The sequence below is a fragment of the Flavobacterium sp. PL11 genome (genome assembly GCF_035985025.1).
Lineage (GTDB): Bacteria > Bacteroidota > Bacteroidia > Flavobacteriales > Flavobacteriaceae > Flavobacterium.
The window spans coordinates 1-57671 of the sequence record NZ_JAXCIA010000010.1; the positions used below are offsets into that span (position 1 = coordinate 1).

Annotated in this window: 43 protein-coding genes, 1 tRNA gene and 1 pseudogene; 18 read left to right on the plus strand and 27 right to left on the minus strand. The window is 32.9% G+C overall.

The features are described 5' to 3' along the window. On the plus strand, window positions 1-120 hold a 120-nt coding region (locus RCH18_RS06950), incomplete at its 5' end, for a transposase (protein WP_326936123.1). 625 nt (window positions 121-745) lie between these two features. Continuing rightward, window positions 746-1063 (plus strand): M28 family metallopeptidase, encoded by a 318-nt coding sequence (locus RCH18_RS06955; protein ID WP_326936031.1) that lies wholly within the window; start codon window positions 746-748, stop codon window positions 1061-1063. A gap of 388 nt (window positions 1064-1451) precedes the next feature. Here RCH18_RS06955 and RCH18_RS06960 read toward each other — a convergent pair whose 3' ends face one another. Continuing rightward, window positions 1452-2033 carry a tRNA-(ms[2]io[6]A)-hydroxylase gene (locus RCH18_RS06960; protein ID WP_326936032.1) on the minus strand — a complete coding sequence of 194 codons (582 nt, stop codon included), beginning with the start codon at window positions 2031-2033 and terminating at the stop codon, window positions 1452-1454. A 329-nt stretch (window positions 2034-2362) separates the two neighbouring features. On the opposite strand from RCH18_RS06960, the gene RCH18_RS06965 reads away from it, so the two are divergent. Next, entirely contained in the window at window positions 2363-3595 is a 1233-nt protein-coding gene (locus RCH18_RS06965) for a glycosyltransferase (RefSeq protein WP_326936033.1), read from the plus strand. Between the two features lie 193 nt (window positions 3596-3788). On the opposite strand, the gene RCH18_RS06970 is transcribed toward RCH18_RS06965, so the two are convergent. The 5 genes from RCH18_RS06970 to porU form a co-directional block, all read right to left on the minus strand. Next, window positions 3789-5513 carry a pyruvate dehydrogenase complex dihydrolipoamide acetyltransferase gene (locus tag RCH18_RS06970; RefSeq protein WP_326936034.1) on the minus strand — a complete coding sequence of 575 codons (1725 nt, stop codon included), beginning with the start codon at window positions 5511-5513 and terminating at the stop codon, window positions 3789-3791. Between the two features lie 7 nt (window positions 5514-5520). Continuing rightward, window positions 5521-6519, minus strand: coding sequence for a pyruvate dehydrogenase (acetyl-transferring) E1 component subunit alpha (gene pdhA / locus RCH18_RS06975; RefSeq protein WP_326936035.1), 999 nt, complete (start codon window positions 6517-6519; stop codon window positions 5521-5523). Between the two features lie 137 nt (window positions 6520-6656). Beyond that, window positions 6657-7139, minus strand: coding sequence for a cytidine deaminase (locus RCH18_RS06980; RefSeq protein ID WP_326936036.1), 483 nt, complete (start codon window positions 7137-7139; stop codon window positions 6657-6659). A gap of 71 nt (window positions 7140-7210) precedes the next feature. Next, window positions 7211-8407: a type IX secretion system outer membrane channel protein PorV gene (porV, locus tag RCH18_RS06985; RefSeq protein WP_326936037.1), complete on the minus strand. Its 1197-nt coding sequence runs from the start codon at window positions 8405-8407 to the stop codon at window positions 7211-7213. A 34-nt stretch (window positions 8408-8441) separates the two neighbouring features. Next, window positions 8442-12287, minus strand: a complete 3846-nt coding sequence (gene porU, locus RCH18_RS06990) for a type IX secretion system sortase PorU (protein WP_326936038.1) — start codon at window positions 12285-12287, stop codon at window positions 8442-8444. A 187-nt stretch (window positions 12288-12474) separates the two neighbouring features. On the opposite strand from porU, the gene gldJ reads away from it, so the two are divergent. After that, the gene (gldJ, locus tag RCH18_RS06995; protein ID WP_326936039.1) at window positions 12475-14160 is read left to right on the plus strand and encodes a gliding motility lipoprotein GldJ; all 1686 of its coding nucleotides are present in this window, start codon (window positions 12475-12477) and stop codon (window positions 14158-14160) included. A 65-nt stretch (window positions 14161-14225) separates the two neighbouring features. Beyond that, the gene (locus RCH18_RS07000) at window positions 14226-15509 is read left to right on the plus strand and encodes a UDP-N-acetylmuramoyl-tripeptide--D-alanyl-D-alanine ligase (protein ID WP_326936040.1); all 1284 of its coding nucleotides are present in this window, start codon (window positions 14226-14228) and stop codon (window positions 15507-15509) included. Between the two features lie 456 nt (window positions 15510-15965). Here RCH18_RS07000 and RCH18_RS07005 read toward each other — a convergent pair. The 6 genes from RCH18_RS07005 to RCH18_RS07030 form a co-directional block, all read right to left on the minus strand. Next, window positions 15966-16040, minus strand: a tRNA-Val gene (locus tag RCH18_RS07005). A gap of 81 nt (window positions 16041-16121) precedes the next feature. Then, a complete protein-coding gene (locus RCH18_RS07010) occupies window positions 16122-17342 on the minus strand; it encodes a bifunctional folylpolyglutamate synthase/dihydrofolate synthase (protein WP_326936041.1) in 1221 nt (406 codons plus the stop codon). A 59-nt stretch (window positions 17343-17401) separates the two neighbouring features. Beyond that, window positions 17402-18199 carry an energy transducer TonB gene (locus tag RCH18_RS07015; protein ID WP_326936042.1) on the minus strand — a complete coding sequence of 266 codons (798 nt, stop codon included), beginning with the start codon at window positions 18197-18199 and terminating at the stop codon, window positions 17402-17404. A 30-nt stretch (window positions 18200-18229) separates the two neighbouring features. Then, the gene (locus RCH18_RS07020; protein WP_326936043.1) at window positions 18230-18622 is read right to left on the minus strand and encodes an ExbD/TolR family protein; all 393 of its coding nucleotides are present in this window, start codon (window positions 18620-18622) and stop codon (window positions 18230-18232) included. 2 nt (window positions 18623-18624) lie between these two features. Then, window positions 18625-19329 carry a MotA/TolQ/ExbB proton channel family protein gene (locus RCH18_RS07025; RefSeq protein ID WP_326936044.1) on the minus strand — a complete coding sequence of 235 codons (705 nt, stop codon included), beginning with the start codon at window positions 19327-19329 and terminating at the stop codon, window positions 18625-18627. A 196-nt stretch (window positions 19330-19525) separates the two neighbouring features. Further along, window positions 19526-20752: a Glu/Leu/Phe/Val dehydrogenase dimerization domain-containing protein gene (locus RCH18_RS07030; protein ID WP_326936045.1), complete on the minus strand. Its 1227-nt coding sequence runs from the start codon at window positions 20750-20752 to the stop codon at window positions 19526-19528. Between the two features lie 279 nt (window positions 20753-21031). Between RCH18_RS07030 and RCH18_RS07035 the strand changes: the two genes are divergently transcribed. The 5 genes from RCH18_RS07035 to RCH18_RS07055 all read left to right on the plus strand — a co-directional run bounded on the left by RCH18_RS07035 (window position 21032) and on the right by RCH18_RS07055 (window position 25432). Further along, window positions 21032-22171 carry an acyl-CoA dehydrogenase family protein gene (locus RCH18_RS07035; protein WP_326936046.1) on the plus strand — a complete coding sequence of 380 codons (1140 nt, stop codon included), beginning with the start codon at window positions 21032-21034 and terminating at the stop codon, window positions 22169-22171. 375 nt (window positions 22172-22546) lie between these two features. Next, on the plus strand, window positions 22547-23035 hold the full coding sequence (locus RCH18_RS07040) for a DinB family protein (RefSeq protein WP_326936047.1): 489 nt from the start codon (window positions 22547-22549) through the stop codon (window positions 23033-23035). Beyond that, window positions 23023-23733 (plus strand): NRDE family protein, encoded by a 711-nt coding sequence (locus RCH18_RS07045; protein ID WP_326936048.1) that lies wholly within the window; start codon window positions 23023-23025, stop codon window positions 23731-23733. Before RCH18_RS07040 ends, RCH18_RS07045 begins: the two co-directional genes overlap by 13 nt. 10 nt (window positions 23734-23743) lie before the next feature. After that, window positions 23744-24778 (plus strand): D-alanine--D-alanine ligase, encoded by a 1035-nt coding sequence (locus RCH18_RS07050; protein ID WP_326936049.1) that lies wholly within the window; start codon window positions 23744-23746, stop codon window positions 24776-24778. 3 nt (window positions 24779-24781) lie between these two features. Further along, window positions 24782-25432, plus strand: a complete 651-nt coding sequence (locus RCH18_RS07055) for a hypothetical protein (protein ID WP_326936050.1) — start codon at window positions 24782-24784, stop codon at window positions 25430-25432. Between the two features lie 106 nt (window positions 25433-25538). On the opposite strand, the gene RCH18_RS07060 is transcribed toward RCH18_RS07055, so the two are convergent. Next, a complete protein-coding gene (locus tag RCH18_RS07060; protein ID WP_326936051.1) occupies window positions 25539-26111 on the minus strand; it encodes a GNAT family acetyltransferase in 573 nt (190 codons plus the stop codon). A gap of 136 nt (window positions 26112-26247) precedes the next feature. Here RCH18_RS07060 and RCH18_RS07065 point away from each other — a divergent pair, with 136 nt between their 5' ends. From RCH18_RS07065 to RCH18_RS07075, 3 genes are all read left to right on the plus strand, one after another. Continuing rightward, a complete protein-coding gene (locus RCH18_RS07065) occupies window positions 26248-26925 on the plus strand; it encodes an SDR family NAD(P)-dependent oxidoreductase (protein ID WP_326936052.1) in 678 nt (225 codons plus the stop codon). 12 nt (window positions 26926-26937) lie between these two features. Continuing rightward, entirely contained in the window at window positions 26938-27534 is a 597-nt protein-coding gene (locus tag RCH18_RS07070; RefSeq protein ID WP_326936054.1) for a SprT-like domain-containing protein, read from the plus strand. A 1090-nt stretch (window positions 27535-28624) separates the two neighbouring features. Next, window positions 28625-29971, plus strand: a complete 1347-nt coding sequence (locus RCH18_RS07075) for an SLC13 family permease (RefSeq protein WP_326936055.1) — start codon at window positions 28625-28627, stop codon at window positions 29969-29971. Window positions 29972-30835: 864 nt separating this feature from the next. On the opposite strand, the gene RCH18_RS07080 is transcribed toward RCH18_RS07075, so the two are convergent. From RCH18_RS07080 to RCH18_RS07090, 3 genes are read right to left on the minus strand one after another with little or no spacing between them, the layout of a single operon-like run. Further along, window positions 30836-31750 (minus strand): hypothetical protein, encoded by a 915-nt coding sequence (locus RCH18_RS07080; protein ID WP_326936056.1) that lies wholly within the window; start codon window positions 31748-31750, stop codon window positions 30836-30838. Window positions 31751-31806: 56 nt separating this feature from the next. Then, the gene (locus RCH18_RS07085) at window positions 31807-40434 is read right to left on the minus strand and encodes a LamG domain-containing protein (protein ID WP_326936057.1); all 8628 of its coding nucleotides are present in this window, start codon (window positions 40432-40434) and stop codon (window positions 31807-31809) included. A 48-nt stretch (window positions 40435-40482) separates the two neighbouring features. Then, window positions 40483-41379 (minus strand): tail fiber protein, encoded by an 897-nt coding sequence (locus RCH18_RS07090; protein WP_326936058.1) that lies wholly within the window; start codon window positions 41377-41379, stop codon window positions 40483-40485. Window positions 41380-41980: 601 nt separating this feature from the next. Between RCH18_RS07090 and RCH18_RS07095 the strand changes: the two genes are divergently transcribed. Continuing rightward, on the plus strand, window positions 41981-42610 hold the full coding sequence (locus RCH18_RS07095; protein ID WP_326936059.1) for a helix-turn-helix domain-containing protein: 630 nt from the start codon (window positions 41981-41983) through the stop codon (window positions 42608-42610). Window positions 42611-42863: 253 nt separating this feature from the next. On the opposite strand, the gene rpe is transcribed toward RCH18_RS07095, so the two are convergent. The 4 genes from rpe to RCH18_RS07115 all read right to left on the minus strand — a co-directional run bounded on the left by rpe (window position 42864) and on the right by RCH18_RS07115 (window position 49398). Further along, window positions 42864-43526: a ribulose-phosphate 3-epimerase gene (gene rpe, locus RCH18_RS07100; protein WP_326936060.1), complete on the minus strand. Its 663-nt coding sequence runs from the start codon at window positions 43524-43526 to the stop codon at window positions 42864-42866. A gap of 390 nt (window positions 43527-43916) precedes the next feature. Beyond that, on the minus strand, window positions 43917-44780 hold the full coding sequence (locus tag RCH18_RS07105; protein WP_007137700.1) for a sigma-70 family RNA polymerase sigma factor: 864 nt from the start codon (window positions 44778-44780) through the stop codon (window positions 43917-43919). Between the two features lie 428 nt (window positions 44781-45208). After that, window positions 45209-47842, minus strand: a complete 2634-nt coding sequence (locus tag RCH18_RS07110; protein ID WP_326936061.1) for a DEAD/DEAH box helicase — start codon at window positions 47840-47842, stop codon at window positions 45209-45211. A gap of 2 nt (window positions 47843-47844) precedes the next feature. Beyond that, window positions 47845-49398, minus strand: coding sequence for a site-specific DNA-methyltransferase (locus tag RCH18_RS07115; protein ID WP_326936062.1), 1554 nt, complete (start codon window positions 49396-49398; stop codon window positions 47845-47847). Window positions 49399-49498: 100 nt separating this feature from the next. On the opposite strand from RCH18_RS07115, the gene RCH18_RS07120 reads away from it, so the two are divergent. Next, window positions 49499-49762 carry a helix-turn-helix domain-containing protein gene (locus tag RCH18_RS07120; RefSeq protein ID WP_326936063.1) on the plus strand — a complete coding sequence of 88 codons (264 nt, stop codon included), beginning with the start codon at window positions 49499-49501 and terminating at the stop codon, window positions 49760-49762. A gap of 146 nt (window positions 49763-49908) precedes the next feature. Beyond that, window positions 49909-50193 (plus strand): DUF2442 domain-containing protein, encoded by a 285-nt coding sequence (locus RCH18_RS07125; RefSeq protein ID WP_326936064.1) that lies wholly within the window; start codon window positions 49909-49911, stop codon window positions 50191-50193. A gap of 253 nt (window positions 50194-50446) precedes the next feature. Here RCH18_RS07125 and RCH18_RS07130 read toward each other — a convergent pair whose 3' ends face one another. The 7 genes and pseudogenes from RCH18_RS07130 to RCH18_RS07160 all read right to left on the minus strand — a co-directional run bounded on the left by RCH18_RS07130 (window position 50447) and on the right by RCH18_RS07160 (window position 56531). Continuing rightward, complete coding sequence (locus RCH18_RS07130) at window positions 50447-51073, minus strand: hypothetical protein (protein ID WP_326936065.1); 627 nt, start codon at window positions 51071-51073, stop codon at window positions 50447-50449. Window positions 51074-51246: 173 nt separating this feature from the next. Continuing rightward, on the minus strand, window positions 51247-53388 hold the full coding sequence (locus RCH18_RS07135; protein WP_326936066.1) for a polyribonucleotide nucleotidyltransferase: 2142 nt from the start codon (window positions 53386-53388) through the stop codon (window positions 51247-51249). A 238-nt stretch (window positions 53389-53626) separates the two neighbouring features. After that, a complete protein-coding gene (gene rpsO / locus RCH18_RS07140; RefSeq protein WP_188048754.1) occupies window positions 53627-53893 on the minus strand; it encodes a 30S ribosomal protein S15 in 267 nt (88 codons plus the stop codon). A 95-nt stretch (window positions 53894-53988) separates the two neighbouring features. Beyond that, window positions 53989-54936 (minus strand): energy transducer TonB, encoded by a 948-nt coding sequence (locus RCH18_RS07145; RefSeq protein WP_326936067.1) that lies wholly within the window; start codon window positions 54934-54936, stop codon window positions 53989-53991. Between the two features lie 31 nt (window positions 54937-54967). After that, a pseudogene (locus RCH18_RS07150) lies at window positions 54968-55072 on the minus strand (GAF domain-containing protein); the annotation flags it as partial. A gap of 12 nt (window positions 55073-55084) precedes the next feature. Then, a complete protein-coding gene (locus RCH18_RS07155) occupies window positions 55085-56044 on the minus strand; it encodes an energy transducer TonB (protein WP_326936068.1) in 960 nt (319 codons plus the stop codon). A gap of 31 nt (window positions 56045-56075) precedes the next feature. Beyond that, a complete protein-coding gene (locus tag RCH18_RS07160) occupies window positions 56076-56531 on the minus strand; it encodes a GAF domain-containing protein (RefSeq protein ID WP_326936069.1) in 456 nt (151 codons plus the stop codon). A 74-nt stretch (window positions 56532-56605) separates the two neighbouring features. On the opposite strand from RCH18_RS07160, the gene xrtF reads away from it, so the two are divergent. Then, window positions 56606-57154, plus strand: coding sequence for an exosortase family protein XrtF (xrtF, locus tag RCH18_RS07165; protein WP_326936070.1), 549 nt, complete (start codon window positions 56606-56608; stop codon window positions 57152-57154). Continuing rightward, complete coding sequence (locus RCH18_RS07170; protein WP_326936071.1) at window positions 57132-57572, plus strand: exosortase F system-associated membrane protein; 441 nt, start codon at window positions 57132-57134, stop codon at window positions 57570-57572. Before xrtF ends, RCH18_RS07170 begins: the two co-directional genes overlap by 23 nt. The last annotated feature ends 99 nt before the right edge of the window (window positions 57573-57671 follow it).

The following is a 57671-nucleotide window of genomic DNA, read 5'->3' on the forward strand; positions in this document are numbered from 1 at the left end:
ATAACAAATGCTGTTTCAGAAGGATTAAATAGCGTAATGCAGTTAGCAAGATCTAGAGCAAGAGGTTATAGAAATTCGCAGAATTTCATAAAGATAATGTATTATTTAGGAAATGCCTAAAATATATAATTCCACTAATTTAGGCGAAGAGCTATCTTTTTTCACCTGGAAAATAAATTTTCTTTTATTTAAGGTTTGGAAAATATTTATTATTGAAATTTTCAACAGTAAATGAATGTTCATAATGCAAGTTCATTTTTCAAATTCTTATTTTGCGATCAGCTATGTTTATAAATTAATATGAAGAAGTTTTGATATTAAAATTGTGAACATCTTGAATATATATTATTGTATTTTAAAGAACCTTTTAAACAATCTTTGTATGTTATTATTTAAAAATTTACATCTTATTTATACGATTCTGATTGTACTGTTAATTACTAATGGTATAAAAGCACAGAACGGAATCAATGCAACTACTTTATATAAGTAAGATAAATATCTTTCATCAGACAAGATCGAAGGCAGATTGGCTGGAACAAAACAGAATAATAAAGCTACTAAGTACATTAAAAAGTATTTCAAGAAATATGGCTTAAAAACTTTCAATGATAGCAACAATCAGTCATTTAAACTATTTTAAAAGCCGGATATAAACAAGATGAAATCTGACACAGTCTCTACTTAAAATGTTGTTGGTTATCTTGAATGTTCAGGCAGTGAGTTAAAGTTTGAATTTATTGTTATGGGAGCGCACTATGACCATTGGGGTTGGGGAGGAAAAGGATCAGGCAGCAAAAAAAAGGATACGTTAGCTTCTCATATCGGTGCCGATGATAATGCATCAGGGGCTGCTGATTTACTATCTATTCTTAAGGAAATCTTTAATTCAGTAATAAAACCTAAACGAAGTATCATTTTCATCGCATTTAGCTGGGAAGAGCAGAGGCTGTTAGGATCTAAATACTTTGTAAATCATTTGCCTGTCGCTAAAGATGGTATTAAACTAATGCTCAATATGGACATGATTGGTAGAGTAATTCAGAGAAACACCTCTATATAGGTGGTGCTGGAACATTCCCTGATGGAGTCGAATTGATAAATAAACTGGGAAAAAATAGCCAACTAAATCTTATTGTTCATGCTGGCGAAGTTGAAGGCTCTGATCATGTTTGCTTTTACAAAGAAAATATTTCATAAATTGGCTTCCACACTGGTGGTTATACGCAATATCACACACCTAAAGACGACATCGAATTAATCAATAATGAAGGATGCGAATTAGCTTCTAAATATATCTATAATGCTTTAATTGAAATTACAAATTACAAACAACCACTGTATTTTATCAATCAAGATTAGAAGAACTAGACTATTTAATTAAAACATATATGCATTCATTTTAAAATTTTTAATATGCTAATTCTAAAATGAATATATTTTATTATAAATCAACCGTGTACCGTTTCGTTTTTTCCATACTTAGAAATAATTGAGGTCTCAAATTCAATCCATTCCTTCCATCTTTTATCCACATCTACGTTATCGGCATATTTGCGAGCAAAACCTATAAAAGTGGTGTAATGGCCTGCTTCACTGATCATCAAGTCGCGATAGAATTTAGCTAATTCTAAATCTTTTATATTTTCAGAAAGTACTTTAAAGCGCTCACAACTTCTGGCTTCAATCATAGCCGAAAAAAGTAGACGGTCACATAAAGCATCTTTTCGACTACCGTCTTTTTTCATAAATTTAAATAGCTCATTTACGTAATGATCTTTTCGTTCTCTCCCTAAAGTAAGTCCTTTGCTTTTTATCAGTTCGTGTACTAACTGCAAGTGATCCATTTCTTCTTTGGCAATTATCAACATTTCCGTTACTAATTCTTCTAATTCAGAATTGTATGTAATAATACTTATTGCATTCGAAGCTGCTTTTTGCTCACACCATGCATGGTCAGTCAATACTTCTTCAATATTCGATTCAACTATATTCACCCATCGTGGGTCTGTCGCTAATTTTAATCCTAACATAATACTGCGTTTTATTAATGAGCAAAATTAGTCTTTTATTGCCGATTTATTTAATTAAAGACCTAGTATCATTCCTATTTGTTTATGCGTGCCAGCAATAAAAAATGGCAAAAGCACAAAACCACGTAGCCATTTTTTATTGCTGTCGGGCTATTCGCCGCTAGTCCTCATCCCTTTAGCGCTGTGCTGCATCGGGATTCCGGGCTTTCCACTGCTATCCCTCACGCAAATCTAGATAAAATAATATTTCAGATTTCTAAATACAAACTATTTTCTGGAATACCGCTAAAATACATTATTTTGCAACAACTTTCCAAAACAAGAATCTAATGCAAACGCTTTTAATACTAGGATTTGTTTGGCCAGAGCCTAACTCTTCAGCAGCAGGCGGACGAATGATGCAAATAATTTCTCTTTTTCAAGAACAAGGCTTTACAATAGTATTTGCTAGTCCAGCGCAAGACAGTGACTTTATGATTGATTTGGCTCAGTATAATGTCGTAAAAGAATCAATTACTTTAAATTGTTCTAGTTTTGATACTTTCGTAAAGGAGCTTAATCCAACTATAGTTCTGTTTGATCGATATATGATGGAAGAGCAATTTGGTTGGCGCGTTGCTGAGAATTGTACAGCTGCATTACGGATTTTAGATACTGAAGATTTGCATTGTTTGCGACTGGCAAGGCAAAAAGCATTCAAAGAAAAGCGGGAATTTCAGAAATCAGATTTGGTAGTGCAAGAAGTCGCAAAAAGAGAGATCGCCAGTATTTTACGTTGTGATTTATCTTTAATGATTTCTGAATTTGAAATGGAGTTGTTACATACAACCTTTAAACTTGATAGTAGTTTGTTGTTTTATTTACCGTTTTTATTAATAAAAAATGAAATACCTAATCTAGAAAAACTATCGTCCTTTGAAGATCGAAAGAATTTTGTTTTCATTGGTAATTTTCTTCATGAGCCTAATTGGAATGCTGTTCAATATTTGAAAGAAACCATTTGGCCATTAATTAAAAAACAATTCCCTGAAGGTATTTTAAATATTTATGGTGCTTATCCTTCTCAAAAAGTTTTTCAATTAAATAATATAAAGGAGGGTTTTTTGATAAAAGGACGTGCAGATGATGCGAACGAAGTGGTGAGAAATGCCAGAGTTGTTCTTGCGCCTTTACGTTTTGGAGCTGGAATAAAGGGGAAATTATTAGAAGCCATGCAATGTGGAACGCCTAGTGTAACCACTTCCATTGGAGCCGAATCGATGCATGACGAATTATCATGGAATGGTTTTATTGAGGATAATCCAGCAGTCTTTGCTGAAAAAGCGATAATGCTTTATCAAGATAAAAAACTGTGGCTTCAAGCTCAGAAAAATGGAATTAAAATTATGGAGTATCGCTATCTAAAGCCATTATTTGAAGAGGATTTTAAAGATATAATTAGCGAATTACTTCTTAATCTGGAACAACATCGTCTAAACAATTTCATGGGCGAATTATTACAACATCATACGCTGAGAAGTACTAAATATATGTCAAAGTGGATTGAGGAGAAAAACAAATAATCTTAAATTGAAACGTTCTTCTTTTATTGCATGAGGGATGGAAGCGGCATCCTTTTATGAAATGCAATGCAATAAAAGATATAGCGTACAGCCCGACCGAGCTGTAACGATAGTGAAAGCGAGGGCATGCCCAAACAAAAAACCCGTCAATTTTTAAAAATGACGGGTTTTTAGCTATTATATAATTCAGTAATTATGCAAGCATCGTAACTGGATTTTCAATGTATTGTTTTAATGTTTGTAAGAACTGTGCTCCAGTTGCGCCATCTATAGTACGGTGGTCGCAAGCAAGTGATAACATCATCGTGTTTCCTACCACTATTTGTCCATTTTTAACAACTGGTTTTTCTACGATTGCTCCTACTGAAAGAATAGCCGAGTTGGGTTGATTAATAATAGAATTAAATTCAGTAATTCCAAACATTCCAAGGTTAGAGACGGTAAACGTACTTCCTTCCATTTCAGTTGGCAATAATTTTTTGTTTTTAGCTCTTCCAGCAAGTTCTCTTACGCTTCCACCAATTTGAGATAAACTCATAGCATCTGTAAATTTCAGTACAGGAACCACTAATCCATCTTCAACAGCTACAGCAACGCCAATATTCACATGATGATTAATTGTAATTGCGTCCTCTTTCCATTGAGAATTAATTTTAGGATGCTTTTTCAACGCCATTGCACATGCTTTGATAATCATATCATTAAAAGATACTTTGGTATCAGGAACGCTATTAATGATTGCTCTTGATTTCATTGCTTCATCCATAGTCACTTCAATAACTAAATTGTAGTGCGGTGCAGTAAATAAAGATTCTGCTAAGCGCTTGGCAATGATTTTGCGTATTTGCGAATTTTTAATTTCCTCCGTTACCACTTCTCCCGCAGGGACAAATACTTTTGCAGCTGGCGCAGCAATAGTTTCGGTTTTGGCTGGTGCAACAGCAGCTGCTTGTGGCGCGACTGCAGCTGGAGTAAAGTTTTCGATATCACTTTTTACAATACGTCCATTTTCGCCAGAACCTTTTACTTGATTCAATTGTATTCCTTTGTCACTAGCTATTTTCTTTGCTAATGGCGAAGCTAAAATTCTTTGTCCATCAGTTGATGCTTCTTGAGTTACAGGCTCTGCTGTTTTCTCAGTAGGAGCATCCTCTATTTCTTTTTCTTTTTCTTTTTCTTCTTGTTTTTCTTCTTGTTTTTCTTCTTGTTTTTCTTCGTGCTTCTCTTCACTCGTAGCTGCAGAATTTTCTGTAAACCCGCCTTTTCCATGATTAGCTGCAATTGCACTTACATCTGTTCCAGCTGGTCCTATGATTGCTAAAAGACTATCAACAAGAGCTGTATTTCCTTCTTCAATTCCTACATATAATAAAGTTCCTTCGTTGAAAGATTCAAATTCCATTGTAGCTTTATCTGTTTCAATTTCGGCAAGAATATCTCCTTCAGAGACTTTGTCACCTACTTTTTTCAACCAAGTAGCTACCGTTCCTTCTGTCATTGTATCGCTAAGGCGAGGCATAGTCACTACTACCACTCCTTTTGGTAGAGATTCTTTAGTTGATTCAGTAGTTTTGGGAACTTCTGTATTAGCTTTAATTTCACTATCACTTTTTGAAGCTTCTTCTCTATCAGTCTCTTCTGGAGCTTTTTTTCCTGAAAGCAGTTCAGAAATATCTTCTCCTTCTTTGCCAATAATTGCTAATAAAGAATCGACAGGTGCCGTTTCTCCTTCTGGAATACCTATATGCAATAAAGTTCCTTCATTGAACGATTCGAATTCCATTGTCGCCTTATCAGTTTCAATTTCAGCAAGAATATCTCCTTCGCTTACTTTATCACCTACTTTTTTAAGCCAAGTCGCTACAGTTCCTTCCGTCATAGTATCGCTCAAACGAGGCATTGTAATTATTGTTGCCATAATTGATTTATAATTTATGAGGAATAAATGGATAATTTTCTTGTTCGTATACTACGTCGTAAAGTTGCTGTATTGGTGGATAATCAGATTCTTCGGCAAACGTTACACATTCTTCAACTAAATCTTTTACCCTTCTATCAATAACCTCGATTTCCTCTTTAGTAGCATAATTTTGATCCTTAATTATATCTAATACTTGTGTAATGGGATCAATTTTTTTATATTCTTCAACCTCTTCTTTCGAACGGTATAATTGCGCATCTGACATAGAGTGACCTCTATAACGGTATGTTTTCATTTCTAAAAATGTAGGTCCGTCTCCACGACGTGCTCTATCAATTGCCTCAGTCATGGCTTCCGCTACCTTTACAGGATTCATTCCGTCAACTGGTCCGCAAGGCATTTCATATCCTAGACCTAGCTTCCAAATATCGGTATGATTGGCTGTTCTTTCTACAGAAGTTCCCATTGCATAACCATTGTTCTCTACTATAAATACCACTGGAAGTTTCCATAACATCGCCATATTAAATGCTTCATGTAACGATCCTTGACGTGCCGCACCATCACCAAAATAAGTCAGAGTAACACCCCCCGTTTCAAAATACTTGTCAGCAAAAGCTAAACCTGCTCCAACTGGAATTTGTCCACCTACAATTCCGTGTCCACCATAAAAGCGGTGTTCTTTCGAAAAAATATGCATCGATCCACCCATACCTTTAGAGGTACCCGTAACTTTTCCTAATAGTTCAGCCATAACACGTCTAGGATCTACACCCATACCTATAGGTTGAACGTGATTTCTATAAGCGGTAATCATTTTATCTTTTGTCAAATCCATTGCATGCAACGCACCCGCTAATACAGCCTCTTGACCATTGTATAAATGTAAAAATCCTCTAACTTTTTGCTGAATGTATAATGCTGCAAGTTTGTCTTCAAACTTTCTCCAAAATAGCATGTCTTCATACCACTTTAAATATACTTCTTGTGTAACTTCTTTCATCTGATTTTTTCTTTTGCTAAAGTGTTATCGATTTGTATCAAAATAGTGCAAAATAGCTTTCTGGCACAAATTTACGAAATGCAAAATTAGTACATTCCAACTAAGAACTAAAATTTAATAGGTGATTTTTAAAATTTTTACAAGTATTTTTTATCAAACATAAACGGCAATAAGTTTTTTACTGAATCCGACTTGTAAATGCATCCTATTTCTCCCATAAAGTATATTTCGATAGGCGTTTCTTGACGAATTTCATATTCGGCGATAGATTGTCTGCAAGATCCACAGGGAGGAATAGGAGCCGTAGTTTGATTTGTATCAGAAGCTGCTGTGATGGCCATTTTTAAAATTTTAGCAGCTGGATAAACTGCGCCTGCATAAAAAACAGCCACTCGCTCTGCACAAAGTCCGGAGGGATATGCCGCATTTTCTTGGTTAGAGCCCAATACAACTTTTCCATTATCTAAAGCTATGGCGACACCCACTCTAAATTTAGAATAAGGCGCATACGCATTTTTTCGTACTTCAACTGCTTGGTCCATTAAACTTTGAACGTCATTTGGTAAATCAGTAATTAAATCAAATAATTTAAATTGTGTAGTTATAGATATCTCTTTCATACTTTATAAGGAAAAAAAATCCAAATTTCAAGATTTTGAAATTTGGATTGTTAATTTAAATTTATTACAAGTTAATATTCGTCGTATTTATCTCCAAAATTGAAAGTAAGAGAAAAACGCAATGTGTTTTCTAAAGGATTTTTTATTTTAGAAGCTGCAAATAGATATGAAACATCCACTTTCACAACGTTGTACTTAAAACCTGCGCCAAGGGAAAAAAATTGTCGTGCTCCTTTCAACGGACTTTCATGAAAATAGCCCATTCGCATTGCAAATGAATCTTGATACAAATATTCTGCACCTAACGAATAAGTAAATTCTTTTATTTCTTCTTTAAAACCATCTGGTGCATCGCCAAAAGATTTGAAAACACCTGATGTCCAACTTGTTTTGTTATACTCATTATTAGCTAAGGTGAAATCATCAATATTTATGACTCCGTCTCCATTCATATCATTTCCAGTGAAAGTTTTACCATTATAACCTACTTTAGGAGTTGGAACTAGTAGTTTATTAAACTCAGCATTTACCGTTACTTTATTATAATCATCTAAAATAAAATCAAATCCAGTACCTATTTTTAAATTTGCTGGCAAGAAATTATCATTAATTTTATCTTTGTCATAACTTATCTTGGGGCCTAAATTTTGAATATTAAATCCTGCTCTCCATCGTCCATAGAATTCATTAAAAGCAAGTTCTTCTGATTGAAAAAAACCAGCGACATCAACCGCAAATGAACTTGCTGATGTAGCGTCATTATTTTCAGATGCAAATTTTAAATTGGAATTAATAAACCGACCAGCAATAGCCATCGAGAATTTTTCACTCAGTTTAAGTGAGTAAGAGCCATCAATAGCAAATTCGTTTGGTGATACAGTAAGGAAAGGATCATTCGGATCAGCGGTTTGGCGTAATTCAATATCGCCTAAACCAAAATATCTTAAACTTGCAGCAAATGCGCTTCTTTCATTCAGCTTATTATAATAGGTCAGTTGCGCTAATGATATGTCATTTACTAAATCTGTTAGATATGGAGTATAGCTAACTGAAAGTCCCTGTGTATCTGTTGAGAAGGCATATTTTGCTGGATTCCATTGTTGAGAAAACACATCTGCTGATGTTGCAACTCCCATATCGCCCATACCAGCAGCTCTTGCATCAGCTGCTACCAATAAAAATGTGACCCCTGGAGAAATACTTCGATCTTGCGCCTTAACAGCCGAAAAAACAAACAAATAAATAAAAAGAAATAATGTTTTTTTCATTTTAAAAAAATATATTAGTGGAGCAAATATAATACTAAAGTATTACAAGTTTTTCATATTTTTCACTTTTACTATTAGTTATTGTCGATTTTACAGTGAGTTTGTAAATATAAACTCCTTTACCGATTTTGTCGCCAAAGTCATCCTTACCATCCCAAAGTATTTCTTTTGATAAAAAACCTTGTGTATTGATCACTTGATTTTTTGTCCAAACAATTTTACCAGTTATAGTCATTACTTGAATTTGCGCTTCTAGTGGCTCAAAAGGTTTATTATGTGTAAACCAAAATTCAGTATAGTTTACAAATGGGTTAGGATAATTTAATACATTTGATAATTTTATGTCATCGTCCCCAGCAACAACAAATTGTATTTCAGCAGATACAGGATTATTATAAACATCCCATGCTTTAAAAGTAATTGTATGTAATCCTGCGGACAAGTTACGTAGTGGAAAACGAATTGTTCCACTTGTAAAATCATCTAATTTTGTTTGATAATAATCATTCAATATAAATGGGTTTTTATTATCTCCATCTAAAATAGCTACAATATCGTGTCCTATACCACTAGCTGTATTTATTCCACTTTCATCTTCAAGAATGGCAAATAGAAAAGGAGATTCATTTGTTATGCCGCCTGAAACAAAATTTTCATCGTTCATGTATAACTTTACTTGCGGGCTATTATTGTCTGCGATAGCATTTTCATTTATTCCTCCTATTTTTATATCAGAATTATAACCTGTTTGATTTTCTAAAGAATTACTTTTTTTAGTATAAAAACTTATTCTTCCATTGGCTACAGGAACTCTTATATCTCTTGGAACAACAAAACTAAATTCAAATTTTCCATTTACAACTGATGCATTTCCTCTAAATATGGTTTCTCCTAATATATTAAAAGTAATCGCTGGGCTAAAACCATCATTATTATAAGTTTTTTTAGATAGGTTCTTGTCAAATATGGTAGTAAAAACTTCGCCATTATAGTTAGTTAATATATTATCAAATTCATCTGTTATTTCACCTGTTAACTTCATTTTTGAGAGTGATTTAAAGTTATCAATGTCTTGTGACATTGGCAAATCATTTACTTTGGTCAGCTTAACTTTAGGTTTAGGTATGGCTAACATTAACGCGGGATCACCGATATAAAATACAACATTAGTGGATGAATTAGGATTGTTATTCTTAGATAGTCGCAATGTTTCTGCAATTGAAATATTTTGCTTAGCAGCATCAGATACTAAATTTTTAGTAAAACTATCATTGAAATTTTCAGCACTAGATTGTCCAATAGATCGTACGGTTGTTATCATAGCGATCGCTCCTCCTTTAGGATTCCAGTAGGTATATTCTCCAGCGGTAGGTCTAAACGGATTATCAAAGCGAGAAAACTCGCAAGTAATTGTAATAAAGAGCGGGTATCTATATTGATTATTTAAATTTTGTCCGTCTGATTTTTCCCAAATACGTTCAGATGATAAGCCATCTTCACCACCATGACCTAAATAGTTAAATACTAATGCTCCTTTTTCAAAAGCGTTAAAAAAATCAGTACGTGCTTTTGGATATCTATTTCCTCCAGCCGATGCTTCTTGAGCGTAAGAGTCTAAAAATATTTTATTTATATTCAAAAAGGGTTTTTCAGTGTAAATGATAGTGGAAAGATTGTTTTGTCGACTTTGTAAACTTGCATCAAAGGCAATATCAGAGTCATCAGCAATCAGAACAAAGTTGTTTCTCCAGCTGCCGGATGATTTAATATCATGATATTCTATAATTTTAGTAACCATTTCCTCAGCTTGTTTAGTATTATTCACAAGCATTCTACCTACAGCAATATCAATTCCTCCAAAATAGGAAACAATATTACCTTCTGAGCCATCCATTAATCCAAAAAAATCATCCGATGTAAAAGAGGATTCGCCAGATGAAGTACTATTCAAAGCATGATAAATAGGAACAACGTTTGTGTTATTCACTATTCTATTTTTATAATCAAAAGAAGCATCGCCAAAAAGATTTACGTATTTTAGTCTTGTTTCATTCGAGGATGCATTTTCATAAACATACTTTATACAATTACGTATGGCTGCAATATCCTGTTTACCAGAAGAAAATTCATGATATATTTGTTCTAATACTATCACTTTTACATTTAAATTAGAATGATTGCGATGAAAATTAGCCAATCTTTCTGCTTGCATCACTAAAAAAGCTGGAGAAATAATGACGTAATCAATATCCTGAAATTGTCCATTATTATTTTTAAATAATGTACCTTTTAAGTTTTGGTTGGTAATTTTCGATTTTTTCTCCGATAAAGGAGTAAAATAATCACTTGGATCTAATGCAACATATTTTTTAAAATTTTCTAAATTGGCTCTAAAACTGATTTGCTCTTTACCTACATTCTCTATTTTGGTTACATTATAAAGATCAGTAATATCCCAAATTTGATTAATGGCAGTGGCATTTGAAATTTTATAATTGACTATACTAGGAGTTAATATAGGTTCATCTTGCTGAAATTGAAATTGTTTGCCGTAGCCCTGAAGTTTTCTTTTAGCTATAAGTCTAATATAATCTAAATACCCTTTTGAACCTGGAACAGCATTATTGTTATAGTTTAATGCAATTTTTATATTTTCTTCTGCAGTGACAGTCGTATTATCTGGTAGTGTATTTGTAAAAAATTGAGTTGCACTAACACTACTCAAAATAGGAAATGACATGTTGCCAATTGATTTTCCATTTGCTTGCACGCTAAATGAAGTTGGAGTAAAAGCAGCTGAAGCGGTTGTTAACATGATTCTCACAGGAACTGAGGTGTCAATATTAGGAAAATTAAAACTAAATTCCTGTTCATTTTTTATTTCAAATGATTCTCCAAACCATTGACGACCCAAGCGAGCGATATTTACAAGATCTACTTCATGAAATTGATAGTCATCGAAATTAGTTATATCAACTGTACTGTCTCCTACTGGCTCTAATAAAGATGTCATTCTTTTCCCATTATTGGAGTCAACAGTGATGTAATAAAAAGCTTTTTTATCATATAGATTTAAGTTTGTTTTACTTTCTTGATTCCAAGTATCTGTACCTTCTGCATAGAAAAGGATATAATCATCATTATCAAATTTACCATCATTTTCGCCAATAACCTGAATTGCATTTTCGGTTAAATCATTTGGATAATCGATTTTGTTTAATAAAGGTAGCATTCGACCACCATTTCCAAAAATTTTTAGTTTTCTTGGATCAACGGAATCCACTTTCAGTCCCAATTGCTCGAGAAATCTCTTTGAAATTTTATAAACGCCTGATTTCTCCACATAGAATTGGAACCAAGAACCATTTGATAAAACGGAATTATAAATGGAAGTTACACTATTTTTATTAGAGGATCTGAAAATTGCTTTTGAAATTAATTTACTATTGCTTATTGAATAGGTAAAAGATAATATCCGTTTAAAACCAAATTCGTCTTTTATAATTGGAGATAAATTGATAAAAGCCTCTTTTAGATTTCTGGAATTATTTATAACAATTTTTGCACTAGCTTTATTTGGAATATTTTCAATTGATAAATCTCCAAGCTGACTTACGAGAATTGATTCATAAGAGATATTAGAGATTTGAATATCAGCAGAGTCAAATGAAATTACATCATCTATTTTAGAGGTAAATAATAAAGTTTTATTATACTCATCATAATGAAAATTACTTGTTGAAAAATGTGGGATATTCACTTTAAAATTGCCATAAGACATCTCTCTTTTTTCTAGCCAATTAATTGTAAGATCTCCTTTAATTTGAGCCAAAGAAATTACAGGACACAATGCAATTAAAGCTAGAAATAGTTTTCTCATTGGTTTTTTAACGTTGTTATTAGCGTTATATTATCAGTGAGTAAAATTATATCATTTAGTGTAATTGTAATAATAAAAAGTATAATTTTGCGTTAGCTTAACTATTAGTTTAATTATTAATAAAAGGTTATTGTGTTTAAGCGTTAATTATTATATTGTGCCAATAAAAATCCACCTACTAAAAAGTATGAAATCAAATAGAATTACAAGTATACAGCTAATACTATCACTCTTATTTATTATTGGTTTGAGCAGTTGCAGTAAAAATTCTGGTTCAAAGAACACATCTCGAGCTACTGGATGGAACATGGATAGTAAGAAAGGATCTGGAAATAAAAAACAGCAAGCGGGTCCAGGCCTAGTATTTGTAGAGGGAGGAACCTTTACAATGGGTAAAGTTCAGGATGATGTTATGCATGACTGGAATAACACTCCAACACAGCAGCATGTACAATCTTTTTACATGGATGAGACAGAGGTGACTAATTCTATGTATTTAGATTATTTAGATTGGTTAAAAAATGTATATCCTCCAACAGAAGAAAGCTATAAAAATATTTATGAAGGAGCTTCTCCTGATACGCTAGTATGGAGAAATAGGCTAGGATATAACGAGACTATGACCAACAATTATTTGAGACATCCCTCTTATGCTGACTATCCTGTTGTGGGCGTAAATTGGATTCAAGCAGTTGAATTTAGTGAGTGGCGAACCGATCGTGTTAATGAACTTCAGTTAGAGAAAAGCGGATATCTTAAAAAGAATGCTAAAACAAATGATGTTTCGGCTCAAAGCAATTTTAATACTGAGACTTATCTAAATTCTCCTACCTCTGTTTACGGTGGTGATGAAAGCATTGTATTAAAGAAAGGTAAAGGAACTAGAAAGGCATCGAGAGCATCACAAAGCACTACAGGTAATGAGCCTAAAAAAGTTTATGCGCAACGTTCTTCAGGAATATTATTGCCAGAGTATAGATTGCCTACAGAGGCCGAATGGGAATACGCAGCTGCGGCAGATGCAGGACAGCGTGAGTATAATATTTATAAGGGGCAGAAAAAATATCCTTGGTCAGGTGGTTATACCCGTTCCGGAAAAAGACAAACTCAAGGAGATCAACTAGCTAACTTTAAGCAAGGTAATGGAGATTACGGTGGTATTGCAGGATGGTCAGATGATGGAGCTGATATTACTAATGAAGTAAAAAAATATCCTGCAAATGATTTTGGTTTATATGATATGGCGGGTAATGTTGCCGAATGGGTACAAGATGTTTATAGACCAATAATTGATAATGAGGCAAATGATTTCAACTATTTTAGAGGAAATAAATACACTAAAAATAAAATTGGCCCTGATGGAAAGATTGAAATTGTAACTAAAGATAACATTCAATATAAAACTTTAAGTAATGGTAAAAAGGTAGCTACTAGTTATCCAGGACAAATTGCTCAAGTTCCAATTGATGAAAGTGAAACGTACCTAAGAACTAATTTTGATAAAAGCGATAATATAAATTATAGAGATGGTGATAAGCAATCTACTAGATATTATATGCTTGCTGAAGCTGAATCATCAAACGGTAGTAAAAACACTAATGATTTAATGTATAATTCTCCAAAACACAATGTTAGCACTGATAGTTTAGGTAGAATGGTAAGAAAATATGATGAATCCAGTAAAAGAACTACACTGATTGACAATGAATCCCGAGTTTACAAGGGAGGATCTTGGAGAGATAGAGCTTACTGGTTAGATCCAGCACAAAGACGATATTTTCCTCAAGATATGTCTACTGATTATATAGGTTTTAGATGTGCTATGTCAAGAGTAGGTCCAAAAGCAGATAAAAAAAGATCAGCAAGAAATTAATTTCAATCATAAAATAAAAATAAAAGCCCTTTGATTAGGGCTTTCATTTTTTTAAATCATTTCAAATGGATATTAAATACATTCATAATTTATTTTTAAAATGCAGTTCTGTTTCAATTGATACACGTAAAATAGAAAAAGATGCTTTATTTATTGCTATTAAAGGCGAACGTTTTGATGCAAATACATTTTCACAAGCAGCGTTGGAAAAAGGAGCCTCTTTTGTTTTAATTGATAATAATGACTTTTATGTAGATAAAAGAACCATTTTAGTAGAAAATAGTTTAGTAGCTCTACAAGAACTGGCCAAGTTTCATCGTAAATATTTAGCCATACCAATAATTGCGCTCACGGGTAGTAACGGTAAAACGACAACTAAAGAACTTATTAATGTTGTACTGTCTAAGAAGTTTAAAACAAAAGCGACTGTAGGTAATTTTAATAATCATATTGGCGTGCCATTAACCATCTTATCGTTTACTAAAGAAACGCAAATAGGAATAGTAGAAATGGGTGCTAATCACAAAAAAGAAATAGAATTTCTATGTGAAATCGCTTCACCAGATTATGGGTATATTACTAATTTTGGAAAAGCACATTTAGAAGGATTTGGAGGAATAAAGGGGGTCATTCAAGGTAAAAGTGAAATGTATCATTATCTTTTAGAAAATGGTAAAATAGTTTTTATCAATATGGATGACCCATTACAGAAGAGCAAATCAAAAGTTTTAAAAACATATTCTTTTGGACTAAATAAAGAAAGTGTTGACTTCAATATAAGTAAAGTAACAGCAAATCCATTTGTTGAAATTAGCTATAACAGTATTACTATAAAATCCCATTTAATAGGATTATACAATGCCACTAATATTAATGCAGCATTAGCAATAGGAAAATATTTTAAAATTAGTGATGATAAAATAAAGGAGGCAATAGAAAAATATATTCCTGAAAATAATAGATCGCAATTAGTTAAAAAGGGAGGGAACGAAATTATCCTTGATGCCTATAATGCAAATCCAAGCAGCATGGCTGTTGCAATTGAGAATTTTTTACAGTTAAACAAGTCCACTAAGATAGTGATTCTTGGCGATATGTTTGAATTAGGTAAAGAGAGTCACCAAGAGCATCTTGATATTGTCAAAATGTTAGAAGATCAAGAATGTGTATCTTGCTTTTTTATAGGATCAGATTTTAATAAAAATAAAATGGATAAAAAAAACTTTTATTTTTACGAGACATTTGACGACTTTTCAAAAAATATATTGCCAAATCAATTCATGGAAAGTTCAATTTTGATAAAAGGTTCAAGAGGAATGGCACTGGAAAGAACTTTAGATTTTATTTAAGTAATGTTGATATTATCAAACACAAATTTTATGTTTTTAACATTAAATTTTTTGATTTTTAAATTTCCTTTATTAAGGTGCAATGTTTTCTAAACCCGTTTATCAACCAGGTTTTAATCAAAATTGTTTCTAAAGTGTTTAGAATAAATAGCTCTATAACATTAAAATTTTAGTTAGCAAACTGCTTTTCCTGCAGATAAATAAGACAAATAGTTTTGAAGAAAGAGAACTATTTTTATAGATAATAAATATTAGCCTAAATTTTACTACTGATTAATTCAATTTTAAATTCGCTGCATCTACTAATTACTATTATTAAAGATCTTAAATAAAAACTCCAACATTTCTGTTGAAGTTTCTGTGGGCGATGAGTCCCGATAGTTATCGGGAGAACCGCCGACTATATTTTTTATTTTTTGAACAAAAAAAACTCCAACATTTCTGTTGAAGTTTCTGTGGGCGATGAGGGGTTCGAACCCCCGACCCCCTCGGTGTAAACGAGGTGCTCTGAACCAGCTGAGCTAATCGCCCTTTCGGGTTACAATTTCTTGCGTCATTGCGTGTGCAAATATACATCACTTTTCTAAATTAACAAGAAAAAAAACAAAAAAATTATAAAATTTCTCCCACCACAAATGTACTTCCGCCAATGTAGATGAAATCAGATTTTGATGCTTTAGTAACAGCTATTTTATAAGCATCTGATACAGAATTATATACTTTGCCTTCCAGATTGTAAATTGCGGCTTTGTCTTTTAAAATAGAAGCATCTAATCCACGAGAAATATTTGGTTTACAGAAATAATATAGGGCGTTTTTAGGAAATAAAGGTAGGATTTCATTTAAATCCTTATCATTTACAACTCCTAAAATGATATGTAACCTATCAAAATTTTCGTTTTGAATTTGTTTTAATACTATTTCTAACCCATTTTTGTTATGTGCTGTGTCGCAAATTATTTTAGGAAATGTGCCTAATTGTTGCCACCTGCCTTCAAGACCCGTATTTTTAAAAACATTAAGTAATCCTAACTGGATATTTTTATCGCTGATTTTAAATTTAGTTTGATGGCATAAAACCGTGATAGTCTGTAATACTGTTTTTTTATTGCTTTGTTGGTAATTGCCTATTAAATCAGAGGGATAATCTTTAGATATTAAATCTGATGCAAAATAAATTTCTGAATTACTTTGTTTGGCTTTAGCTAAGAATACCTCTTTTGTCTCAGCAGTATATTCTCCAATTACAACCGCAATATTAGGCTTTATTATTCCTGCTTTTTCAAAAGCTATTAGTTCAAGTGTATTCCCAAGGAATTGAACGTGATCTAATCCTATATTTGTAATCACGGAAACTAGTGGAGTAATAATATTTGTAGCGTCTAATCGTCCGCCTAAACCAACTTCAATTATGGCGATGTCTACTTTTTCATTGGCGAAATAATCGAAAGCTAATCCAACTGACATTTCGAAGAAACTCATTGATTGTTTTTCTAAATACGATTTATGCTTTTTGATAAACTTACAAACATAATCCTCTGAAATTTCGATTCCATTTATTTTTATCCGTTCTCTAAAGTCTTTTAAATGTGGAGAGGTATATAGACCTACTTTATATCCTGCTTCTTGTAAAATAGAGGATAACATGTGCGATGTAGAACCTTTTCCATTAGTTCCTGCTACATGAATACAAAGCAATGTATTCTCAGGATTTTTTAAGTGCTTTGATAACGATAGTATATTAGTTAGATCTTCCTTGTAAGCTGATGCACCATGAGTTTGATACATGGGTAACTGGCTAAACATCCAATTTGTAGTTTCTTGATAATTCATGAGGTCTAAAAATAATAAAAACTCAAAGATACTTGAGTTTTTATTATTTTTAGTTATGATTATTCTCCTATTTTAAAATTGACCGTTATAAAGCCAATTTGTGTTTCGGGTGCATTGGAGTCGGGCTGCCATTTGTATTTTCTGGCTGTAGCCAAAGCAGGTTCTATCAAGCAAGGATTCGTATTTGTTGTTCCTTTAGTATATTTAGCAGCCACAACATTGCCATTTCTATTTACCGTAATTTGTACTACAACAGTTCCAAATTCATTGCATTTTTGAACTTCTTTTCCTCTTGAGCTAATGTTTCTTCCATTTAATCCCCAACCGCTTCCTGAGCCACTTCCCGTTCCAGAACCGTAATAACTATTTGCATAAGCGCTTCCATTAGGATTTCCTTTATCACCAGGCAAATTGTCATTTCCTTCTCCACCTTGAGCCTTTCCATCAGATTTAGGACCGTTTAACAAACTCGATAATGCATCTGAAGTACTCTTTGAAGGTCTTGGAACTTCTTTTGGTTTTGGCTTAACCTCTTCTTTTGCCGTCTCTTTAGTAGGTTGAATTTTTTTAGCTTCTTTTATAACAACAGCTTCTTCGATGTCTTGAGATAATACATCATCGTTACTAGCAGTGGCCTCTTTTGCTGCTTCCGCCTTTGGAGCTGCTTGTATCGCTTCAGTGGGCTGAATTTTTCCTGATCCAAATTCAGTTGTTCCAAAATTGATGGCGATTCCGTTCTCTGGAGGCGGATCTAATGAGGTTAATCCTAAATAAAAGAACAAAACAAATAGAATCACAAAAATAATTGATGTAATTGTAAACGATTTTTTTTCTTCGTCTGTTTTTAAATATTTCATGTACAATACCTCTTTTTAAAACAACAAAATTTATTTAGGCCTTACAGCCAAAACAACTTTGATTTGATTTCTATTTGCAATGTCTAAAACGTTAACTGCTTTTTCAATAGGTACTCCTTCTTCGGCTCTTAAAATAATGGCTTTGTCTTTATCGGCGTTAAATAGGGAAAGTAATTTAGATTCCAGTTCAGATTCGTTTACCGGATCTTTATCAATAAAAAATTGTAATTCTTTATTAATGCTCACCGCAATATTTTTATTACTATCTGTTTTTCCTTTTGCTTTAGGTAACACTAAATCTAATGCGTTAGTTGTTACCATTGTCGAGGTAAGCATAAAAAATATCAATAATAAAAAGACAATATCTGTCATAGATGACATATTGAATTCTGCGCTTACTTTATTTCTTCCTCTTAAGTTCATAATTATGCAGGATCATTTAATAAATCTAAAAAATCTACAGCATTAGCTTCCATTTGATGTACAATCTTATTTGTTTTTACAACTAAATGATTGTAACCTACATAAGCAATAATTCCTACTACCAATCCTACAACTGTTGTAGTCATTGCTGTATATATCCCTTCTGAGAGCGCACCAACTTCTATTTGACCTCCTGAACTTGCCATTTTATGAAATGCTTGAATCATACCAACAACGGTTCCTAAGAAACCAGTCATAGGGCCAGCCCCCGAAATAGTCGCTAACATACTTACGTTTTTTTCTAATTTATATATTTCTAGTTTTCCAGCGTTTTCAATAGCTGTATTGATATCATCAAGGGGTTTTCCAATGCGTGAAATACCTTTTTCGATTAATCGTGCAACTGGAGATTTATAATGTGCGCAAGCTATTTTAGCATTGTCAATTCTGCCATTTTTAATGTTATCTTTAATTTGCGCCATAAAATTCACATCAATTTTAGAAGCTGCATTAATAGCCATTAACCTTTCAAAGTACAGATATAAAGCCACAAAGAACATCAGAAATAAAGCAGTCATAATAATTTGACCTGCTAATCCGCCGCTAGTTAATAACTCAATAATAGATAATGTTTTTTCAACCGGTACTGGATCAACCAGACTTTCTTGCGCAACAGATAAGCTGTCTGCTTGTAACAATAGACTCATATAAATTTATTTATTATGAAAACGCTAATGTATTATAAAAATTGCTATTTCCGAAGATAAAAAATGGTTCAAATAGCAATAAATAGTCATATAAGGATGACACAAAAAAATCAGTTTACATATAGACAAATAGTAAAATAGGTAAACTGACTTTAATTTAAATGAATAACTTGAAATATATTATTTGGAAAAGTACTTATATCAACTGCTTTAGAGCAATCTCAAAGGCTGTGGCACTGATGTTTGTTTTAGCACTATTTACACTATGTGCTTGTTCAATGGCTCTTTTTATTGTAAATGCTGTGTCCTGAAAAATAGCTTCATCAGTCATTTGGACTTTCTTTTCCATAAAATAAGCAAATACTCGCGCCATACCACAATTAGAAATAAAGTCAGGAATCAAACTCACTTTTTGATCTACATTTTCCATTATTGGACCAAAGAAAATTGCTGTATCAGCAAATGGGACATTGGCACCACATGAAATAACTTCAAGTCCATTGCTGATTAAACTATCAATTTGAGATTGAGTAACTAATCGAGAAGCGGCACATGGGGTGAATATTTCAGCACCAATAGACCAGATCTTTTTGTTGATTTCTTCAAAAGAAATCATATTTTTCGCAACTAATTTATTTCCATCCTTAGCAAGAAATAATTCTCTTATTTCTTCAAATGTGAATCCTTCTTCCTTAATAACACCACCATCCCGATCAATGATACCAATTATTTTAGCGCCCATTTCAGCTAAATAGAAAGCTGCAGCTGAACCTACATTTCCAAAACCTTGCACGATTGCTTTCTTACCTTTTACATCACCACCATAAATAGTATAATAATTTCGAACGGCTTCTGCAACACCAAAACCCGTGATCATATCAGCGACAGTATATTTTTTTTGTATATCTGGAGAATATCTTGGATTCTCAATCACTTTAACCACACCTTGACGTAATTGTCCAATTCGATTAATTTTATCAGCTTCTGTAGGTTTGAAATGGCCATTAAAAACACCTTCTTGCGGATGCCAAACTCCACATTCCTCAGTAATAGGAATAACTTCATGAATTTCGTCTATATTCAAGTCACCGCCAGTTCCATAATAACTTTTTAACAAAGGTGAAACTGCTTTAAACCATCGTTGTAGAACATCTCTTTTTCTAGGATCATTAGGATCAAAATTAATTCCAGATTTAGCGCCTCCTATTGCAGGACCAGAAACTGAAAATTTAACTTCCATGGTTTTTGCTAGTGATAGCACCTCATTCATATCCAGACCTTTTCTCATTCGAGTTCCGCCACCTGCTGCACCGCCACGTAAAGAATTTATGACTGTCCAGCCTTCTGCTTCAGTTTCAGCATCTTTCCAGTGAAAAACTATTTCCGGTTCTTTGTTTTCGAATTTATTTAATAAATCTTTCATTTTTTTGCGATATGTTTAATTTTTGTAAATATAATTAATAGAGTAATGTGAATTATGTATTTTATAATTTATTTAAAGTGGTTGAAACTAGTTGCTCAATTCATAAAAAAAATAATTTACTTAGAATATTGCCATCATCTTTTTATTCTTTGCTACGAATTCACTAAGAATTATGTTTTTCCTTAAACATTGGCTAAAATTACGAAAACGTTTGAAATTTAAATTTTTAATAATTACTTTTGGTCGACAAAATTAAGAAATAGTAATTAATATAAATATATGGATTTTAATCTAACTGAAGAGCATTTAATGATTCAACAAGCCGCTCGTGATTTTGCAAATGCCGAATTATTACCTGGAGTAATTGAGCGAGATGAACTTTCAAAGTTTCCAACCGAGCAAGTGAAAATGATGGGCGATTTAGGCTTTATGGGAATGATGGTAGATCCTAAATATGGCGGTTCAGGATTAGATAGTATTTCTTATGTATTAGCGATAACTGAAATTTCGAAAATTGATGCCTCTGCTGCTGTTATTATGTCAGTTAATAATTCATTAGTATGCGCAGGTATTGAAAAATATTGCAATGAAGAACAAAAGATGAAATATTTAGTTCCTCTTGCTAAAGGAGAGGTTATAGGTGCATTTTGTCTTTCAGAGCCAGAGGCTGGTTCAGATGCTACTTCTCAAAAAACAACGGCAATAGATAAAGGCGATTATTATTTATTAAATGGGACTAAAAACTGGATCACTAATGGTTCTTCGGCTTCTACTTATATTGTAATGGCACATACTGATATTGATAAAGGACATAAAGGCATCAATGCTTTTATAGTTGAAAAAGGTTGGGCAGGATTTGATATTGGACTTAAAGAAAAGAAAATGGGTATACGTGGATCTGATACGCATTCCTTAATGTTTACTGATGTGAAAGTTCCAAAGGAAAACAGAATAGGCGAAGATGGATTTGGATTCAATTTTGCAATGACTGTTTTAAATGGTGGAAGAATTGGTATTGCTTCGCAAGCATTAGGAATTGCCACAGGTGCTTATGAACTTGCTTTGAAATATTCTCAAGAGCGTAAAGCTTTTGGGAAAGAAATATTTAAACATCAGGCAATAGCCTTTAAGTTGGCTGATATGGCCACTCAAATTATGGCAGCAAAAATGTTAGTATTAAAAGCAGCTTTTGAAAGAGATGAAGGAAAAGATATTTCTCAGTCAGGTGCAATGGCTAAACTATTTGCTTCACAAACAGCAATGGACACTACAATTGAGGCGGTTCAAATACATGGTGGAAATGGATATGTAGCCGAATATCACGTAGAACGTATGATGCGAGATGCTAAAATCACCCAAATTTATGAAGGAACTTCTGAAATACAAAGAATTGTAATTTCAAGATCATTAGTTTCTTAGTTCAATAATAAGATTGTAAAGCCCTTTCTAATTTCGGTTGGAAAGGGCTTTTTCTATATTATTACATTACAATTTTTTAAAAAAAATGATAGCGAAAATAGTAAAAAATTTTAAAGCTTTTCTGTCGAAATAGATTCGGTTTTATTACAAAGTAATCCGCTCAAATTAAATATGTTGAATTTCGTTTTTTTTTCATATTTAATTTTAAATAAAGTTTGAATGACAATGCATCTCTGTTGACATTTAATAATTTTCATTACCACATAAAAATCAGAAGTTTATACTTTGTTTTCATACTAATTTCTTTTCTTTGTTTAAATATTTACGACTAAGGCAAATAATTAGGTTCACTTTTCAGAATTACAATCCATATATATGCTAATACCTTCGATTAATAAAAGTTTAAACGAACTTATTGATTTATTAAATCAGTTATCTCAAAAAGAATATTCTCGAGCTTGCGAGGCATTAAGTAATGCAACTATCGGTGAACATACAAGACACATTATTGAGATGTTTCAATGCTTAGAAAATCAGCTTGGATCAGGGATTGTAAATTACGATAGTAGGGAACGCAATATTCGCGTTCAGACCGATACCTTATTTGCGATTGAAAAAATTATTGCTATTAAGCAAACTTTAGATAAACAAAATGTAAAGCTAGAATTATTGCAATTTATAGATGGTGCTGAAATTCGAATCGAAAGTAATTATTTCAGAGAGTTACTTTACAATTTAGAACATTGTATCCATCATCAAGCACTCATAAAAGTGGCTATTTTGCAATGTGAAACCATAAAAATAGATCCGAATTTTGGTGTTGCGCGCTCAACAATAGAATATAGAAACCAATGTGCACAGTAAGTTTTGTAGCTACAAATGATAAAATTATCATTACCTCAAATCGAGATGAACAATTAGCAAGACCAAGCGCTATTCCGCCACAATTTTATGAAATTAATCATCGTAAACTTGTTTTCCCAAAGGATCCTAAAGCAGGTGGGACTTGGTTCGTTGTAAATGAAAGCGGAACAATTTTAGTTCTTTTAAATGGCGCTCACAAAAAACATCAAGTACAATCGTCCTATAGAAAAAGTCGAGGTTTGATTGTTTTAGATATCATAAGTAGCTTATCTCCAAAAGATTTCTGGAATGAAATTGATTTGGAAAATATTGAGCCATTTACCTTAGTTTTGTTTCAAAATATTTTTCTTTTTCAAATGCGTTGGAACGGAACTCACAAAGAAATGACTCCATTAGACATAAAGCAAAATCATATTTGGTCTTCTTCAACTTTATATTCTTCCTCTATTCAGGAAAATCGTTTAAATTGGTTTCACAATTTTTTAAAACAAAATAGCGAAGTTTCTGAAGCCAAAATGTATAATTTTCATAGAAATACCAAAGTAGAAAATAATGAAAATGGATTAGTGATCAATAGAGATGGTGCTTTAAAAACATTGAGTATTACACAGGCAGTTTTAGAAAAAAATGCTGCGACAATTCTACATTATGATTTAGTTTCAAATCAAGATTTCTCGACTTCGTTTTCTACCATTTAAATTATTTATTTTGAAGCTATTTTTTCATAAAGTTACACATTGGGAATATTGGCCTTTCCAAATTGTTTATATTCCTATTTATTTTCTTTGGTCTTATTACGCAATCAGGGCAAAATCAATATTTTTCTTTAATGCTTGTAATCCTACGATAAAAAATGGCGGTTTTATGATGGAATCTAAGAAAGAAATTTACGACTTGATTCCGCAAAAGTATTATCCAAAAACAGAATTAATAAAAGAAGGTGCAACCTTAGCAGAAGTTCTAGAAACCATCAGCGAAGCAAATATTAAATATCCCTTAATTGCAAAGCCTGATATAGGACTGAGAGGGTCAGGTGTTAAAAAAATAAATTCAGCAGTTGATTTAAAACAATATGCTGAAAAAGCAAATTTTGACTATGTTGTACAAGATTTAATTCCTTACGAGAATGAAGTTGGGATTTTTTATGTCCGTTATCCTAATGAAAAGCAAGGCAAAATTACAGGAATAGTTTCTAAAGAATTTTTGATTATCACAGGAAATGGATTCTCAACTGTAGAGGAACTGATCAAAGAAAATCCACGATATGAACTGCAACTAAAAGCATTAAAAAAAGAATATGGAAAAAAAATATTAGATATTCTGCCAAAAGATGAAAAGTTAAACTTAGTTCCTTACGGAAATCACGCTCGTGGCGCCAAGTTTATAGATGGCAGCCAATGGATTACTCCACAGTTATCTAAAACTATAAACGAAATGTGTTTACAAATCCCAGGCTTCTATTTTGGTCGATTAGATGTCATGTACAACACAATTGAGGAATTAGAGATTGGAAGCAACTATTCAATAGTAGAGCTTAATGGCGCTGGAAGCGAACCTACGCATATCTATGATCCACGACATTCGCTATTTTTTGCTTGGAAGGAACTCGCAAAACACATTACTTATATGTATGAAATCAGTGTAGCGAATCATAAAAATGGATTTCCTTATTTAAATTATAAAGAGGGAATGAAAGAATATAAAATGCATATAAAGCAAAGTGAAAAAATTTGTAATTTCTAAAGTATGACTGCGCTAAAAAATATTCTTGTTGGTTTTATAGTCAGTTTTATTGGCTCTATTCCGCTAGGATATTTGAATGTTATTGGTTTTGAAATTTTTTTAAAACTAGGATTCAAAAGCTTATTGTACTTTCTATTGGGAATAATTATTGTCGAAATGTTTGTTGTTTATTTTACATTATTGTTTGCTAAACAATTAGTAGACAACAAAAAATTAATGAAAGCAATTGATTTTTTTGCAATCATCTTTTTGTTAATTATTGCTTATACATTTTATGCGAGTGGTAATGTAGAAGTAGATCAGCAAGGCGTTTTAGAAAAATACATTAACTATCCCACCATTTTAATAGGTATTTTTTTGAGTGGTATAAACTTTCTTCAAATACCGTTTTGGACAGGTTGGAATCTCTATTTGATCAATGGGAACTATATTTCTATAGATAATAAACGTAAATTCTTTTATGTTGCAGGAACGGTAATTGGGACGTTTGGAGGAATGCTTAGTTTGGTTTTAATTTTGAATACTCTGGCTGAAAACACAGGCAGTTTTTCAAAATATGTCATTCCTATAATCATTCCACTGTTATTCTTAGTTTTAGCGATTGTTCAAATCGTTAAAGTTTTTAGAAAATATTATTTGAATAAAGATAAATAATAGCTCTGTTAATGCACCCGTATTATTCAACAAAAAATCAAATATAAATCATTCTAATAATTACTGCTAACTGCAGGAATATCATGGTAAAACGGAGTTATTTATTTCAGGTTAAAAGGGGTTGCTTCATATCATAAGCCAGTATTAAATAGTCATTAGAATTAAATTTAAAATCGCTTATTATAGTCCATTGTAATTTTATAGTGTGCGCTTTAGTTGATGGAATGTTATTTTTATTAATAAAAGTGAGACTTAAAGGATATTTAGATTCCATGTGGCTTCTCATAAATTCAAAAAAGGGTTTTATCACACCTTGACTTCTATAGCTTTTATCAATACAGATGGGTCCATATTGAAAACTATTGATTGTTGTGAATTTGAAATCTAAAAAATGAAGTTCGGGCAATAGCGAAATCATGTGAGTAAAAATAGGCCATTGACTAAAGAAATCCCAACTACCCGTAAAAATATAACCTATAATCTTAGTGTGATCAATTGCTATGAATAAATTTTGGCTTTCAATAACGGCTGTTAATTGAGCAATTGTAAATGGTGTTGTAACAAAGCCTGCTTTTTTCTCCTCATCAGATAAATTAGAAACTAAGTATAAATCTTGTAACGCTAATACGCCATCAATATCGTTGAGAGATGCTATTTTAAAATTAATATTTTCCATCATTGAATTTGAATTTGCATTTTATAGTAATGTATTTTATCAAAATTAAGTAAAATTCGAATACTGTTTGTTTTTAAATTTAAAAACAATCCTTTAATTATAACTATGCTAATTTGTGGTTTTTGTTTATTTTTGCTCCATGAAAAATATTATTATTACAGGAACAAGTAGGGGAATAGGGCATGAATTGGCTTTGAAATTCGCAAATTCTGGACATCAAGTTTTAGCTATATCAAGAAAAATTCCTCAAACTTTATTAGGCAATGAGAATATTACTTGTCTTTCGGTTGATTTGTCAAATGAATTGGAGTTGAGTAAAGTAACTGATTTTGTTTCACAATCTTGGAAACAAATAGACGGCATCGTTCATAATGCAGGAGCTTTGATATTAAAACCATTTATAGATACTACCCAGGATGATTTTGAAAATATCTACAAAGTGAACGTTTTTGGAGTTGCTAACTTAACCCGAATTGCTTTGCCTTATTTAAAAAAAGGCAGTCATGTGGTTGCCATTAGTTCTATGGGAGGTATCCAAGGAAGTTTAAAGTTTGCTGGACTCGCCGCTTATAGTTCAAGTAAAGGAGCAGTTATTACACTTATGGAATTATTAGCAGAGGAGTATAAGGAAAAAGGAATATCTTTTAATGTATTGGCACTAGGTTCCGTTCAAACAGAAATGTTAGAAGAAGCTTTTCCAGGATATCAGGCGCCCATTTCAGCGAATGAAATGGCCGATTATATTTTTAATTTTACCTTGACTGGGAATAAATATTTTAATGGAAAGGTGCTGCAGGTTTCTTCAACAAATCCGTAATCAATAATTATTTTGATTGAAACCTTAGCCATATATATTCCTGAACATGCGGTAAAACCCGTTTTTGATCTTATCGTTAGCAATCAAGTACATCTTAAAATTGTGAATGAGAGGCGAACCCGTCATGGCGATTATCGCAAGGGCTTAAGTGGCAAACATGAAATCACGGTAAACGCTAGTCTAAATAAATACAAGTTTTTGATAACACTCATTCATGAAATTTCTCATTTAGTGGCTTTTGAAAAATTTGGACGCAATATAAAACCGCATGGAAACGAGTGGAAATATTCTTTTCAACGCCTAATGATTCCTTACATTCGACCAGAAATTTTCCCTAGGCAATTGTTACCACTGTTAGCTAGACATTTTAAAAATCCATCTGCTAGTAGTGATACTGACGCAACATTATCATTAGCCTTAAAACAATTTGACCAGCAAAATGATAAAAACTACGTGTTCGAAATTCCTTATGGTAGTGTTTTTAGAATTTCAAACGGAAAGATTTTCAAAAAAATAGCCGTTCGCACCAAGCGTTTTGAATGTCTAGAAATCAGTTCAGGAAAAATGTACTTATTCAATCCTAACGCTGAGGTGGAGTTGCTGTCTTAAAGTGTTCTTTTTTATTTTTTAGAGCCTATTCCTGCCATTCACTTTAGCCCTCTCTCCAAAAGCTTTTTTTGCTAGTTCGTAGCAAGAGCTTCCGCTGGTCGCTTTGCCACTCCAGCAAAAAATAGCTTTTTTCAGTCGGGGCTGCCGTTACTATCAGGGGCAAACATGTCGTGTGCTAAATGACTTTTGATTGCCACTGCAGTTTTATCTTAGTATTTTAAGACTATTACATTTATAACAATCCAAGTACTCGTTGCGACACTGCTCGTTATTTATTAGTTACATTAAATGAATTTAAGTGATAATACGATCTATAGTATAATTTATAATTCTATTTAAAACTGTAGTTATTCAATCCTATTGCTGAGGTAGAACAATTTTCTTAACGATTTATTTTTTTTAGGGCCTATTCCTGCCATTCACTTTAGCCCTCTCTCCAAAAGCTTTTTTTGCTAGTTCGTAGCAAGAGCTTCCACTGGTCGCTTTGCCACTCCAGCAAAAAATAGCTTTTCTTCAGTCGGGGCTGCCGTTACTGTCAGGGGCAGAATAAGGATTTTTATTTTAAACACTGATCCAAAAAACGATTCATTGCTGTAAAACATTAAAAAATGACCTTGAAATCTTTTTAAATTAAATTTCGATTGAAATAAAACTACAAAATACTTTATTTACGGCTTTAATTTTCTTTAAATAAATTAGACAACACACAATTTAAACTAAGGTTTTTTTACCGGTTTTAAATAAAACAATTTTTAAACAAGACAATTTCTTCAAAATATAAATCGTTTGTAAAAGGATTTAGTAAAAAATAAAAATTCCTTCTGCGAGAATATAAAAATATGCACCAAACAAATGGTTTTTACATTTAATCAGTCTTAGCAACTATTATTAGTCATTAGAGTATATTTTTATCATATTTGAATGAATTAAACTTGTAGACATCACTCTTGGATAAATTTATTTCTAAATCAAATACAAATGCGACTTTTAAATTAGCGTATCGCTTCTCGAGAGTTTGAGATAGGATTTATAGATTAGTCACAATTTTTACTTTCGAAATTGATAAATTACCGCTTTTGAAAAATTAATTATGAAAGAGACAATACACTGGAAGGGATTAATCGTTTCTGCATTTTTGCTCATTGGTGTTTTGTGCTTTCCGGTATTTAATGACGCTGCAGTTAACAGTGCATTAGCTATTTTGCTTTTTGCAGCTAGCTTGTGGATTTCAGAAGCCATTCCGTTATCGATGACTGCTTTATTGATTCCTGTACTGGCAATTGTATTGCATATTGCATCTCCTCAAGTAGCCTTTAGCGAGTTCTCTAATCCTGTTCTTTATCTGTTTATGGGAGGATTTGTATTGGCTGGAGCTTTATCTGCTCATTCTTTAGATCAGTTGCTTGCTCATAAACTAATGGTTCTAGCTAAAGGAAATTTCTATCGTTCGGCAATCCTCTTGATGCTGGCCACTGGATTAATTGCATGTTGGGTGAGCAATACTTCAACTGCAGCAATGATGATTCCATTGGCTTTAGGAGTTTTAGCAATTACAGATAGTAAAAATTCAACGGCTGAAGCTAAATTTTTACTGCTAGGAATAGCTTATTCTGCAAACATTGGTGGGGTTGTTACCATGATAGCCAGTCCACCTAATGCAATTGGCGCAACTTTACTTGGACTTTCCTTCTCTGAATGGCTGCTATATGGAGTACCTGTATTTTTAATTACCTTTCCAATAATGGTGTTGATATTGACTTTGTATTTTAAACCAAACAGGAAGATTTTAGTTCCTACGATTACAGTTCCTGGAAAGAAAAGCCCAAAACGAAATACACTAATTGTCATTTTTACAATCACAATTTTACTTTGGGTTTTTGAAAGCGTCTTTTCAAAACTACTAGATATTGCCTCAGGTTTTAGTTCCTTAGTTGCAATTGTTTCGATTCTGATGCTTTTTATATGTAAAGTTATGACGTGGAACCAAATTTTAGATGCTATACGATGGGATATTTTATTATTGTTTGGTGGCGGACTTACATTAGGATTTATAGTGGAAAGTACAGGGCTTGGCGCTATTTTAATTAGTGATGTCATGAGTCTAAATAAACAAATGCCAATGCTGATTTTTTTATGGCTTATTGTTCTAGGTTCTATTGTTATGACTGAATTTATGAGTAATACAGCAAGTGCCGCACTGATTTTACCCTTGCTGTATACGCTTGCTCAAGAATCTCATATAAATCCTATGATTTTAGTATTTCCTGCCACTATAGCTGCATCTTTTGGTTTTATGATGCCTGTGGGAACACCACCAAATGCAATGGTGTTTTCAACTGGATTGGTATCACAACGTGAGATGATGAAAGCAGGATTTATACTCAATATTATATTTTCATTAGTATTAACTTTGCTTTTTTACCTCATTTTTCACTAAAAAGGATTTTTCTAATTTATAAAAGTGAAAGCAATTATCTTTTAATAATATACTATGCAGTTAAATAGTTTTCATTTTGAATTATAAGCTTGTTTTTTCATTAGCTAATTGAGAACTTGGTTTTACGAAGTAACGCCTTCATTATAGGATAGGTTATTTAGCTAATAATAATTAACAAATAAAATTCTAATTTAATCTAAAAATGAATTGTGTAAATGTATGTGAGAGCTTACAAAAAGGAAAAAGCAGAGCGATTATAACTCTTCAAAAATTCAAGTATTTCTAGATATTATATGATATTTTAAATAAATAATTCACATTTAATTAGAGCTCTTTTTACAATTTCTGCATCTTTTTTAAACTATAAAATAATTCTAAAAAAAGCTTAAAAATTAGTAACGACTTCACTAACATTTAAGAAATAATAATTAAAAAAATAGCGTAAAAATAGCTTTTATAAAACTTGGTAAAATCAAAACTAGAATTAAACATTAGTTGCAAACTGATTTCTATTAGGAATAAAAAATGGCGCCGTGAGCACCATTTTTTAAAAACAAGTCAATTGTTTTAAATTCTTTATTATCTGAGGTTTTTACCTTTAAATTAAAAATGCTAGTCAGTAGAACATGCGCTCTAACCTTAATAATTTGCTGAGGCTTTGTTATGGAATATAAATGACTTTTGCTATATTTTTAATATCATAATAGAATTGTGCTTTTGAATTATTTCAATCATTCCACTAATACAAAATTTGGTTGAATTACATTTTCACAAGGTAACTTTTCCGCAGAACATCCAGCTAAAAACAATGTAGTAATAAACAGTATAATGATTCTTATTCTTAAGTTTTCTGTTTTTTTCATGTTATTTCTCTATTAATAATATGTTTATAATTTTAAATTCATTTTCTATTGTAACGACGTACGAACCAGCATTTAAATTTGGGAATATTACCTCACCATCACTAATTAATTTAGTTACTATTGTTTTTCCATCGCTTGTGAGACTTACTGGAATTCCTTCTTTTTTAGAGACCACTTTTAATGCTCCAGGCGCATAACATACGGCATCTTTCTTATAAAATAAAGTGGGATTTTTGATGGTACTAACGTTTACATCATAGCTGGTTAGAGTTGATTCATCCTCGGATAGAACTTGATAATTGACTAAATTTGAAAAGTCTCCCAGTGTTTCACCTGATTTTTGAATTAATCTATTTTTTAAAAGAGTAGCCCCTGTGCTTAATGCAAATACAGGTTTCAAGTCAGTTAAAGCATAGCTTTCAAAGACGTTTATTTTAACCTGACCGTTCGTAATTGTAGAGGATATGCTTTTAATGTCTAAAAAATTAAAAGATAAGATTGTTGACACATTATTTAAAGCTGGTTCCGCAATACTATAGGATTGGAACAGGTTACCCTTGTGTTCATTTACCACAAAAGTGATTTGTTTGCTTACTGTAGCTATTTTATTGGCTGCACTATCGTAGAGTTTAAAACTGATATTTTCAGCTTGTTCATTTGCAAATACCGTGAGATAAGCATAATAGTTTTTGTCGCTGGTAACATAAGTTACGCCACTAACTCCGCGACAAGTATTGCCAACAAAAGCAGCAACTCTATCTTCAGGATTGATTAATTGTTTACCATCAACGTTCAGTTTTGCGACAAAAGTCATAGTATATTGATAATTGTTTTCCTTTACCGACCAAGTGGGTGCCTGCCCAAGCATAATGTGGTAAGAAATTAGCAAACTACATATTAATAGCATGTTTTTCATAAAAATATTTTTTGAACCTTAGTACGGTGTTTTAAAGCCATACTAAGGAATTTGATTTAATTTTTTATAATTTTTTGGAATAATATTTTATCGCCTTTTTGAATTTTGAGGATGTAAATACCAGAAGGAATATTAGGTTGTACTTTAATACTATTTGCACCAATATTAATATTTGCACTACTTTCATACACAATTCTACTTAACATATCATAAATCAAAATTTTAGAAATTCCAGATTCTTCACTGTCAATAGTTACTTCAAACTCATGATGAAACGGATTTGGAAAAATATTAATTTTCTCTAATGAAAAATCAATAATTACGGGTTCAGCTAGACTACCCAAAATGGCGTCAGCAGTAAAGTTTATCGTTTTGCTTGTAGCATGAGCACTATTTCCTATGCCAATATAAGCGGTAAGTTTTTCTGATTTGTCTCCATAGATAGTAATAAAAGCTACTTCTATGCCTTCAACATTTTGCGTTTGAGCATTTCCCCTTAGTGCTCCAGATTCATTGTAAAATGATAAATTTTGATAGCCCTCAGGAAGTTTTACAACTGCGTTCATTGTGTTTGCGAACTTTGAATAGTCTTTGGAAATTACAACTAAATTTTCATTTTCAATACTTGTTGTTTTTGATACGCTTTTTTGTTTAACCTTAATAGAAGTCATTTTAGTATTCAATCTATTCAAATATTCTGGATATGAAAAGGACTGACCAATTTCGGTTTTTAGCATGTAGCCTTCCCCGACTTTTAGATAGCTTAAAGAGCCTTTCCATCCCACAGTGGAGCTATAAATTGCAAATAGCGATTGCGATTTTATAACATCACCATCACTTGCAATTAGGTTTGCTAAAGCATCAGTTACCGGTATGTTTTTAGAAACCACATAAGGCAACCAATTCCAGTTTTGGGACAAATTAAAAGACCAAGTATTCAAATCGACCGGAGCGCCTTTTATATTTAACTTTTGAGCTATAGCTAATTTAACCTTGTACATCTTAGTGTTTGAAACTCCACCATTGCTAGAAACCGTTCCAGACCATCCGCTCAAAGCAGGATCGGAAGAATTAGATTCGTAAGCATCAAACAGCGCTGGCGCATTTGATTTTATTAAATCTGAGGTGCTAAGCGAAAGGGTTTTTGTAAGCGCATTTACATTGCTAAATCTAGCATCTGTTACATTAAACGAGGTCCATGTCCAACCTTGATTGAATGTTATTTGTTGACCAGTGATTTCTGTGTTTTCAAACAATGCCGGCTTTGTGTAGGTTCCTATAATCTGATCTGGCACAAGCGGCAATGTGAAATTAGTGTTTAAACCAGCTTCTTTTAATTTACCAACAGATGCATCCCAAATATAAAAAGACATCTCCTCGCCACTAACTTGGTTGCTGTAAACCGTTAGAAACACAAAGTATTCTTTAAAACTTGCATCATAAATAACATTGGTTATTCCGCGAACTTCGCCGTTTACAGTTGCCACTACCTTATCATAAAGGTCATCCGTAAAAACACCGCCTATCTTTATTTTTCCAATGATATTCATGGATTGGCTAAACTTGCTAGGATCTAAAGTTAAAACGGGTTCTTTTTCCAACACTCTTAAATCCAACTGTATTTTTTCATTATAACCATAGCCAGTAGCAAGTGATAAAACAACATTGTAATTTCCAATTGCTAAATCACTATCAACTGTAGCCTTTAAAGTAGTTTTTGAGTTTGGTGCAATAGTTCCAGAACTTGCTGGTAAGCTTAGCCAAGTAGGCAACTCAATGGTATAAGGTTGTGGTGTTCCACCTCGGTTAATAATGGTCATATCAAAAGATAAATTTTCATTAGTTCTTTTTACCAAATTAACCACGTCATTTTGCCCTTCTACAAACCACTTCACAGGATTTTTATTGATGAGTGCGCTCCAGGTAACTGGCGATTTTTGCCTGTTATCTGCCATATCATTAAGGTTAGACACCGTAATGTAAGCTACTTTACCTTCTATACTTGACCAATCTGTAATTTGTGGGTTTAAAGCAATCTGATCACCGTTAATTACCGCATTTACCACAATAGATTCTGTAGGGCGAAGCGGTTTCATTGCCGGAGTTTCGTCTGTAAAAGCCAGCGGTTTATTGTTTAATAAAGCATAGCTACTTACTTTCTCAAATGTGTTTAAAGGATAATAATATTTAGGGCCAAAACTATTGGTAGTTTCTGGTTTGTTAAAATTAGCATATAATATTAGTCCAGTACTTTTAAAATCTACTTCATGGTATTGGTCCGCTTTTATTTGATCGCCATTACGGGCAGTTTCCCAAAAACATAGCTCGTCCAGTAAACCTGTATAATTTTGATCAACTATTAGCGAACTGTTTACGCCTCTAGCTCCAACAAATAGGGTACTTGAACTAAAGCCTCCTAAATCTGCACTTGCATAAGATTCTACCTGATTACCATCCACATACATTCTAACAGTACCGTTTCTGGTTAAGCTCATCGCGATGTGATGCCAGCTGTTGTTATTCACTTTTACGGTGCCAAAAGGGAATGTTTTTGCTTCTGCTTTTAGCTCGATGTTACCCTTTGCGTTTAACGATATTGCCCATTTATTTCTATATCCATTACTTTTTACAGAATCACTAGCATCTCCGGTACCGTTAGAAAACAGCGTTGCAACTCCAGTTTGATTGGTTTTCATCCAAAAAGAAAGCGTGGCGTCCATTTCTTCAGAAATAATCACTTTGGCAGCGTCTGCTAAGGTCAGGTAATTGGTACCATCAAATTTATAGGCGGTACCTTTTGGGCTAATGTCCCAATTGGTGTTCGCAATTGCTAAATGTTTGTATCTGGCCAAATCGTTAGCAACTATTCCATTACCTTCATTTATTGGCCAATAGCCAATCAGATCTGTTTCGTTACCGTTTAGTGAAATATTCATGTTGGCAACCGCGGCTTCTCTTGTAATACTGCGTTTCCAAAACCTTAAATCGTGAAGGTTTCCTTTAAAAGTATTACCTCCTAAAACGATAGGGTTCTCGTTAGTTAAATTTAATTTCCCAGTAACACCTTGGATTTTCAGTTCTCTATCATTTTCAATAATGATTAACCTATCGGCAACGGCATTATAAGAAAGTGCATAATGATTAAATGCACCGTCTTTTAAAATAGTTGCAGCAATACTTTGACCACCAATAGTGAATTTTAAATCGCTTCCTATCAAATCTATTTTAATTCCTGCATCTTGATTTAACAGGGTAGAAGTTCCGGTTGGACTGGTGTTTTTCAACCAAAACTCGATACTAAAATTACCGCTTGTAATAGCAGGTTTGTTGATTGTAGCCGTATTGTTTGATCCATTAAAAGCTAAAGAAATTTCATGTTTTACCGGACTCTGATTTTTTTGGACTAAAAATTCAAACTTGGTAACGGTACCATTGGTTTTAATAGGCTCATTAAATCTTAACGTAATATCGTCTCCTAATCCTAGGATACCGTTTTTTGGTGTGGGTGTGCCAAATAAAACTGGAGCAGTTAAATCTACTTTTCCTTCTATAATTGCAGACTCAAAAGCAGTTTGGTTACTACAACTTGTGCGGGCTCTTAATTCATAACTTCCATTTGCCAAGCCTAAGCCTGCAATATCCCAAGCGTAATTTAGCTCAGCACCTTTGATCAATTCAATGCTGGTGTCACCACCAATTAAAGCGACATCATAATCAGCTTGAGTTTTATAAAATGTTCTTAATCCAACCCATTCTGGTGTGCCTTTTAACCGATACTCTACATTAATTTTTTGGAAACTGGCAAAGCTCGTATTGTAATCACCCAGTTTAATGTTCACTGGTTTGGTGGTAGCGTCTGCATTAGCCGTATTCCTATTCAACAGCCAATTATTTGATGGCTCTGTTATGGTTACCGGAGAACAAGCAGGAACAAAGTTTGCAGATACCAAAATGCTACTTGCTGCGTCTCCGTCACAGGTAGATTCTAAGGTCACTTTTACATCTTTATAATCAAACTGGTCTTGTTTAACTTTTTTGAGCGTCATGGTGTAAGACACTGTTTTGCCCGCTGGGATATTTATTAGCGTTCCGTTAGGTTCAATATTTATCGCTGCATTATCTGGATTAGTAGCTTGATCTATGTAAAGTTTAAAAGTCGCATCTTTATTAGCGGTGCTGGTATTGCGTAATTGGAGAACAAATTCCGCATTTCTACCATCAAAAATTCCTGACACATCTGCTGCTTTTACGGTTATCTCAGGTCTTTCTAAAGCAATTGTAGCAACTGTTAGTGGGACACGATTAGGCTCAGGCAAATCAATGATACTTGCATTTGGGTTGCTAACATTAGCATGATTTGGATTATAAAAATGAGACAATTGCTCGCCTTCATAAGGACATGAAGTTTGTCCGCCCTTGGTTATAAAAATGGGTCCATTTCCATCAAAAGCGTTGATGACATCAACACTTAATAAATTATTTGTATCACCATCTTTTAACGTATAACTCACATTGGTGGTTTCTTCTGTGCTATTTTCGCTTGAACTTGCAGAACCATTTCCAGTGGTGGTGGTGGTCTCTACCAGAAAACCGTTTTCGTTCAATTTGAACCCGTAGTTTGCTACAAATGTCGCGTCTAGCTGTAATTCATACGATAACGAACTGCCACTTAAACGGCTAATTCCAAATGATTTCGTGATTTCGCCAATCCCGGAATCGAAAGAAATGTTTTCAAAGAAAGTTTTGTTTAATAAGTCTTTGAGTTTTTTACCCTCAGCCGATAAGCTGTTGGTTCCAGGATCTTTTAAACTTTCTATAATTGCATTTAAAGACCCTTTGAGCTGGTCTTTATTCATTAATGCTTGGTATTTTTTTAATTCGTTGTTTAAAATTATTTTTCTCCAAAGATTAATAGAAGACCTGTAGGCACTAAGGGTCAATGTTCCATTTTGATTTTCTACCAGTGCACCTGATTGAATTTTTCCGATAATGTCTAAATATTTCGGAATAATTTCATTCAAAATATTGTGTTGGGTATAAACGAAAATAGTTTTTTCTGGCGATTCATTAAAATAAATTGCTTGGTTCTTTTTTGGATACAAGGTTGTTGCTTTGGTCTTACTTCCGTCTTTATAGGTTACGGCAATTGGCGACATATTTGCTGTTGAATTAGCTGTTTTTGAAAGTGCTACTTCATCAAAAGTTCCATAAAATTGGTTGGCAGAAGTTCCTATGTAAATATCGGCATCACCTCCAATCCAGTCTGGCTCATCACTGGTTGAAATGGTTTGATTAAAGCTATAAGTATTAGACACACTTTTTCCGTTAGACGTAGATTGTGCAATAGTAACGCCTGTACCTAAATCTTTAATTATTTCAGTTTCTACAACTGGCATTGGGAATACTCCTCCGCCAATCGATGTTTTAACACCTAAGAAAAAAGTTGATTGTACATCACTGGTGTTGCTTGAGGTGGATGAACTTTCTTTCGAAAAACTAAAAGTAGAACCTTTTTCAATAGTTGCTGAACTGCCTGAACCTGGCGGATCTCTTAACACAAAATCGGGGATCTCTGGACCAGCAGTAATGTAAGTTTGAGAGCCATCAGCAACACCACCAACCACAATACCATCAGTATTAAAATTAGTCACCGGGTAATCAACACCATTTGACCTGTATCTTAAATCAATACTTCTTTTAAATCCAGTAGTTTCATCAGTATTGGGCGTACCCCCTTTAAAACTATAGATCAAAATACTTGGGTCGGTTGGCGAAGTTGTTATTTTTTCACTGTCCTCTAGCGCTAAATTATTAGTTGCTATTAAAGTGCCACCTTCTACAGGCACTGTATTTATTAAAGGTGCGGTAGTACTTGCATCATAGTTTTTATAAATCTCTTGTCCTTGAATTTCAATCGAATAATCTGAAAATTGCGTATAAACTAATGGAGTTGTTAATCCTTGTGGTGTTATGGTATAAGTAATACCTCCAGAAATTAACGACTGATCAGACGTTTGAACTTTTACCTTTTGCACCGGAGTAGCAATATGAGTAAACTTTAAAACCTCTTGGTAAGGTTGTCCGGTAATCGTATCCGTTCCTTGTATAAATTTTGGATATTGTAAATTTTTTATTGCTGTAAGGTTGATGTTTTTACTAGCATCTAAAAGAGATTTTCCGTCAGGATTTATATTGTTTTTAAATGTTAAATCACTTTGCGCTAAAAGGTAGTTTAGTGGTAATAAAGAAACGCGGTATTCCCCAGACTGAGCGTTGGTCTGGAAATTTGTTTTATACTCTGGCGTCACACTGGTTGCCCCAACAGGTAAGTATCCTAATGTTAATGCTGCTGTTCCAATATTATTTTCAGAACTATAAATTTTTGTTCTGCTTACTCCTTGTGCGTCTATATACGAATAGGTCTTTTTGCCGTCCCAACCAAAACCAATAGTTCGGTCAGCTTGTACGGTTCCGCCAACAACACGTCCTACAACAATAACTTTTGTGTTGTCAATAAAAGTAACAGCTTCATCTCGGTCTTCGTAAAACTCTTGATAGGTGTTGATTGCTGTGGTGACTCCATTTATAGTTGAAATTTGTTTTGCAGGAAACCTGCCATCAAAGTCAAAGGTGTGCCCGCTTTTAGTTAAAGTGATAGCGTGTTGCCCAATAGGTACTTGCACTGTAAACCTTCCGTTAAGATCTGTTTCTATAGGTACATTAAAGGCATCTATCGCTTGAACATTGTCAATACTCACCATAGCGCCTTGTACAGGTATTTGAGCATATCTGTTTAACTTTGTGATTTTTCCTGACGCATCTTTCTCTGCCCAGTATTCTCCTTTTTGATACTTCACATTATCTTTAATGTAAGCATTGTAGGCTTCATCATCCTTAATATCACCTGTAATTGGTGCATCAGAAGTTTTAGGAAAAACACCTCTACTATCATAAACAGCAATTCCTTTAAAGACAAAAGAAGATCTATCAATAAAATCTACCTTATTGACTACTGTAGAACCTACTCCTAAAAATGCCAGTTGTTGTTTTGGATTAAATTCATGCTTCCCTAGCGAAGGAGTAATGGTAAAAGAATCTCCATTTCCGCTGTAGGGAACTGCTGATATTACGTAATTACCCACTTCATCAGTAACCCCTAAAACGCCTAATTGGTTACTTGTTGGTATATTGTTACCGGTGTTGTCAAAAGTAGGTGTTTTTGCAATCGTTAATAATGGGTTGCTTAACTTCGCATTATTGCCGTGAAAATTAAAACCCGTATGTGCTAAATCATAAGCGTAATCACCAATTTTTTCGTTTGCAGTGATGTAGGTATTCAAAAATGCTTCATTCCCCTGCAAATAACGGCGGTAATCGCGTTTAACCTGGGCAGAACTCAACGCAGTTTCCCAAACTCTAAATTCATCTAAGTATTGAGCAACTCCTCCTCCCATTTTAAAATGAGTCCATTCTTGAGGTTGTCCACCTGCTGACTTATTTAACCTAACAGGTATATTATTAATATCAATTCGCAATGGCTCTAACCCTTTTTGAGCAAGGATTCTGTTCATTTTAGCTTTATACTCGGCATCAATCAATCGTCCATTAATGTAAAATTCGACAGCCTTATTGTCTCTAATTACTGCACTAAAATGGGTAAAAGAAGTGTTCATATTATTTATGGGCACTAAAACATCATTACCGTTATTATCTATTTCGCCACTTGGGTAATAACCAAAAATAGCAACTCTTGCACCTGCTAAAATTAGGTCTATATAAGCGCCGCCGCCAGTAAATATGTTAAACGATAAAGTTTCGTTGGCATTACTTTCTAATTTGTAAATGGTCAATTGCTGGTTCCAAGTTGATAAATCTTTTTCTGATTTTACCCACGCCTGTAACGTGATCGAATCTTTTAAACTTTTGTGTAACCTCGGTACAGAAATATAGCCATCAGCGGGTACTTTTAAAGAACTTCCAAACTTTAGTGTGCTTCCGGTAGGGTTGGCCGCCACCAATACATCTTTTACTGGGTTTCCACCCGTATAAGCGATATTTCCAGTAATAATACCTGTTGGGTTTCTGTAACCAATACCTGTAATGTAAGTACTGTATAGGATTTCTAAACCATCAATTTCTACTCCCTTTGCTGCAACTTTATAACGATACAATTTGCCACCTTCCACATTATTATCTACAAAAGTTCCCGCATCGGCAGGTAAAGTTTTTAAGGCTTTACCCCAATCTGGGTTTTGACTATCAATGTTTTCTGTTCGGTAAACCGAAATACTTACAATTTTATCACGATTCTGTTTGATGTCCCAGTTCAGCTCAATTTTATCACTAAAATAGCCTTTGGAAACGGTAAAAGCGTCTTCAGAAAAAGTGTTATAACGATAGCGAATACCCCAAGGGAAGCCTAAATCTTTAATGTAATTTTGAGTAGGATTGTTGGTGTATGGTTTATCTGTTACGCCCATGTACGGCATTCCCACTTGGATACCGACATGTTGGATGGTAAAAGTTTTATTAACACCATTTACCTTTTGCGTTAAGGTGTGGTTAAGATTATCTTTTCCGGAAGCTGCTGCGCCAATTACGGTAGCTACTCCCTTTTGTTCTTGAGCAAATAAGGTGTTGCAGCACAGCGCTATAATGCATAACACAATAATATAATTCTTCATAATGATTATTTTATTTGTTAATAAAAAACTAGGCAAAACCTAGTAGAATTATATTTTGATAATGTAGTTTACCCCATAGTTTATTGGGCGAGTTTCTGTTCCACCGGTGTTATATGTGTTTCCATTAACAAGGTGCGTGTGGGCTCCATCTGAAGCAATATTTTTTGAATTAACTAAATTCGGTTCTTCGCCACTTCCATTATTATTATTTGTACCACTAACAGTATATTTATTATCCACAGTTAAAACTTTATTATAGCCATTTCCACTATCATGGTTATGGCTGCCATTACTATTGGTAAATAGATTTATAATGTGTGAATGCTCCTTTAAATCATCTAATTGTGTGGTTTTTAAAGCTGGGCCAGATTTTCCATTTCCTGTACCGCTTCCACGTAAAAACATAGCTCGTAAATCTGGTGTGGTGGTAGCACCTAACAGCGTTCTTAGATTCGTAGTTACTGAGTTAATAGGAATAGCACTTCCATCGCAAAGCAACCAGCCATTTGGTGCCACCGTACCAATAAATGGCATAATAGAACCTGTAGGTACGCCGTTTTGAGCAAAAATAGCATAAGGAACAGCTTGCAGTTTTTCGTTAGAGAAAACCACACTACCTTGTACAACTTTTAAATAAGCAGATTGAGAACTAATCAGTCCATATTGTGCTTGATCAATATCTAATACATAAGAAAAAACCCCGAAATTATCGGTTTTTACATTTGCCGTTTTGGTTAAAATCAATTGCTCGGCATTAGCAGAGTTTAAGTAATAAACAGTGAAGACCAATCCCAATTGGTCAATGTTTGCAATTGCAGCATTATTTTCATCACGGGCAATTCCTTGGATAGACATTCCTGAAGATGTAACATTAGTTTGTGCATCAACATGCAGGGTAATTAGAAATGCAATAAATAGTGAAAGTGTAAGGTAGAATGGTTTCATGGGGGTAATTGTTGTTTAGGAAATTTTTAACAAATAAAAAGAATAGTAAATGAGATTCAATATTTTTTATTCAAAATCCTTATATTTGTTACACATTTTGACTATTTGACACATGTTTTTATACGTAATATCGTTGTTCGTCGGCTTTTTGTGTCTTATGACAGTTATTTTTATGATTTTTAATAAAGTCAATAATCATAAAATAAATATTTATTTCATTATAATTTTATTCGCTGTTGGCATACAAAGATTCACTTATGCTTTAGAATATTTAGGAATCGTTGAAAAAATATATAGCCCCCTAAAACTAAAATTATCATTAGGCTTGTTTTTAGTACCTATTTACTATTTGTTTTTTAAAAGATTAGTGCAGGGTTCTGATGAGTTAAAAAGGGAGTTCGTCCATTTTATTCCCCCTTCAGTAGTGCTTCTCTTAAATTTTTTTTTTAAGGAAAATCAAATACATTTATATTATTTCGTGTTTTATTCTACTTTTTATTTAGTTTTATTACTGCTCCTTTTGGACAAGTTTAGAAAGAGAAAAAACACATCGCTGCTTCAAATATTAAACAATCAACACATAAAAAACTGGCTATTATTAATGATTAGTCTCACGTTCTTATTGTTTATTTTTGCTAATTATTTTGTATTAGACTCAAGTATTGGCTTAGGTGATTTTTATAAGTACTCTTCGTTACTATGGTTGCTGATACTCATTTATATGTTCAAGAATCCTATTATTATTTTTGGAGATCACTATCTATTAAAAAATAGTCATTTAAACGAACCAAGAAAGTTTTTAATCTGGAGTAGAAAGATTTTAAAGCCCATAGACGATAAAGATAAAATAGTATATAATACTACTCTAAAAAACGTTGATTTTATTATTTCTGATATTCAAACGCTTCAAAAATCGGTTCCTATGCTGTCCCAGAGTGCCTTGACGGCTGAAACCTTATCAAAAAAATTACAAGTTCCTAGACGTCACATTGAATTTGTATTTAAGTATTATTGCCGTTATTCAATCAGTGATTTTAGCAACTTGGTAAAGGTGTGTTATGCGTTATCACTCATTAATGAAGGGTTCTTAGATCATTTTACTGTCGCTTCATTAGGTGAAAAATGCTTGTTTAACTCAAGGTATACATTTTCTACAAATTTCAAAAAATTTGTAGGTATTTCAGTTAGTGATTATATTAATAGTGACTTTAATACGAAATTTTTATTCTGAAAGAGAGCTACTACTATCCAGTTCTATGAAAATAGACTTTAAAATTTAATTTTCTCAAAGTGTACGGTACTAGTAAAAACTTATATGGCGCTGGCGCTATTTAGGACTATATACTGGTTTATTATTAAAGTCATATTGTTGAAGTGGGAGACTGGTCCGTTTGTAGTATAATCACACTAAATAAGTACTATAAAAAAAGTCCCGTGCTAAATTGAGCACGGGACTTTTTCTTGTTTTGTAAAAGAGCATTCTTCTAAATGGCAGTTAGTTTTTTTAGATCTGCAATAGTTGCAGTTGGGTTTTCTGCTTTAAAGACAAAGCTTCCTGCCACTAGCACATCAGCACCTGCTTCAACAAGTTGTTTGGCATTTTTGTTCGTTACGCCACCGTCAACTTCTATAAGCGTCGTGGCTCCAGTTCTATGAATCAGATCTTTTAATTTTTTTACTTTTGCGTACGTATTTTCGATAAATGACTGACCTCCAAAACCTGGATTTACACTCATAATACATACTAAGTCGATGTCATTGATTACATCTTCTAATAAATCAATATTAGTATGCGGATTTATAGCTACTCCAGCTTTCATTCCTTCTGCTTTAATTGCTTGTAAAGTTCTATGAAGATGCGTACAGGCTTCATAATGTACGCTTAATATATTAGCACCTAATTCAGCAAAAGTTTTAATATAACGATCCGGCTCTATAATCATTAAGTGAACATCTATTGTTTTTTTAGCATGCTTATTAATGGCTTCTAAAACTGGCATTCCATAAGAAATGTTTGGAACAAAAACGCCGTCCATGATGTCGATATGAAACCAATCTGCTTCAGAATTGTTAATCATTTCGATGTCACGTTGTAAGTTTCCAAAATCAGCAGCAAGAACAGAAGGAGCTATCAGTGTATTCTTCATTGTGTAGTTGTATTGTTTGTGCAAAAGTAGTTTTTTTAGACCAATTGGCGAAAGTTTTTTAAGCAGGAGGCATCTCCTTAATAAATTGTTTTACTTGCGTAAGGGATTGCAGTGGAAATCCTTTTTTCTTTATGTAGCGCTAGCGCAATAAAGGAAAAAGATTGTAGCGCAAAGCCCGACCCGAAGTTTTTACGAAGGGTTACGCCATAAAATAAATGATAAATCATTAAAAAAGTAAAACTCCGGTAATCAGCCGGAGTTTCAATCATCAATCAAAAAACGAACAGTCAATCAAACTGTTGTTACTTTTATTAGTCATAAAGTTTAAAAGTCTAAAGTCATAAAGTACGCTGACTTTAAAACTTTAGACTTTATGACTTTAGACTATTTTTATCCTAAATAAGTTTTAAGGATTTTACTTCTTGAAGTATGTTTCAATCTGCGGATTGCTTTTTCTTTAATTTGACGAACACGCTCACGAGTCAGGTCAAAAGTTTCTCCAATTTCCTCTAAAGTCATTGGGTGTTGATCACCTAAACCAAAGTATAAACGAACAACATCAGCTTCTCTAGGAGTTAACGTCTCTAAAGAACGCTCAATTTCAGTACGCAATGATTCGTGAATTAATTCTCTGTCAGGATTTGGAGATTCACCAGAACGCAAAACGTCATAAAGGTTAGAATCTTCTCCTTCCACAAGAGGTGCATCCATTGATAAGTGACGACCAGAGTTTTTCATAGACTCTTTAACATCATTTACAGTCATGTCAAGCTCTTTTGCAATTTCCTCAGCAGATGGTGGACGCTCATTAGATTGCTCTAATAAAGCGTACATTTTGTTGATTTTATTTATAGAACCAATCTTGTTTAAAGGCAAACGAACGATACGAGATTGTTCAGCTAATGCTTGAAGAATCGATTGACGAATCCACCAAACGGCGTATGAAATAAATTTGAAACCACGTGTTTCATCAAAACGCTGTGCTGCTTTAATCAGTCCTAAGTTTCCTTCGTTAATTAAATCGGGAAGAGTAAGTCCTTGATTTTGGTATTGTTTAGCCACCGAAACAACGAAACGTAAATTAGCTTTGGTCAATTTTTCTAAAGCTTTTTGATCCCCGGCTTTAATTTTTTGAGCTAATTCTACTTCTTCGTCAGCTGTAATAAGATCAACTTTACCTATTTCTTGTAAATATTTGTCTAATGATGCAGTTTCACGATTTGTGACCTGCTTGGTGATTTTAAGTTGTCTCATGTTTTTGTGTCCTCCATTTTAAGTGTACAAGTGATTATACGTTTGGAGTTGCAAAAATGTTACATTATTTGAAAAAGTTTTTTTTATAGTTTTAATTTGTTTATAGTCAAGTTATTATGATTTGGACGTTCCCTGCGGTCAAGCTATCCGTTGCAATCTTTTTATTTTTTAAAGAAAAAATAAAAAGGATTTCCTCTGCTATCCCTAACGCGGTTTAAGGAAATGTGAACGTTTTCGGTTTTTCATCGACTTTAATTCAGGATGAATATTGATTTAGGTCAAACTCCGTCAGAGTTTTAAACTCTGACGGAGTTGGTTTCATAAAATCAAGTTAGTTTAATTACCTAATGAAATTTCCTTATTCTGCAACGTTTCTAAAACGGTGTAGATATTAGATTTCCAAAACTAAATTTTCAGAAATTGATTTTCTACATTTGTTGAATTAAGGAAATAGCTTTTTCTAAATTATAAGCGCCTTCAATTGCATTTTTATCAAAAACCATCATATAAATGTAATCCGTACCAGAAGCCGTAGCCCATGATTTCCCCAATCGTAATTTTGCAGTACTGTCAGAGTTATCTCTATCTGAACCCTTGGTTTCAACAACAATGACTTTATTGTTTTTCGTTACCAAAATAAAATCAGGATAATGATTCGATTTATAACCGTTTAAAGCAAATCCTTTTCCTCTTCCTAAATTTCGATGCCAAAAAGCGATATTAGAAAAATGAGCGATTTCTAAAATAAATTGTTGTTCCAATCCATTCATGTCTCCTTCATGAACGTATAGTGAATTTCCAATGTCGTTCCCAATTTTAGATGGAATTATAGCATGCTCAAATTTCCAAACCGCTTGAGTCTTAATTTTTCCAATCTCCAGCCAGTCATTGAATTGCTCTTCCGCACAAGCATCCGCCAACTCATTGATTTTTTTCTTAATCAAATCGGAATAAGAGAGCTTGTACTGATTGAAATCAATCAATTCCTGTGATGACATGTTTTCTAAAATTCGCGTTACATATTTCTTGATTTCATTATCGGCAATCGGTGGCATTTTGTCAATTTGCTTTACCACAAAATGAACAAAATCCTTAATCTGACCTTCTTTTGGCTTTGCTAAAATGTAACTACTAATTTTTTCTTGAACAGAATTATCGTCAATTTTAAAAGGTGACATTTTATATTCGCCGTTGCCAATTTCTTCGGTATCGATTTTATATAATTCGGATGAAACACTTTTGAAACCAATCTGAATATCTTTGTCCGAAAGTTTAAATAATTTTAATAAATTCACACGGTCTAAAAGAGCAGTACCGCCATCTTCCATTAGCAGAAAATCATTTTTTGGTGTTTCGATAACAAACTTTGGCAAGATGATTTGTTGAGCTTGAGTTGCTACGTTTTCACGCATTTTGTATTGTTTCACTTTCATGCCAACTTCGGTATAAGTTTGTAACGGGACATTGCTGTTTTCCTGATTTGCAATTAGCTGCTGAAATGCTTCGTTTTGTGCAATCGCCATTTCTTCGATTTCAAAAACACTCGTATTTGTTGCAACTTTTTTATCGGAGTTAAATAAAATTTTAGTCACATCAATTCCGTTTTCTGCATTTTCTGGTTCCGTAGCTTGTTCTGGAAACAGAAAGTTTTCAAGGGATTTTTGTTCCGTTTCGACTTTCACTTCTTCCGTCATTATATCTTTATCTCGATAATCTTTTTCACTAAATCCTGACTGTTGTAAGCCTTTAATAATATTCTGAAGCGTGTTTTGAAATTTTGCAGAAGCAGTAATTACATACGATAGATTCAGCATCGTACTATTATGTTTCATCACATACGGTTGTCTTAAAACCCGACCTAAAATTTGCGTCACATCCACTTCCGAAGATTTATCAGCAAGCGAAGCTAATATGTAAGCAAACGGACAATCCCAACCTTCTTTCAACGCATTGATCGTAATGATGTATCGCACAGAACATTCGTTGCTCATCAAATCAATACCTTTTAGTTCATCTTTATTGGCTGTTTTTATTTTAATTTGTTCGTCGGGAACTCCAACCGAAATAAGTTGTGCTTTTAGTTTTTCAAAAGTAGTGTTGTCTTCTTTTCCTTTTGGCTGCGCTTGAAATAATACAATTGGACGAATATATTTACCACCATTTTGTTCTAAAATGTTTGCTTCTGCTTCTAATTTTTGTTGCAAATGCAAAGCACTTTCTATAACACTTTCAATATTTTGATGGTTGTAAACAATCACGGGTAATTTGACCATGTGTTCTTTCTTGAGTTCAACTGCCGAAACTAAACTCACAATATTTGCATTTTGTTTTGGCGTGGCAGTCAAATCTAAAATAAAACTCGGATTCAGATTGTTCAACATTTCTACACTTAAATCACTTTCGGCGTTGTGACTTTCATCGACAATCAAAATCGGATTCAAACTTCGGATCACATTGATTAAAGCTTCTTTTTCTGTTCCTTCCAAAACATCATTTTCTTGAATATTAAAGTTGGCTAGATTAGAATTCTGTTCGTTGATTTTTCTGTCTTCTTTATTTCTCGCTCGAATGGATGCAAAATTCATAACCATAATACTCAACTGCTCTTGAACCGAGGAAGGGTTGAAACTTGCACCTTGCAACAAATCTCGTTTTTCATAAACTTGTACTCTATTATTGAAAAGCGAATTTAGTTTTTGGCAATACGGATGTTCAGGATTCGAAAGATTGCGTACTGTTTGGTCTAATAAATTACTCCACGGCACAAGCCAAACCACAGCTCGTGTTTTGGTTTCAGGCATTGCGTCAAAAATAGTTTTCAAAGCATTGCAAGCGATAAATGTTTTTCCGCCCGCTGTTGGAACTTTGATGCTTAAATGTACCGCACTTGGAACCGTATTTTGATAAGGTCGCATTCCTTCGCCTGAAAGTGGATTGTAAATTCCAACTTTGTCTTGCCAAAAGGAATTAAAAGCTTTGTCCGCTTTTTTATGGTTTTGCAAATACTCAAAATACTGTTGCAAATCATCAATAACTTGCTTCTGGTAGGTTTTTAGTTCCATAATTAAAAACGAGTTATATCACGTGGAATTTTCTTGAACTCAATATTTTTTTCTCTCAAAAATGATTCGGGAAGTAAACAATTATCTGCATAAATAATGTAGCGTTCTGCTTTTTGTTGTACATATTCAGCTAACACTTCATAGTCAAGCGTTGTCAAATTATCTATATCGTAAATAAAATAATAGCCAGTATCATTGTGATTTCCCATAAATGGTGTCAATTGGCTAGTTCCCTCTTTGGGGTTTAGGGGACTACGTGTTTCGGTAAACCAAACATATTCTCTGATCTTTTCAACAGAAATATTTTCGTTTAGATTGTTATTTTCATCTAATAGTGGTTCGCCCAAAGTATAATAATCAAAACTTCCGCCTGTTCCTTCAACTGATTTATCATTTTCTCCATAACCTTTGATAACACGTTTTACACGTTCTGCCGTAATGGTTTCGGCATAATCTTCCATTTCAATTAAAATGAATTTTCTGTTTCCACCGTCTTGTTTGTTGAGATTTAAAACGGCGTGAGCGGTTGTTCCTGAACCTGCGAAACTGTCGAGAATTATGGAGTTTGAATCTGTAGAAATCGTTATGATTTTTTCGACAAGACTAAAAGGTTTTGAAAAAGGGAAATTTAAATTCATTTGTGTTAATTCTTCAGAAGCATCTTCATTTACACCCTCTTTATCAAACCAATTGCTAGAAATTTGACCACCAGATTTTTCAAGATATAATTTTAGATATGGCGTTCCTGTTGCTGTCCAGTATATCATATTTTGTTTAATTTTTTCATCAAAAAAATCTCGACTTCTGATACTTTTAATTGTTTTAGTCTTTCCGTCGGGAGAGGTAACTTCAAGTAAATGTTTTCCCCTACTATTATCGACAATAGTTCCTCTTCTAAATTTTCCTGTTTGGTCGGAATAGCGATACTCTTTTATAGCTGTTTCTTGTAAGTCAATTTTATTAAAAGTTTTACCGTCTTTGTTTTTTATAAAACAGATGATAAATTCTCCTACGACAGAAAGTAGATTGGAATTATTATTTTGACTTTCGCTTCTTTTCCAATGAATAGTAGTTACAAAATTTCGACCTCCAAAAATTTCATCCATTATTAATTTTAAATTGGCTTGCTCATTGTCGTCTATTGAAATAAAAATTGCCCCATCTTTCGCTAAAAGTTTGTGTAGTAATTTTAATCGTGGATACATCATGCACAACCATTTGTCATCTCGGGTAAGGTCTTCATTTTCTTTCCCAACAATTTTTCCAAACCATTTTTTAATTTTTGGAGAATTGACATTGTCGTTATAAACCCAATTTTCATTTCCCGTATTATAAGGTGGGTCAATGTAAATACAGTTTATTTTCCCTTCATATTTTGGCAACAAAGATTTTAGCGCTTCTAGATTATCACCATTGATAATGAGATTTCCGGAATCAATTGCGTTTTCAGATTTTTCAGTTTCAGAAAATCCGTATTCATGATTCAGTACTTTATAAGGAACATCTTGATGGTGATTGATGATTTTGTCTTTACCAATCCAATTTAGTGTAGGCATTTACATTTGATTTTGTTCAAATGTAAAAATAAAAAAGATTGTAAACAACCGATTGATTTCAATCAATTCAAAACAATCTTGTCAGCATAAATTTAATCCTATGAAACGGATACGAAAAACAGAAATTCCTCAAACCGTTATAGATTTAGGAATGAGGATAAAAGAAATTATGAAAGAGAAGAATTTAAAGCAGAAATATGTCGCTCACGGTGCAGGATTAGATGTGGAAAATTTAAGAAAATATATTAAAGGTTCTCAAGAGATGAAAATTAGTACAATGTTGAAGATTGCTACAGCTCTTGGAATTACTGGAGAAGAGCTAATTAAGGATTTAAAAATTGATTTTTTGGAAAAGAAGACCTAATTTTCAAAAAATTAAATCGGGGTGCATAATTTATATCTTGGTAGTCAAATTTGCAAATCATTTTATAAATTTGTTGCATAAAATAAGATTGACTATTTCATCTATCATAAAGAAATTCCATTCGAAATAATAACAAAAAAACTACCATGAAAATAACAATAGACTATACCAATCTCGACGAAGACGTAAAGACAATTAATGTTGTTAAAGCGGTTTATGAATCTTTGCATAAAATTAAAATCACATTTGATGATAATGCTATAAAGATTGTGGATTTTGGTCCTTTTTTGTCTAAATCAAATCATCCATCTATCTCTAAATATATGGATGTAAACTTATTCCAGAACTTTAAAATTGTGGATGGTAACTTAAATTGGAATGATTACGATTTAATATTTCCGATTTGGGATTTATATAATGGAGAAATATAAAAATTTTTTAAGTTTTATTCATTACTTTTCCACGATATCAAGTGCGCTACTAATCTTTTGCATTAGTGCTGCAGGCTAAAAAAATAATTTAAACCTGAACTTGCTTCGGGTTTTTTATTGGATAAACTCGAATAACTCCGGTAATTACGAATCATTTTTGTAAAATGCGCATAACCGTTTAAAATCAAAAACACCTGTAAGGTTTTGAAAACGGTGCTGGTAGCATATTTTACAGCTTGTATAAAATTAAAATTTACTTCAAGAACCCATTCGCTCTAATCTCTTTATGTATCGCAACAATATCTTCAGGAATTTCTGCACTAATTAACCAGTTTACGTTCAAGCCATTATTTATAGCAGTTTTCATTAATAAAGAATTTTTACCGATTAATATTCCAAGCTTTTCCAAATCTTCTTTGAAATCTAAAAAATAATCATCGTCAATTGCTTTTATCAAAATCAAAATTTTAAAAGCTCTCGCAATTACATAGATACACATCGTATAAGCCTTTGTATAACTTTGGATTTGGATTCTTTCATTGTTAAGTAATAGGAGATGATTCAGCATTTTTATATTCAGACTTATTTCGCCAAACTTGTCTTTGGTAATTTTTACGTGTGCACTTATATCACCGCTTACATAACGAGTGTCTTGAAGTAAATATCCAACCGAATAAAACTGCTCTGTAAAATGATCAATTTTTTTTAGCATGACTTTTTCAAAGGCAATCCTTTTGTCCTCGACCGTTTCTGTATCTACTAATTCAAAATGAAGTCTCTTAATGAGATCTTGATCTTTTTTTAAAAGTCTAAAAATTAACTTGTCTTTCTCAGCACTAGGTAGCTCTTGTATCGCTTTTTTGAATTCTTGGGTAAACATATTTTACAAATTAGAATTGTAAATGTAATAATTTGTGATTTAATGAAAAATTATAATTCAATTTATAAAGTTAGATCTTCATCAAGCGGCGTTTTTTAAAAAACGAAAACCCCAATTCAAGCAAATGAATTGGGGTTTTCTATAAATAAACCTTTAGTAAACTTAAGATCTGATTACTCTTTTCTTTCCTCACGTGGAGGTCTTGGCAAAAGTGCTTTTCTAGACACTTTTTCTTTTCTAGTTTTTGGATCCATACCTAAGTATTTCACTTGGAAAACGTCGCCCATATTTACAACATCAGCAACATTTTCTGTGCGTTCCCAAGCTAATTCAGATACGTGCAATAAAACCTCGTTTCCTGGGGCTGAGGTATATTCTACAACCGCACCAAAATCTAACATTTTGATTACTTTCACTTCATACGACTCATTCATTTGAGGTTTGAAAGTGATAGACTTGATTTTAGCCAATACTGCTTCAATTCCAGCTGGATCTGTACCTAAAATTTCGATAACTCCTTCTTCCGTGATAGGGTCTTCATTGATAACAATTGTTGTTCCAGTGGTTTTTTGTAATTCTTGAATAACTTTTCCACCAGGTCCAATTAAAGCTCCGATAAATGAATTTGGAATTCTTCTAGTAATAATTTTTGGAGCGTAAGCTTTAACATCTGCTTTTGGAGCTGCTAAAGTTTCGATTAATTTTCCAAGAATATGCAAACGGCCATCACGGGCTTGCGCCAAAGCTGCTTCCATAATTTCGTATTTTAAACCGTCAATCTTAATATCCATTTGACAAGCTGTAATTCCTTCAGAAGTTCCAGTTACTTTAAAGTCCATGTCTCCTAAGTGATCTTCATCACCAAGAATATCAGACAATACAGCATAACGATCTCCATCTGTGATTAATCCCATTGCGATTCCAGAAACAGGACGAATCATTTGAATACCTGCATCCATTAATGATAATGTTCCAGCACAAACGGTAGCCATTGAAGATGAACCATTAGATTCTAACACTTCAGAAACCACACGAATTGTGTAAGGACAATTAGCAGGAATCATATTTTTCAATGCTCTTTGCGCTAAGTTTCCATGACCAACTTCTCTTCTTGAAGTTCCTCTCAAAGGACGTGCTTCACCAGTAGAGAAAGGAGGGAAGTTATAATGCAAATAGAATTTTTCTTCACCTTGTTCTGATGGTGAATCAATTTGGTTTGCTTCTCTAGAAGTTCCTAAAGTGGCTGTTGCCAATGCTTGAGTTTCTCCACGGGTAAACAATGCCGATCCGTGTACCGATGGTAAATAATCTACTTCACACCAGATATCTCTAATTTCTGTAGTTTTTCTTCCGTCTAAACGTGTTCCTAAGTCTAGGGTTACGTTACGAACAGCTTCTTTATTGGTTTTCTTGAAGTATTTAGAAACTAGATCTCCATCAGCTGCCAACTCTTCTTCTGTAAATAAAGCTTTAACTTCCTCTTTTACAGCTTCAAATGCAGCCGAACGTTCTTGCTTAGCGGAACCTTTGCTAGCAATAGCATAAATTTTATCGTAAGATGCTTCTTTTACTTTAGCGTAAATAGCTTCATCTTCTCTTTCGCCTTCGTACGTACGCACTTCTTTTTTACCAAAAGCAGCTTGCAAACGCAATTGAGCCGAAATTTGGTTTTTGATGTGTTCATGTGCAAATTTAATTGCTTCCAACATATCAGCTTCTGAGATTTCTTTCATTTCACCTTCTACCATAGCGATCGAATCCATAGAAGCTCCAATCATCATATCAATATCTGATAATGCTAATTGAGCACGAGACGGATTGATGATAAATTTTCCATCAATACGACCTACTCTAGCTTCAGAAATCAAAGTTTCAAAAGGAATATCAGACAAAGCAAGAGCTGCCGAAGCGGCTAGTCCTGCTAATGCATCTGGCATTATATCTTCGTCATGAGACATCAACTGAATCATAACCTGCACTTCTGCATGATAATCATCTGGGAAAAGCGGACGTAGAACACGGTCTACTAAACGCATTGTTAATACTTCGTTGTCACTTGGACGTGCTTCTCTTTTGAAAAAACCACCTGGGAAACGACCTGCTGCTGCAAATTTTTCACGATAATCTACCGTTAATGGCAAGAAATCGATTCCTGGACTTGCTTTTCTTGAGGAAACTACTGTACCTAAAATGACAGTTTTACCAATTCTTACTACTACAGACCCATCAGCTTGTTTGGCTAAACGACCTGTCTCGATTGTGATGTTTCTGCCATCACCTAAATCGATACTTTCTACAAATAATTGTGGAATCATAAATTTAATTTTTTAGTTAAACATGGGTTTTAGTTGTGTTGTAGTTGTTGTTTTGCGTAGTTAATGCCTAAAACCCAATGAAAAACAAACTTTTTTTATCTGCCAGTTACATAATTGCAATGGCTTTGTGGGTGAATCTCAATTCTAATCCTTTTTGTGTCAGGACTAAATTCGTATTTTTTGTGACTCTAAATTGTAAAATAAAAAAGAGGCACTTGCGCACCTCTTTTTATATTGATTATTTTCTGATATTCAATACTTTGATAATTTCACGATATCTGTTGATTTCTGTCTTTTTCAAGTAATCTAACAAAGATCTTCTTTTACCTACTAACAATACTAATGAACGCTCTGTGTTATAATCATGACGATTTTTTTTCAGGTGCTCTGTTAAATGTGTAATTCTGTAGGTAAACAAAGCTATTTGAGCTTCTGATTTTCCAGTGTTTGTTTTTTCTCCGTGTTTAGCGAAGATTTCTTCTTTAATCTCTTTAGTTAAATACATTCCAATATTTGTTTAATGATTTTTATGTATGCCATACAGCTATTGTAGGACGGTTGCAAAAGTAGTATAAAGTTTTTAATACGACAAATAAATGACTAAATAGATTTTGGTATTGTTATTGGAATTTGAATTGTAGTTCCATAGGGTACTCCTCTTGTCTTTGCAGGAATCCAATTTGGATAGCTTGCTAATACCTTAATAGCTTCTTCATTTATGCCAAACCCTAAACTTTTTAATATTTTTATATTTGAGATAACGCCATTTTTTTCAATGAAAAATTGTATAATAATGGTCCCAGAAATTTTATGTAATTTTGCGTTTTCAGTGACCTTAATTTTACTGTTTAGGTAGTTTGTAAAATGACTCATTCCTTTTGTGGGCATTGGAGTTGTATAAATGCTAGTGTAATTAAAGGAGTTGTTTGTAGAATCGATAGTTGTTCCGTGCAGAAGCTCTCCTTTTTTATACGTCTCAAAATATTTATAATTTTTATTGATTCCTGTCCAAATACTGTCTCGCAAACCATTTTTAATTTTACCGAATAACTTATTATGATCCTCTTCTAATTTATAAGTTCCATTGCCGTTTATCACGGTTTGATTATTGTTTTGATCCCAATATTGAATTATTTTATAGATTGTATTTTTTTTTACTTGCTGTGCGTATTCTCCTTCTTGTCTTTTATTGCCGTTTTCATACCATGAATATTCCTTCCCTTCTATCGATCCTTGATTATAGCTGTTAACTAATCTTTTAATTCCAGATTCATAATAGTAAACAAATTGACCTATATTTTTTAAGGAATTTCTATCAGTTGTTGTGCCAGTCATTTGTAAAACACCTGATTTGTAAAAATCATTTACTATATAGATGTCTTTTATGGTGTTGTAATCTTTAATTATTCTATAATATTTATGATTTTCTTCAGTTGTCAATTGCCATGACGAATCCAGAAAAATCTTTCTACTTACAGGTTTAAAAACCTGACAAAAGGTTATGCTTGTGATTAAGAATAGTGCAATTGTATAGAGTTTGTTTTTCATGTTAATTTACAAATAAAGTACTTTATGGGAATTAATATAATCTGGCGATTTCTTCGCAAACAAATTCTAAAAAGCGTTCATCTTCCTCAGTAAATGGATCGATTACGTGACTGTCAATATCTATTTGTCCAATGTTTTATCTGGTTTTCTAATTTGATCCTGCAATCGTAATAGGAATGGTATAGGAAACTCTTAGTGGTAAGCCTCTCATTTTTCCGACTGTCCATCCTTCATAGTCTGTTATTACTCGTATTGCTTCTTTATCTAATTCATCATTTATTCCTCTAATTATTTTTGAATCAGTTATGGTCCCGTCTCTTTCTATAATAAATTTTACGATGATTTTTTCGGAAATTCTATTTATTTGAAATTCTCTAGGTACAGTAAAATTTTTGCTCACAAAACTGTAAAAATGATTAAGGCCTTTGTCAGGTTTAGGTTTTTCTAATAGTGTAGTGTAATTTCGTTCTATGTTATTGGAATCGGTTGATGTTCCTGAAATAAGCTTTCCTTTAGTGTAAAATTCGATAATTTTAATGCCTTGTTTTAGGCTAGAACCTGTCCATTTCCCTTCTCTTAAGCCATTCTTAATTATTCCTATTAAAAAAGTTCCCTCTAAGTCAAATCCTTGATATTCGCCATTACCATCAACGACTTTTTGCTGACGTTTTTTATTCCAAAATTCAATTACTTTATAATTAACAGCAAGGTCTCCTTCGTTTTCTAGATATTCAATTTCTAAACGAAGGGCTCCATCATCAAAATAATTAAATTCTTTCCCTATTTTTTTTTTGTCTTTATAGTTTGAAATAGATTTCTTTTTTCCGTTTTCATAATAAGTAATAAATGCACCGTCCATGTCCATATAATCTCTATTTTTAGACAGAACTTTCGTTTTTATATTTCCAGATTTATAATAATCATTAAATTCATAAGCTTCGCTTTCTGAGAAATAACCTCTAATAATTCTGTAGTATTTGTGATTGCCTTCCGAAGTTTCTTCGTCAGAGGAGTCAAGAAAAATCATTTTACTTACAGGTTTAGAAACCTGCGAAAAAGTTATTGTTGTAATTACGAGTAGCGCAATTGTATATAGTATGGTTTTCATGTCCTTTTAAGAATAAATAACGTATAAGGAATTAATACAATTTAGCAATTTCAACACAAACAAATTCTAAAAAGCGCTCGTCTTCCTCTGTAAAAGGATCAATAACATGACTATCAATATCGATTTGTCCAATATTTTTACCGTCGACAAAAAGCGGCACTACGATTTCAGACTTTACTGTAAAACTACAAGCAATATAATTATCTTGAGCAGCAACATCTGGAACTACAAAGTTAGTATTGCTTTCTGCTACTTGTCCGCAAATCCCCTTTCCAAAAGGAATTATAGTATGATCTGTTTCTGCTCCTACATAAGGGCCCAAATGCAAAGTCTTCGTATCATGATTAGCGAAATAAAATCCAACCCAGTTATAATAAGTGATTGAATCACTTAACAATTGACATATATTTAATAACTTCTCATCGCGAGAAAGGTTTGCTTTTAAAATTATTTCAGTTACTTTTGGCTTTAATTCTTGAAAGGTCATCTTTTCTATTTTTTTTGTAAAAGTATTTAAAGTAATTTCAAAAATCCTATAAAATTTTCAAAAAAACACACACGTTGAAAACATACTTTATTCTTTACAAACCATTTCTAATTTTTTTAGCAAGTTTTTTTTTGACTTACATTATTCTTACTTTTTTATATCAAAATTATCTAAATAGTTTTGCAGAAAATAGAGCAGATACAATCACTAAGATAGTCAGCAAAAATACAGAACAGGTTTTGCTTTTGTTTGATCAAGATGCATCAGTGAAGGAAAGTGCAACAAGACCGTATTATAAAATTATCTACAATAATAAATATCTTGCTCGTATTGTAGAAGGTTGTAATGCAATGAGTGTGATAATTTTGTTTATTTCATTTGTAGTCGCTTTTGCTGGTAAGTTAGTATATACATTATTATATATTATTGGTGGAAGTGTTATTATTTATTTATTAAATGTAATCAGGATAGCTGCTTTATGTATGCTTATATTTTATTTTCCAGAGCAACAATCTTTTTTGCATGATATTCTTTTTCCTTTGTATATCTACGGTGTGGTATTTATATTATGGTTGATTTGGGTTCGTAAATTTTCAAAATATGCTTCGAAAAATATTAAATAATAAAATAAAAATTATAATTTTATTCTTATTAATTCTGTCGCTACTGTTTATTCGCTTTTTTGAAAAGCAGATATTTTATGATCCGTTATTAGATTTTTTTAAGAGAGATTTTCTTAATTTACCATTTCCAAAAATAGATTTTTTTCGATTAATCGTAAATTTAACCTTTCGATTTTCTCTAAATACTTTTCTTTCATTAGGAGTTATTTATGTCCTTTTTAAAGATTTAAATATGGTAAAATTTGCGCTAATAGTGTATTACATTATCTTTTTAATCTTAATTGGAATTTTTTTCTTAGTTATTTACTTTGGTGTAGATAACAATAATTGGCTACTATTCTACATTAGAAGATTTCTGATTCAACCTATTTTTTTACTATTATTTTTAGCAGGATTTTATTATCAAAAACAAATGTGATTTATTGCATTGCTGTATAAATTGCCGTGTAAATTAGTTTTTAAATATTTATTATTTTTTGTTTAGTTGAGCCTTTCCATTTTTATTCAATTTAGCACT

Bases quoted from the DNA above. Each gene is read 5' to 3' on its own strand.
- RCH18_RS06955 (WP_326936031.1), top strand. From the start codon at position 746: ATGGGAGCGCACTATGACCATTGGGGTTGGGGAGGAAAAGGATCAGGC.
- RCH18_RS06960 (WP_326936032.1), bottom strand. From the start codon at position 2,033: ATGTTAGGATTAAAATTAGCGACAGACCCACGATGGGTGAATATAGTT.
- RCH18_RS06965 (WP_326936033.1), top strand. From the start codon at position 2,363: ATGCAAACGCTTTTAATACTAGGATTTGTTTGGCCAGAGCCTAACTCT.
- RCH18_RS06970 (WP_326936034.1), bottom strand. From the start codon at position 5,513: ATGGCAACAATAATTACAATGCCTCGTTTGAGCGATACTATGACGGAA.
- pdhA (WP_326936035.1), bottom strand. From the start codon at position 6,519: ATGAAAGAAGTTACACAAGAAGTATATTTAAAGTGGTATGAAGACATG.
- RCH18_RS06980 (WP_326936036.1), bottom strand. From the start codon at position 7,139: ATGAAAGAGATATCTATAACTACACAATTTAAATTATTTGATTTAATT.
- porV (WP_326936037.1), bottom strand. From the start codon at position 8,407: ATGAAAAAAACATTATTTCTTTTTATTTATTTGTTTGTTTTTTCGGCT.
- porU (WP_326936038.1), bottom strand. From the start codon at position 12,287: ATGAGAAAACTATTTCTAGCTTTAATTGCATTGTGTCCTGTAATTTCT.
- gldJ (WP_326936039.1), top strand. From the start codon at position 12,475: ATGAAATCAAATAGAATTACAAGTATACAGCTAATACTATCACTCTTA.
- RCH18_RS07000 (WP_326936040.1), top strand. From the start codon at position 14,226: ATGGATATTAAATACATTCATAATTTATTTTTAAAATGCAGTTCTGTT.
- RCH18_RS07010 (WP_326936041.1), bottom strand. From the start codon at position 17,342: ATGAATTATCAAGAAACTACAAATTGGATGTTTAGCCAGTTACCCATG.
- RCH18_RS07015 (WP_326936042.1), bottom strand. From the start codon at position 18,199: ATGAAATATTTAAAAACAGACGAAGAAAAAAAATCGTTTACAATTACA.
- RCH18_RS07020 (WP_326936043.1), bottom strand. From the start codon at position 18,622: ATGAACTTAAGAGGAAGAAATAAAGTAAGCGCAGAATTCAATATGTCA.
- RCH18_RS07025 (WP_326936044.1), bottom strand. From the start codon at position 19,329: ATGAGTCTATTGTTACAAGCAGACAGCTTATCTGTTGCGCAAGAAAGT.
- RCH18_RS07030 (WP_326936045.1), bottom strand. From the start codon at position 20,752: ATGAAAGATTTATTAAATAAATTCGAAAACAAAGAACCGGAAATAGTT.
- RCH18_RS07035 (WP_326936046.1), top strand. From the start codon at position 21,032: ATGGATTTTAATCTAACTGAAGAGCATTTAATGATTCAACAAGCCGCT.
- RCH18_RS07040 (WP_326936047.1), top strand. From the start codon at position 22,547: ATGCTAATACCTTCGATTAATAAAAGTTTAAACGAACTTATTGATTTA.
- RCH18_RS07045 (WP_326936048.1), top strand. From the start codon at position 23,023: ATGTGCACAGTAAGTTTTGTAGCTACAAATGATAAAATTATCATTACC.
- RCH18_RS07055 (WP_326936050.1), top strand. From the start codon at position 24,782: ATGACTGCGCTAAAAAATATTCTTGTTGGTTTTATAGTCAGTTTTATT.
- RCH18_RS07060 (WP_326936051.1), bottom strand. From the start codon at position 26,111: ATGATGGAAAATATTAATTTTAAAATAGCATCTCTCAACGATATTGAT.
- RCH18_RS07065 (WP_326936052.1), top strand. From the start codon at position 26,248: ATGAAAAATATTATTATTACAGGAACAAGTAGGGGAATAGGGCATGAA.
- RCH18_RS07075 (WP_326936055.1), top strand. From the start codon at position 28,625: ATGAAAGAGACAATACACTGGAAGGGATTAATCGTTTCTGCATTTTTG.
- RCH18_RS07080 (WP_326936056.1), bottom strand. From the start codon at position 31,750: ATGAAAAACATGCTATTAATATGTAGTTTGCTAATTTCTTACCACATT.
- RCH18_RS07085 (WP_326936057.1), bottom strand. From the start codon at position 40,434: ATGAAGAATTATATTATTGTGTTATGCATTATAGCGCTGTGCTGCAAC.
- RCH18_RS07090 (WP_326936058.1), bottom strand. From the start codon at position 41,379: ATGAAACCATTCTACCTTACACTTTCACTATTTATTGCATTTCTAATT.
- RCH18_RS07095 (WP_326936059.1), top strand. From the start codon at position 41,981: ATGATTAGTCTCACGTTCTTATTGTTTATTTTTGCTAATTATTTTGTA.
- rpe (WP_326936060.1), bottom strand. From the start codon at position 43,526: ATGAAGAATACACTGATAGCTCCTTCTGTTCTTGCTGCTGATTTTGGA.
- RCH18_RS07105 (WP_007137700.1), bottom strand. From the start codon at position 44,780: ATGAGACAACTTAAAATCACCAAGCAGGTCACAAATCGTGAAACTGCA.
- RCH18_RS07110 (WP_326936061.1), bottom strand. From the start codon at position 47,842: ATGGAACTAAAAACCTACCAGAAGCAAGTTATTGATGATTTGCAACAG.
- RCH18_RS07115 (WP_326936062.1), bottom strand. From the start codon at position 49,398: ATGCCTACACTAAATTGGATTGGTAAAGACAAAATCATCAATCACCAT.
- RCH18_RS07120 (WP_326936063.1), top strand. From the start codon at position 49,499: ATGAAACGGATACGAAAAACAGAAATTCCTCAAACCGTTATAGATTTA.
- RCH18_RS07125 (WP_326936064.1), top strand. From the start codon at position 49,909: ATGAAAATAACAATAGACTATACCAATCTCGACGAAGACGTAAAGACA.
- RCH18_RS07130 (WP_326936065.1), bottom strand. From the start codon at position 51,073: ATGTTTACCCAAGAATTCAAAAAAGCGATACAAGAGCTACCTAGTGCT.
- RCH18_RS07135 (WP_326936066.1), bottom strand. From the start codon at position 53,388: ATGATTCCACAATTATTTGTAGAAAGTATCGATTTAGGTGATGGCAGA.
- rpsO (WP_188048754.1), bottom strand. From the start codon at position 53,893: ATGTATTTAACTAAAGAGATTAAAGAAGAAATCTTCGCTAAACACGGA.
- RCH18_RS07145 (WP_326936067.1), bottom strand. From the start codon at position 54,936: ATGAAAAACAAACTCTATACAATTGCACTATTCTTAATCACAAGCATA.
- RCH18_RS07155 (WP_326936068.1), bottom strand. From the start codon at position 56,044: ATGAAAACCATACTATATACAATTGCGCTACTCGTAATTACAACAATA.
- RCH18_RS07160 (WP_326936069.1), bottom strand. From the start codon at position 56,531: ATGACCTTTCAAGAATTAAAGCCAAAAGTAACTGAAATAATTTTAAAA.
- RCH18_RS07170 (WP_326936071.1), top strand. From the start codon at position 57,132: ATGCTTCGAAAAATATTAAATAATAAAATAAAAATTATAATTTTATTC.